Annotated in this window: 60 protein-coding genes, 4 tRNA genes and 1 riboswitch (2 of these 65 cut by a window edge); of the genes, 39 read left to right on the plus strand and 25 right to left on the minus strand. The window is 67.6% G+C overall.

Annotated features, from left to right (window positions below):
- The 3 genes from V7672_RS13685 to V7672_RS13695 form a co-directional block, all read left to right on the plus strand.
- A protein-coding gene (locus V7672_RS13685) for a F0F1 ATP synthase subunit C (protein ID WP_335625131.1) crosses the window boundary here: on the plus strand, positions 1–15 show its 3' portion. Its footprint begins 210 nt before the window's first position; the window shows 15 of its 225 coding nt (coding positions 211–225); its start codon lies beyond the left edge, outside the window; the stop codon is at positions 13–15.
- A 70-nt stretch (positions 16–85) separates the two neighbouring features.
- Complete coding sequence (locus V7672_RS13690) at positions 86–673, plus strand: F0F1 ATP synthase subunit B family protein (protein ID WP_335625132.1); 588 nt, start codon at positions 86–88, stop codon at positions 671–673.
- A 1-nt stretch (position 674) separates the two neighbouring features.
- Positions 675–1,187, plus strand: coding sequence for a F0F1 ATP synthase subunit B (locus V7672_RS13695; RefSeq protein ID WP_335625133.1), 513 nt, complete (start codon positions 675–677; stop codon positions 1,185–1,187).
- A 67-nt stretch (positions 1,188–1,254) separates the two neighbouring features.
- On the opposite strand, the gene V7672_RS13700 is transcribed toward V7672_RS13695, so the two are convergent.
- The 10 genes from V7672_RS13700 to V7672_RS13745 all read right to left on the minus strand — a co-directional run bounded on the left by V7672_RS13700 (position 1,255) and on the right by V7672_RS13745 (position 11,716).
- Positions 1,255–1,773, minus strand: a complete 519-nt coding sequence (locus V7672_RS13700; RefSeq protein WP_335625134.1) for a DUF6789 family protein — start codon at positions 1,771–1,773, stop codon at positions 1,255–1,257.
- Positions 1,774–1,826: 53 nt separating this feature from the next.
- Positions 1,827–2,768 (minus strand): SDR family oxidoreductase, encoded by a 942-nt coding sequence (locus V7672_RS13705; RefSeq protein ID WP_335625135.1) that lies wholly within the window; start codon positions 2,766–2,768, stop codon positions 1,827–1,829.
- 43 nt (positions 2,769–2,811) lie between these two features.
- The gene (gene gcvPB, locus V7672_RS13710; RefSeq protein ID WP_442889491.1) at positions 2,812–4,395 is read right to left on the minus strand and encodes an aminomethyl-transferring glycine dehydrogenase subunit GcvPB; all 1,584 of its coding nucleotides are present in this window, start codon (positions 4,393–4,395) and stop codon (positions 2,812–2,814) included.
- Positions 4,396–4,406: 11 nt separating this feature from the next.
- The gene (gene gcvPA, locus V7672_RS13715; protein ID WP_335625136.1) at positions 4,407–5,753 is read right to left on the minus strand and encodes an aminomethyl-transferring glycine dehydrogenase subunit GcvPA; all 1,347 of its coding nucleotides are present in this window, start codon (positions 5,751–5,753) and stop codon (positions 4,407–4,409) included.
- 53 nt (positions 5,754–5,806) lie between these two features.
- Entirely contained in the window at positions 5,807–6,172 is a 366-nt protein-coding gene (gene gcvH, locus V7672_RS13720) for a glycine cleavage system protein GcvH (protein WP_335625137.1), read from the minus strand.
- Positions 6,173–6,183: 11 nt separating this feature from the next.
- A complete protein-coding gene (gene gcvT / locus V7672_RS13725) occupies positions 6,184–7,293 on the minus strand; it encodes a glycine cleavage system aminomethyltransferase GcvT (RefSeq protein ID WP_335625138.1) in 1,110 nt (369 codons plus the stop codon).
- Positions 7,294–7,425: 132 nt separating this feature from the next.
- Positions 7,426–7,523: riboswitch (glycine riboswitch) on the minus strand.
- 128 nt (positions 7,524–7,651) lie between these two features.
- Positions 7,652–8,110, minus strand: a complete 459-nt coding sequence (locus tag V7672_RS13730) for a peptidase S1 (protein WP_335625139.1) — start codon at positions 8,108–8,110, stop codon at positions 7,652–7,654.
- Between the two features lie 106 nt (positions 8,111–8,216).
- A complete protein-coding gene (locus V7672_RS13735; RefSeq protein ID WP_335625140.1) occupies positions 8,217–9,221 on the minus strand; it encodes an adenosine deaminase in 1,005 nt (334 codons plus the stop codon).
- A gap of 39 nt (positions 9,222–9,260) precedes the next feature.
- Complete coding sequence (gene argS, locus V7672_RS13740; protein ID WP_335625141.1) at positions 9,261–11,060, minus strand: arginine--tRNA ligase; 1,800 nt, start codon at positions 11,058–11,060, stop codon at positions 9,261–9,263.
- Complete coding sequence (locus tag V7672_RS13745; RefSeq protein ID WP_335625142.1) at positions 11,057–11,716, minus strand: Tat pathway signal sequence domain protein; 660 nt, start codon at positions 11,714–11,716, stop codon at positions 11,057–11,059. Before V7672_RS13745 ends, argS begins: the two co-directional genes overlap by 4 nt.
- Before the next feature lie 145 nt (positions 11,717–11,861).
- On the opposite strand from V7672_RS13745, the gene ispH reads away from it, so the two are divergent.
- Positions 11,862–12,824, plus strand: coding sequence for a 4-hydroxy-3-methylbut-2-enyl diphosphate reductase (gene ispH, locus V7672_RS13750; protein WP_335625143.1), 963 nt, complete (start codon positions 11,862–11,864; stop codon positions 12,822–12,824).
- Positions 12,825–12,830: 6 nt separating this feature from the next.
- Here ispH and V7672_RS13755 read toward each other — a convergent pair whose 3' ends face one another.
- Genes V7672_RS13755 through V7672_RS13765 form a run of 3 tightly spaced genes read right to left on the minus strand, consistent with a single transcriptional unit; the run spans position 12,831 to position 15,325 of the window.
- On the minus strand, positions 12,831–13,403 hold the full coding sequence (locus V7672_RS13755) for a DUF3035 domain-containing protein (protein ID WP_335625144.1): 573 nt from the start codon (positions 13,401–13,403) through the stop codon (positions 12,831–12,833).
- A gap of 59 nt (positions 13,404–13,462) precedes the next feature.
- The gene (gene lspA, locus V7672_RS13760) at positions 13,463–13,993 is read right to left on the minus strand and encodes a signal peptidase II (protein ID WP_335625145.1); all 531 of its coding nucleotides are present in this window, start codon (positions 13,991–13,993) and stop codon (positions 13,463–13,465) included.
- Between the two features lie 48 nt (positions 13,994–14,041).
- Positions 14,042–15,325, minus strand: a complete 1,284-nt coding sequence (locus tag V7672_RS13765) for a lytic murein transglycosylase (RefSeq protein ID WP_335625146.1) — start codon at positions 15,323–15,325, stop codon at positions 14,042–14,044.
- A 262-nt stretch (positions 15,326–15,587) separates the two neighbouring features.
- On the opposite strand from V7672_RS13765, the gene ykgO reads away from it, so the two are divergent.
- The 3 genes from ykgO to V7672_RS13780 all read left to right on the plus strand — a co-directional run bounded on the left by ykgO (position 15,588) and on the right by V7672_RS13780 (position 16,481).
- Entirely contained in the window at positions 15,588–15,713 is a 126-nt protein-coding gene (gene ykgO / locus V7672_RS13770) for a type B 50S ribosomal protein L36 (RefSeq protein ID WP_006274063.1), read from the plus strand.
- Between the two features lie 151 nt (positions 15,714–15,864).
- Positions 15,865–16,140, plus strand: coding sequence for a DUF2312 domain-containing protein (locus V7672_RS13775; RefSeq protein WP_123287087.1), 276 nt, complete (start codon positions 15,865–15,867; stop codon positions 16,138–16,140).
- Positions 16,141–16,316: 176 nt separating this feature from the next.
- Positions 16,317–16,481 carry a hypothetical protein gene (locus tag V7672_RS13780; protein WP_335625147.1) on the plus strand — a complete coding sequence of 55 codons (165 nt, stop codon included), beginning with the start codon at positions 16,317–16,319 and terminating at the stop codon, positions 16,479–16,481.
- An 893-nt stretch (positions 16,482–17,374) separates the two neighbouring features.
- On the opposite strand, the gene V7672_RS13785 is transcribed toward V7672_RS13780, so the two are convergent.
- The 6 genes from V7672_RS13785 to V7672_RS13810 form a co-directional block, all read right to left on the minus strand.
- Positions 17,375–17,560 carry a DUF3008 family protein gene (locus V7672_RS13785; protein WP_335625148.1) on the minus strand — a complete coding sequence of 62 codons (186 nt, stop codon included), beginning with the start codon at positions 17,558–17,560 and terminating at the stop codon, positions 17,375–17,377.
- A 62-nt stretch (positions 17,561–17,622) separates the two neighbouring features.
- A complete protein-coding gene (locus V7672_RS13790) occupies positions 17,623–18,222 on the minus strand; it encodes an HD domain-containing protein (protein WP_335625149.1) in 600 nt (199 codons plus the stop codon).
- Positions 18,219–19,382 carry an isovaleryl-CoA dehydrogenase gene (locus V7672_RS13795; protein ID WP_335625150.1) on the minus strand — a complete coding sequence of 388 codons (1,164 nt, stop codon included), beginning with the start codon at positions 19,380–19,382 and terminating at the stop codon, positions 18,219–18,221. The genes V7672_RS13790 and V7672_RS13795 overlap by 4 nt, the downstream gene beginning before the upstream one ends.
- A 57-nt stretch (positions 19,383–19,439) precedes the next feature.
- Positions 19,440–20,885, minus strand: coding sequence for a lysozyme (locus V7672_RS13800; protein ID WP_335625151.1), 1,446 nt, complete (start codon positions 20,883–20,885; stop codon positions 19,440–19,442).
- Between the two features lie 99 nt (positions 20,886–20,984).
- Positions 20,985–22,397 carry a magnesium transporter gene (mgtE, locus tag V7672_RS13805; protein ID WP_335625152.1) on the minus strand — a complete coding sequence of 471 codons (1,413 nt, stop codon included), beginning with the start codon at positions 22,395–22,397 and terminating at the stop codon, positions 20,985–20,987.
- A gap of 59 nt (positions 22,398–22,456) precedes the next feature.
- Positions 22,457–22,541: transfer RNA gene (locus V7672_RS13810), tRNA-Leu, on the minus strand.
- A 173-nt stretch (positions 22,542–22,714) separates the two neighbouring features.
- On the opposite strand from V7672_RS13810, the gene V7672_RS13815 reads away from it, so the two are divergent.
- Positions 22,715–23,716 (plus strand): hypothetical protein, encoded by a 1,002-nt coding sequence (locus V7672_RS13815; RefSeq protein ID WP_335625153.1) that lies wholly within the window; start codon positions 22,715–22,717, stop codon positions 23,714–23,716.
- A gap of 17 nt (positions 23,717–23,733) precedes the next feature.
- Positions 23,734–24,312 (plus strand): fasciclin domain-containing protein, encoded by a 579-nt coding sequence (locus V7672_RS13820; RefSeq protein ID WP_335625154.1) that lies wholly within the window; start codon positions 23,734–23,736, stop codon positions 24,310–24,312.
- A gap of 16 nt (positions 24,313–24,328) precedes the next feature.
- Here the strand turns inward: V7672_RS13820 and V7672_RS13825 are convergent, their stop codons facing one another.
- Entirely contained in the window at positions 24,329–24,634 is a 306-nt protein-coding gene (locus tag V7672_RS13825; protein WP_442889511.1) for a FliM/FliN family flagellar motor switch protein, read from the minus strand.
- A 10-nt stretch (positions 24,635–24,644) separates the two neighbouring features.
- Between V7672_RS13825 and lipB the strand changes: the two genes are divergently transcribed.
- The 3 genes from lipB to V7672_RS13840 are packed head-to-tail and all read left to right on the plus strand — an operon-like array spanning position 24,645 to position 27,298.
- Positions 24,645–25,352: a lipoyl(octanoyl) transferase LipB gene (gene lipB / locus V7672_RS13830; RefSeq protein ID WP_335625155.1), complete on the plus strand. Its 708-nt coding sequence runs from the start codon at positions 24,645–24,647 to the stop codon at positions 25,350–25,352.
- A 48-nt stretch (positions 25,353–25,400) separates the two neighbouring features.
- Positions 25,401–27,029 (plus strand): ATP-binding protein, encoded by a 1,629-nt coding sequence (locus V7672_RS13835; RefSeq protein WP_335625156.1) that lies wholly within the window; start codon positions 25,401–25,403, stop codon positions 27,027–27,029.
- Complete coding sequence (locus tag V7672_RS13840; RefSeq protein WP_335625157.1) at positions 27,026–27,298, plus strand: YdeI/OmpD-associated family protein; 273 nt, start codon at positions 27,026–27,028, stop codon at positions 27,296–27,298. Before V7672_RS13835 ends, V7672_RS13840 begins: the two co-directional genes overlap by 4 nt.
- Positions 27,299–27,334: 36 nt before the next feature.
- Here V7672_RS13840 and V7672_RS13845 read toward each other — a convergent pair whose 3' ends face one another.
- Complete coding sequence (locus V7672_RS13845; protein WP_335625158.1) at positions 27,335–28,720, minus strand: mechanosensitive ion channel family protein; 1,386 nt, start codon at positions 28,718–28,720, stop codon at positions 27,335–27,337.
- Positions 28,721–28,908: 188 nt separating this feature from the next.
- On the opposite strand from V7672_RS13845, the gene V7672_RS13850 reads away from it, so the two are divergent.
- The gene (locus tag V7672_RS13850) at positions 28,909–29,673 is read left to right on the plus strand and encodes an MFS transporter (protein ID WP_335625159.1); all 765 of its coding nucleotides are present in this window, start codon (positions 28,909–28,911) and stop codon (positions 29,671–29,673) included.
- Positions 29,673–30,239, plus strand: coding sequence for a hypothetical protein (locus V7672_RS13855; protein WP_335625160.1), 567 nt, complete (start codon positions 29,673–29,675; stop codon positions 30,237–30,239). The genes V7672_RS13850 and V7672_RS13855 overlap by 1 nt, the downstream gene beginning before the upstream one ends.
- A 3-nt stretch (positions 30,240–30,242) precedes the next feature.
- Here V7672_RS13855 and V7672_RS13860 read toward each other — a convergent pair whose 3' ends face one another.
- Entirely contained in the window at positions 30,243–32,225 is a 1,983-nt protein-coding gene (locus V7672_RS13860; protein WP_335625161.1) for an acetyl/propionyl/methylcrotonyl-CoA carboxylase subunit alpha, read from the minus strand.
- Between the two features lie 212 nt (positions 32,226–32,437).
- Here V7672_RS13860 and V7672_RS13865 point away from each other — a divergent pair, with 212 nt between their 5' ends.
- The 3 genes from V7672_RS13865 (at position 32,438) to V7672_RS13875 (ending at position 35,140) form a co-directional block, all read left to right on the plus strand.
- Positions 32,438–33,928, plus strand: coding sequence for a hypothetical protein (locus V7672_RS13865; RefSeq protein ID WP_335625162.1), 1,491 nt, complete (start codon positions 32,438–32,440; stop codon positions 33,926–33,928).
- Positions 33,929–33,999: 71 nt separating this feature from the next.
- A complete protein-coding gene (gene msrB / locus V7672_RS13870) occupies positions 34,000–34,473 on the plus strand; it encodes a peptide-methionine (R)-S-oxide reductase MsrB (RefSeq protein WP_335625189.1) in 474 nt (157 codons plus the stop codon).
- Between the two features lie 82 nt (positions 34,474–34,555).
- The gene (locus V7672_RS13875; protein WP_335625163.1) at positions 34,556–35,140 is read left to right on the plus strand and encodes a hypothetical protein; all 585 of its coding nucleotides are present in this window, start codon (positions 34,556–34,558) and stop codon (positions 35,138–35,140) included.
- Positions 35,141–35,234: 94 nt separating this feature from the next.
- Here the strand turns inward: V7672_RS13875 and V7672_RS13880 are convergent, their stop codons facing one another.
- A complete protein-coding gene (locus V7672_RS13880) occupies positions 35,235–35,483 on the minus strand; it encodes a DUF6289 family protein (RefSeq protein ID WP_335625164.1) in 249 nt (82 codons plus the stop codon).
- A gap of 107 nt (positions 35,484–35,590) precedes the next feature.
- Positions 35,591–35,665 (minus strand) — tRNA-Thr (locus V7672_RS13885).
- A 100-nt stretch (positions 35,666–35,765) separates the two neighbouring features.
- Here V7672_RS13885 and V7672_RS13890 point away from each other — a divergent pair.
- From V7672_RS13890 to V7672_RS13960, 15 genes are all read left to right on the plus strand, one after another.
- Positions 35,766–35,936 carry a hypothetical protein gene (locus tag V7672_RS13890; protein ID WP_335625165.1) on the plus strand — a complete coding sequence of 57 codons (171 nt, stop codon included), beginning with the start codon at positions 35,766–35,768 and terminating at the stop codon, positions 35,934–35,936.
- 102 nt (positions 35,937–36,038) lie between these two features.
- Entirely contained in the window at positions 36,039–37,328 is a 1,290-nt protein-coding gene (gene murA / locus V7672_RS13895) for a UDP-N-acetylglucosamine 1-carboxyvinyltransferase (RefSeq protein ID WP_335625166.1), read from the plus strand.
- Positions 37,318–37,800, plus strand: a complete 483-nt coding sequence (locus V7672_RS13900) for a DUF2948 family protein (protein WP_335625167.1) — start codon at positions 37,318–37,320, stop codon at positions 37,798–37,800. The genes murA and V7672_RS13900 overlap by 11 nt, the downstream gene beginning before the upstream one ends.
- Entirely contained in the window at positions 37,797–38,273 is a 477-nt protein-coding gene (locus V7672_RS13905) for a UPF0262 family protein (RefSeq protein ID WP_335625168.1), read from the plus strand. The genes V7672_RS13900 and V7672_RS13905 overlap by 4 nt, the downstream gene beginning before the upstream one ends.
- A 127-nt stretch (positions 38,274–38,400) precedes the next feature.
- Complete coding sequence (infA, locus tag V7672_RS13910; RefSeq protein ID WP_008261544.1) at positions 38,401–38,619, plus strand: translation initiation factor IF-1; 219 nt, start codon at positions 38,401–38,403, stop codon at positions 38,617–38,619.
- A gap of 11 nt (positions 38,620–38,630) precedes the next feature.
- The gene (locus tag V7672_RS13915; RefSeq protein WP_335625169.1) at positions 38,631–39,209 is read left to right on the plus strand and encodes a Maf family protein; all 579 of its coding nucleotides are present in this window, start codon (positions 38,631–38,633) and stop codon (positions 39,207–39,209) included.
- 8 nt (positions 39,210–39,217) lie between these two features.
- Entirely contained in the window at positions 39,218–40,222 is a 1,005-nt protein-coding gene (locus V7672_RS13920) for an RNA-binding protein (RefSeq protein ID WP_335625170.1), read from the plus strand.
- Between the two features lie 2 nt (positions 40,223–40,224).
- Complete coding sequence (locus tag V7672_RS13925; RefSeq protein WP_335625171.1) at positions 40,225–40,392, plus strand: DNA gyrase inhibitor YacG; 168 nt, start codon at positions 40,225–40,227, stop codon at positions 40,390–40,392.
- A 72-nt stretch (positions 40,393–40,464) separates the two neighbouring features.
- A tRNA-Phe gene (locus tag V7672_RS13930) sits at positions 40,465–40,540 on the plus strand.
- A gap of 378 nt (positions 40,541–40,918) precedes the next feature.
- On the plus strand, positions 40,919–41,812 hold the full coding sequence (gene exbB, locus V7672_RS13935) for a tonB-system energizer ExbB (protein WP_335625172.1): 894 nt from the start codon (positions 40,919–40,921) through the stop codon (positions 41,810–41,812).
- 5 nt (positions 41,813–41,817) lie between these two features.
- A complete protein-coding gene (locus V7672_RS13940; protein WP_335625173.1) occupies positions 41,818–42,255 on the plus strand; it encodes a biopolymer transporter ExbD in 438 nt (145 codons plus the stop codon).
- 12 nt (positions 42,256–42,267) lie between these two features.
- A complete protein-coding gene (locus V7672_RS13945) occupies positions 42,268–42,996 on the plus strand; it encodes an energy transducer TonB (protein ID WP_335625174.1) in 729 nt (242 codons plus the stop codon).
- Between the two features lie 143 nt (positions 42,997–43,139).
- Complete coding sequence (locus tag V7672_RS13950; RefSeq protein WP_335625175.1) at positions 43,140–43,907, plus strand: M48 family metallopeptidase; 768 nt, start codon at positions 43,140–43,142, stop codon at positions 43,905–43,907.
- Between the two features lie 80 nt (positions 43,908–43,987).
- Positions 43,988–44,064: transfer RNA gene (locus tag V7672_RS13955), tRNA-His, on the plus strand.
- Positions 44,065–44,116: 52 nt separating this feature from the next.
- The gene (locus V7672_RS13960; protein ID WP_335625176.1) at positions 44,117–44,917 is read left to right on the plus strand and encodes a methyltransferase domain-containing protein; all 801 of its coding nucleotides are present in this window, start codon (positions 44,117–44,119) and stop codon (positions 44,915–44,917) included.
- On the opposite strand, the gene V7672_RS13965 is transcribed toward V7672_RS13960, so the two are convergent.
- Complete coding sequence (locus V7672_RS13965) at positions 44,835–46,664, minus strand: patatin-like phospholipase family protein (RefSeq protein WP_335625177.1); 1,830 nt, start codon at positions 46,662–46,664, stop codon at positions 44,835–44,837. The genes V7672_RS13960 and V7672_RS13965 overlap by 83 nt on opposite strands.
- A gap of 95 nt (positions 46,665–46,759) precedes the next feature.
- On the opposite strand from V7672_RS13965, the gene V7672_RS13970 reads away from it, so the two are divergent.
- The 7 genes from V7672_RS13970 to metG all read left to right on the plus strand — a co-directional run.
- Entirely contained in the window at positions 46,760–48,352 is a 1,593-nt protein-coding gene (locus V7672_RS13970) for a carboxyl transferase domain-containing protein (RefSeq protein ID WP_335625178.1), read from the plus strand.
- An 89-nt stretch (positions 48,353–48,441) separates the two neighbouring features.
- The gene (locus V7672_RS13975; protein WP_442889513.1) at positions 48,442–49,308 is read left to right on the plus strand and encodes an enoyl-CoA hydratase-related protein; all 867 of its coding nucleotides are present in this window, start codon (positions 48,442–48,444) and stop codon (positions 49,306–49,308) included.
- A gap of 9 nt (positions 49,309–49,317) precedes the next feature.
- A complete protein-coding gene (locus V7672_RS13980) occupies positions 49,318–51,396 on the plus strand; it encodes an acetyl/propionyl/methylcrotonyl-CoA carboxylase subunit alpha (RefSeq protein WP_335625180.1) in 2,079 nt (692 codons plus the stop codon).
- Position 51,397: 1 nt separating this feature from the next.
- Positions 51,398–51,766, plus strand: coding sequence for a hypothetical protein (locus tag V7672_RS13985; protein ID WP_335625181.1), 369 nt, complete (start codon positions 51,398–51,400; stop codon positions 51,764–51,766).
- 9 nt (positions 51,767–51,775) lie between these two features.
- Positions 51,776–52,174 carry a DUF1489 family protein gene (locus V7672_RS13990; RefSeq protein WP_335625182.1) on the plus strand — a complete coding sequence of 133 codons (399 nt, stop codon included), beginning with the start codon at positions 51,776–51,778 and terminating at the stop codon, positions 52,172–52,174.
- Positions 52,175–52,268: 94 nt separating this feature from the next.
- A complete protein-coding gene (locus V7672_RS13995; RefSeq protein ID WP_335625183.1) occupies positions 52,269–53,618 on the plus strand; it encodes an MATE family efflux transporter in 1,350 nt (449 codons plus the stop codon).
- An 84-nt stretch (positions 53,619–53,702) separates the two neighbouring features.
- Positions 53,703–53,806, plus strand: the start of a protein-coding gene (gene metG, locus V7672_RS14000; protein WP_335625184.1) for a methionine--tRNA ligase. Its footprint extends 1,603 nt past the window's final position; only the first 104 of its 1,707 coding nucleotides appear in the window; the start codon lies at positions 53,703–53,705; its stop codon lies off the right edge, out of view.

A 53,806-nucleotide genomic window follows, 5' to 3' on the forward strand; every position in this document is an offset into this window, starting at 1 on the left:
ATCTACTTCGTTTGATCGAACCTCCGAAGGCAGCCCCCTCGTCTCGAGGGCGCTGCCTTCGCCTGAATTGCAGACAGACGAGTTCATGAGCACCGCCGTTCAATCCGACGTTCCAGGCCCCGTGGAAGCTTCCGCAGGGGTCGGCGCGACCTACACCACCACCGCCGAGCCCGCGCACGGGCCGGAGGAAGGCGGAGGTCTGCCCCAGTTCGAGTTCCAGCACTGGGGCGGTCAGATCATTTATCTGCTGTTCCTCTTTGCCCTGCTCTATCTGCTGATCGCCAAGGTGTTTGCGCCCCGCATGCGGCGTGTCTTCGACGAGCGGTCTTCGACGATCTCCGGAGCGATCGAAGCGGCTCGCCAGGTGCAGGCTGAAGCGGCCGGCCAGGCCGAGGCCGCCAAGGCTGAAGTGGCGGAGGCCCGGTCGGCCTCGCGCGCCACGGCGGCTGCCGCCAAGGCGCGGGTCACTGATGAGGCCAACCGTCGCGCTGCGGCCGAGGAAGCTGTGGTGAACGCCCGTATCGCCGAGGCTGAGGCTGTGATCGCCAAGACCCGGGACGCCGCCATGACCAACGTCTCGGCGATCGCGTCTGACACTGCCGCTGCTGTGGTGGAGCGCCTGACCGGCACCCGCCTTACCGCTGCCGAAGCCGCCTCTGTGAAAGGCGCCTGATATGCTGTTTTTCGATCCCCACCTGTATGACCTTTCGAATGCCGAGCTGTGGGTGGCCGCGGGCCTGCTGCTGTTCTTCGGCATCCTGATCTTCACCGGCGCCTTCAAAATGGTCGGTGCGGCTCTGGACGACAAGGCCAACAAGATCCAGTCGGAGCTCGACGAGGCGGCCCGCCTGCGCGCCGAGGCCGAGGCCCTGCTGGCGCAAATCAAGCTTGAGAAGGCGGAGGCGGAGGCCCAGGCGGCCGACATGCTGAAAGCCGCCGAGGCCGATGCGCGTCGTCTGGAAGAGGACGCCAAGGTCAAGCTGGAAGAGGCTCTGGCCCGTCGTCAGACGCTGGCCGAACGTCGCATCGCCCAGGCCGAGGCCCAGGCCACGGCCGAGGTCAAGGCTGCGGCCGCCGAGCTGGCCATCAAGGCTGCGGAAGACATTCTGGCGGCCCGTCTGGCCTCGCAGAAGCGCGACCCGCTGGTCGATGACGCGATCGCCCAGATGGGCACCCGCCTGAACTAGGCGGCGACCTCAGCACCGAACGACATCGGCCCCGGAGTGATCCTCCGGGGCCGTTTCGCATTTCAGCCTAGTGCGCCAGATGAACGTGGTCGCGGACCCGTGCCTGCCGCCAGGCCTTGCCGACCAGTCGGGCATAGACATTGCCCATCACTGCGCCAAAGACGACGTGCGTGAGCACCAGCCATGCGACGGTGAAGAAGCCGGCGCGCATGCCGAACATGCCGATGCCCATCAGCGGAGCGATCGTCAGCCCCATCACCAGGAAGGCCCCGACGGCAAAGACCACGCCCTTGGTTTCAGGCATCTCGGTCGGCATCCGGGGGCACAGAATGCCGAACAGGGGCCCAAGGATCAGCGTGCCAAACAGCAAGTGTCCGGCCCAACCGATCCATGGAATGGACTCGGTTCCGAGCATCACCGTAACAAGTCGGGGAAAGCCCGCGACCCAGGGACCGGCCCACAACTGAGCCGCCTCAAGTGCTGCAACAGCAAGTGCCGCCACAAATCCGGCGATCATACCTTTGTAAACGCGTGACATCATGACCAATGCGCCTCCCAACGCTTGTTTTGGGTTCTGATTACGCATCCTCATCATACGCGCATCAGGGGAGGTCGTGTTCACAATCCCGTGCGCGGCGTTCAGCTAAGGCCCCAGCCCACGCCAGTCAGTTGCTCGGAACTGGACCACAGACGGGATGCCACATCGGCGTCGAGGGCCTGTTCTGCGGGGACTGCGGGACCCGGGGGGCCCTTGATCTCGCGCATCTTCGTCGGCCCGAGATAGGCGCCGGCGGCAACGTCAGGCGCTGTCGCCGCCATCAGGATCGGCAGGGCCCCGGCTGCCTGGCTGTGGGTCACCAGAGGCTCGATCAGGGGCCGAACGACCCAGCCGTGTACCACCCGGCCGATCCTTGAGCCGACCAGCGGTCCATTGGCGATCAGTCCGGTACGGGCCACGCCGGGGTGAGCCACGACACTGGTCAGGCCCCAGTCGTGCGCCCGGCTGCGGCGATCCAGTTCCAGCCCGAACATCAGCATGGCCAGCTTGGACTGGGCGTAGACGGGCCAGGCGTCATAGCCCTCGGCGTAGTTGAGGTCATCGAGCCGGATCCGGCCCTGTCGATGGGCGATGCTGGACACCTGCACGACGCGGGCCCGGCCGGCGCCCAGCAGGGGCAGCAGTCGGCCCGTCATGGCGAAATGCCCGAGGTAGTTGGTGGCCAGCTGCATTTCGAAGCCGTCTTCGGTCTCCCGACGGGCGGGCAGGGCCATGACGCCCGCATTGTTGACCAGAATGTCGACGGGACGTCCCTCGGCGAGCAGGCGCTCGGCAAAGGCCGTGACCGACGTCTGGCGCGACAGGTCCAGTTCCTCGAACCGCAGGCGGGCGTCGGGCTGCTTCGTCTTGATATCGGCGATGGCGGTGATCGCCCGGTCATGGCTGCGGGCCGCGACGATGACGTCGGCACCCTTGGCGGCGAGCGCTTTCGCTGTCTCAAAGCCGGTACCGCTGTTGGCGCCTGTCACGATGGCACGGCGGCCGGTGAGGTCGGGAATGTCGTCGGTCGTAAAGGAGGTCATACCCCCATGTCGTGAGGACACGGGGGTATGGCAAGTCGGGCGCCTATTCTGCCGCCATGTTGGATCCGTCGGGCGCGGTCCAGCGCAGGACCGGCTGACGCGCCGCGCGGGTTTCATCCAGACGCTTCATCGGGGCGTGGAAGGGCGCGCCCTTGAACCGGTCGACGTCGCCGGCCTTGGCGGCCTCGGCCAGGGCACGCATGGCGTGGATGAAGCGGTCCAGCTCGGCCTTGGACTCCGTCTCGGTGGGCTCGATCAGCATCGCCCCGTGGACGACCAGCGGGAAGTACATGGTCATCGGGTGGAAGCCCTCGTCGATCATCGCCTTGGCGAAGTCGAGCGTGGTGATGTCCGTGCCCTTCAGCCACTCGTCGTCGAACAGGGCCTCGTGCATGCAGGGCCCCTCGGGGAAGGCGGCCGACATGACGTCGGACAGGCGGGCCTTGATGTAGTTGGCATTCAGCACCGCATCCTCGGCGACCTGACGCAGGCCGTCCGAGCCGTGGCTCATCATATAGCTGAGGGCGCGGACATACATGCCCATCTGGCCCTGGAAGGCGCACAGGCGGCCGAAGGCCTGCTCGGCCTCGTCTTCCTCACGCTCCACCAGTTTGAAGCCGTCGCCGGTGTTCACGACCCAGGGGGCGGGGGCGAAGGGGGCCAGCGCTTCGGACAGCACCACCGGACCGGCACCCGGCCCGCCGCCACCGTGCGGGGTCGAGAAGGTCTTGTGCAGATTGATGTGCATGGCATCGACGCCGAGGTCGCCGGGGCGGACCCGGCCGACGATGGCGTTGAAGTTGGCGCCGTCGCAGTAGAAATAGGCGCCGGCCTCGTGGGTCAGGCGGCTGATCTCGAGGATGTCGCGCTCGAACAGGCCGCAGGTGTTGGGGTTGGTCACCATGATGGCAGCCACGTCGTCACCCAGCTTGGCCTCAAGGTCCGCGAGGTCGACCCGGCCGTCCTCGGTCTGGGCAATCTCGACGACGGTATAGCCGACAAAGGCCGCTGTGGCCGGATTGGTGCCGTGGGCACTGGTGGGCACCAGGACCTTGTTGCGCGGCGTGTCGGACCGCAGACCGTTGCCGGCGGCGCGGTGCGCGGCCCGGATGGCCATCAGGCCGCACAGCTCGCCGTGCGCGCCCGCCTTGGGCGACAGGGCGACCGCCGGCATGCCCGTCAGGGTGGTCAGCCAGTGGCTGAGCGTGTCCATCAGCTGAAGCGCACCCTGAACCGTCGATTGCGGCTGCAGCGGGTGGATGTCGGAAAAGCCGGGCAGACGCGCCATCTTCTCGTTCAGGCGCGGGTTGTGCTTCATCGTGCACGAGCCCAGCGGATAGATCGCCAGGTCGATGGCATGGTTCTTCTGCGACAGGCGCACATAGTGGCGCATGGTCTCGGGCTCCGACAGGCCGGGCAGGCCAATGGGATCACGGCGGACGAGGTCGCCGAGATCGCTTCCGTCGGTCCCGGGCTCCGGCAGATCGACGCCGGTCTTGCCCCAGCCGTCGCTCTCGAAGATCAGGTGCTCGTTCTGCAGCAGGCCCCGGCCGCCGGTCAGGGTGGCGGGCTTGCTCTCGACCGCGTTCGGGGTGGTCGGACGGCCGACCGTGTTCATGGTGCTCATCGGTCCGGTCCTCAGTTCGCCAGAACCTTGGCGAGCGACGTCGCCAGGATCTTGATGTCAGCGTCGGTGGTGGTCTCGGTCGCCGCGATCAGCAGCACGTCGTCCATGCCTGCCTCGGGGGCCAGGCGGCTGTAGGGAACACCGGCCAGGATGTGGTGGTTGGCCAGTTGCTCGACGACCTCGGCCGCCGGCTTCGGCAGTTTCACCGCAAACTCGTTGAAGAAGCGCGGGGTCAGGACCTCGACGCCCGGAACGGCCTTCAGCGCATCGCGGGTTGCGACGGCCTTCTCATGGTTCAGCAGGGCCAGACGGCGCAGGCCGGTCTCGCCCAGCAGGCTCATGTGGATGGTGAAGGCGAGGGTGCAGAGGCCCGAGTTGGTGCAGATGTTCGAGGTCGCCTTGTCGCGGCGGATGTGCTGCTCGCGCGTCGACAGGGTCAGGACGAAGCCGCGCTCGCCGTCGGCATCCACGGTCTCGCCGCACAGGCGGCCCGGCATCTGGCGCACCAGTTTGTCCCGCGTGGCGAACAGGCCGACGTAGGGGCCGCCGAAGTTCAGGGCGTTGCCGATCGACTGGCCCTCGGCGGCGACGATGTCGGCCCCCATCTCGCCGGGCGACTTCAGCAGGCCCATCGACACGGCCTCGGTGACGACGACGATCAGCAGGGCGCCCGCGGCGTGGGCGGCCTCGGCGATCTTCGTCACATCGGTCGCCGTGCCGAACACGTTGGGGGTCTGGACGACAACGCAGGCGGTGTCCGGCCCGATCCGGGCGATGACGTCCGCCTCGGCGTCGACGGCGGCGGGCAGGGCCTCGGTCTCGACGCCGACGGCATGGACGACGGTCTCGGTGGCCTTGACGTAGTGGGGGTGGACGCCGCCAGAGATCACCGCCTTGTTGCGGCGGGTCACGCGGGTCGCCATCAGCACGCCCTCGGCCATGGCGGTCGAACCGTCATAGAGCGAGGCATTGGCCACAGCCATGCCGGTCAGGTTCGCGACCTGGGTCTGGAACTCGTACAGGTACTGCAGGGTCCCCTGGGCGATTTCCGGCTGATAGGGGGTGTAGCTGGTCAGGAACTCGGACCGCTGGATGACGTGGTCGACCGTGGCCGGCACATGGTGCTTGTAGGCCCCGGCTCCGCAGAAGAAGGGCACGGTGCCCGCCGTGGCGTTCCTTGCCGCCATGGCGCCCAGCGCGCGCTCGACCTCCAGCTCGCCCGCCACGCGCGGCAGGTCGACCGGGCCGTCCAGTCGGGCAGCTCCGGGCACATCGACGAACAGGTCATCGATCGATTTCACACCGATGGCGGCCAGCATGGCCTCACGGTCGTCGGGCGTCAGGGGGAGGTAGCGCATGGTCAGGGTCCTGGCCGGGCATCTGACTGTTGATCAGATGCCCGGAAGCGGGGTCAGAGGGTGGCGAGGAAGGCGTCGTAGGCGGCGCGGTCCATCAGGCCTTCGATCTGCGAGGCATCGGAGACCTTGATCTTCGCGAACCAGCCCTCGCCCTCGGCATCGGCATTGACGGTTTCGGGGGCGCCGGACAGCGCCTCATTGGCCTCGACCACCTCGCCCGAGACCGGGGCATAGACGTCCGACGCCGCCTTGACGCTCTCGACGACGGCGAAGCTGTCGCCCTTGCCGACGGTCTTGGCGACTTCGGGCACCTCGACGAAGACGACATCGCCCAGCTGGTCGGCGGCGTGCTTCGAAATGCCGACGGTGGCGACGTCACCGTCCAGTTTGACCCACTCGTGATCCTTGGTGAACTTCATGGTCTGATCTCTCAGGCTTTCGGTTTGCGATAATAGCGTTGTGCCACAAAAGGCATGGCGATGACGGTGGCGGCGGCCGGTTTGCCGCGCACGATGACCTTCAGGTCGGTGCCCAGCGCGGACAGATGGGGCGGAACATAGCCCATGGCGATGTTGTGGCCGAGGGTCGGGGAGGGGCCACCCGAGGTGACCTTGCCCACGACCGTGCCGTCGGCGTCGGCGATCTCGGCGCCTTCCCGGGCCGGAGCACCTTCCTTGACGTGCAGGCCGACGCGGACGCGGGCCGGGCCGTCGGCCAGCTCCTTGAGGATACGGTCAGCGCCGGGGAAGTCGGCGCGCTCCTTGCGCGACTTCGACAGGGCGAAGGTCAGGGCGCCTTCGACCGGACTGGTCGTCGGGTCGATGTCGTGGCCGTGCAGGGGCAGGCCGGCCTCGAGGCGCAGGCTGTCGCGGGCGCCCAGACCGATCGGCTTGACCCGGGCGTCTTCCAACAGTGTGTTCCAGATGCGCTCGGCCTGATCACCGGGCACGGAAATCTCATAGCCGTCCTCGCCGGTGTAGCCCGAGCGGGAGATGAAGCAGTCGGCGCCGAACAGCATCAGCCGCGCGGAGTCCATGAAGCCCATCTCGGACAGCACAGGCTCGTGCGCGGCCATGACCTCGGCCGCCTCGGGCCCCTGGATGGCCAGCAGGGCGCGATCTTCCAGGCGCGTCAGCGTGACGTCGCCCTCCAGTCGGGACTGCAGGTAGGCGAAGTCTTCTTCCTTGTTGCCCGCATTGACCACGACATAGAGGCCCGCATGGTCGGGCTTGCCGGCCATCAGGTCGTCCATGATGCCGCCGTCGTCGTTCAGCAGCAGGGAATATCTCTGCTTGCCGTCCTTGAGGATCTGATAGTCGCCGGGGACGAACCGTTCGAACCAGCCGATGGCGTCGGCGCCGGTGATACGCGCCTGGCCCATGTGCGAGACGTCGAACAGACCGGCGTGCTCGCGCGTCCAGCGGTGCTCGGCCAGCACGCCCTCATACTGGACCGGCATGTCATAGCCGCCGAAGCCGACCATGCGCGCGCCCAGCGCCCGGTGCGCCGCATTCAGGGGTGTGGTCTTCAGTTCGGTCATCGGTGTCGGGCTCTCGTTCGCAGACGGTTTCCCGCCCGGTGAAGCCCCCGCTGTCTCGAAGCCTGAGAGATTCCGGCGAACGGGTTCGCCTTGCTCCGTCGGCGAGCCCGGCCGGGCTCTTTCCAGCGTCTGGTGCGCCTCGCGGTCCTTTTGCCTGAGCGTTTCCGGGGCGGTTGCGCCTTCGGCTCCGAAGTCAAAAGCGTGACCCCGATCTCTCCCGCGAGAGCCCGTCTTCCCTGTGCGCGGACGGGGCCGGAGTCAAGCGTCAGTGCGGAAAGGGCGGGATTGCCGCAGCCCCTGATGCACAACACCCTCCGGCGTCGCCGCCGGAGGGTGTGTCAGTCCGGCGTTGCCGGGCCTATTCGATTTCGGTGATGACCAGAATGGTCTCCGGATTGCCGCTGAACGCGCCGACCCAGATGTCATAGACGCCGCTTTGCGGCCGCCCGAAACGGACCTGGGCGTCGCCGTCGCCATAGCTGTCGTCATCGCAGTGCCACTGACCGTCGGGACCGTTGATGATCAGGGTCGTGTCAGAGCCCGAGATCGTCCGGATGAACAGCGGCATGGCGCCATTGGCACTGAAGTTCAGGCGAAAGTCCGGCGCGTCGCCGATCATCCCCACACAGGCACCGGGAAGCGCGCCCCCGTCGACCGGTCCGCCCGCAAACAGCTCGACCGTGTATGGGTCATTGGGAAACCCAGCCGACAGGCTGACCTGCCCGAAGGCCGGGGTCGCCGAGGGGTCCTGGGCGGTGGCCGCCGACGCCACCAGGCAGAACCCGGCAAGGGTCGTGAGCAACAAGGACGTCTTCATTCGTGCTTCTCCATGGGCCGGCACAATCGCCTGACCCGGTGCGCTTACTGTAACGCTTGGCGGGCCGCTCGCAATGCAAACTTATCAGTGTTCTTTGATCGCGGTTCTAGGCGGTGTATGCTCCCACGGCGCTGACATGCCGCGCCTTCTCTGCTTCCGGAAGGAAGGACCCGGCGAAGCTGTTGATGGCGATCTCGACCAGCTGATCGCGGGTCACGCCCGTCTGGTCGGCCATGGCCTCATAGTTGCGGTTCACATAGCCGCCGAAATAGGCCGGGTCGTCCGAGTTGAGCGTCACCTTGAGCCCGGCCTCCAGCATGGCAGGCAGGGGGTGGCGGGCCAGGTCATCTACCACGCACAGCTTGTGATTCGACAGGGGGCAGACGGTCAGGGTCATGTTTTCGGCCACGAGGCGGCGGATCAGGGCGGGATCCTCCATGGCGCGGTTGCCGTGGTCGATGCGGTCGACCTTGAGCAGGTCCAGCGCCTGCCAGATATAGTCCGGCGGCCCTTCCTCGCCCGCGTGGGCGACGCGCTTCAGGCCCATTTCGCCCGCGCATTCGAACACCCGCTGGAATTTCGATGGCGGGTGGCCGACCTCGGACGAGTCCAGACCGACACCGAGGATCCGGTCCTGCCAGGGCTCGGCGGCCTTGAGCGTGGCGAAGGCGGCGTCCTCGTCCAGATGGCGCAGGAAGCACAGGATCAGGCTCGACGAGACGCCCAGTTCGGCCTCGGCCCGGTCCATTGAGGCCAGCAGGCCATCGATCGCCACCTGGAAGGGGATCCCGCGGTCGGTGTGGGTCTGGGGATCGAAGAAGATTTCGGCGTGGCGCACGCTGTCGGCGGCTGCACGTCGGAAATAGGCCAGGCCCAGGTCGTGGAAGTCCTGCTCGGTGCGCAGCACATCGGCGCCAGCGTAGTAGATGTCGAGGAAGTCCTGCAGGTTCGAGAAATCATAGGCCGCCCGCACGGCCTCGACGCTGTCGAAGGGCAGGGACACCCTGTTTCGTTTCGCCAGCTCGAACATCAGCTCGGGCTCCAGCGAGCCTTCGATGTGCAGGTGCAGTTCGGCCTTGGGCAGGCCGGCGATGAATTGGCGCAGGGACATGGCTGGGCTCTCCGGGACGTCGAACCGGTTCAGCCTAGGCTACATCCGTTCCGGTGTCGCTATGCCGAGCAGGTCCAGCGCCAGTTCCAGCTGGGCCAGCGTCGCCTGCGACAGGGCCAGACGCGAGGCGCAGACGGTGGCGTCCTCTGCGCCGAGGATCGGGCAGGCCGCGTAGAATTTCGAGAACGACTGGGCCAGCCGATAGGCGTGTTCGGCCACCAGATGCGGCATGCGCTTGTCATAGGCGTCGGACACGGCGCCCGAGAAGGCGTCCAGCGTCAGGACCAGGTCCCGCTCGGCGGGTTCATCCACGCGGATCGCCGTATCGGCGGGCATGGCGTCGCCGGCCTTGCGCAGCAGGGATTTGATGCGCACCGACTGGTACAGCAGATAGGGGCCGGTCTTGCCCTCGAAGCTGATGAAGCGATCGAGGTCGAAGATGTAGCTGGTGGTGCGGGCGTTCGACAGGTCAGCGAATTTCAGCGCGGCGACCGCGACCTTGTGCGCCGTGTCGTCGAAGGCCTCGGGCGCCAGGTCGTCGCCAAGGCGCGCTTCCTTCAGCCGCTCGCGGGCCTTGTCGGTGGCCGTGGTGATCAGGTCGTGCAGCTTCAGCACGCCGCCTGCGCGGGTCTTGAAGGGCTTGCCGTCCGGCCCATTCATGGTGCCGAAGCCGAGATGCTCCAGCTCGCCGTCGGCGGCATAGCCGGCCAGCCGTGCGGCACGGAACACCTGTTCGAAATGCTCGGCCTGACGCTCGTCGACGACGTACAGGATCAGCTGGGGGTCGATGCGGTTGCGGCGGTCGACGATGGTCGCCAGGTCGGTCGAGCCATACATGGCCGAGCCCTCTGACGAGACGACCAGCAGGGGTGGCGGGCTGGGCGCCTCCACGACCGAGCCGTCGTCGAGCTTCTTCTTGCGGGTCTCGCCCGGGCCGGCGACGTGGACGACGCGGGCGCCCTGGTCCTCGACCAGCAGGCCCTTGGCATCCAGATCGGCGATCATGCCCGCCATCAGGGGATCGGCGTCGCTCTCGCCGTTCCACAGGTCGAAGGTGACGCCCAGCGCCCCGAACTCGCGCTCCAGGGCCGTGCGGCTGACCGCGACGAAGTGGGTCCAGAGCGCACGGTAGCCGGCGTGCCCCCCCTGAAGTTCGGCGGTCGCCTTGCGGGCGCGGTCGCGGAACGCCGGCTCGGCCTTGGCGCGCGCTGCGGCGGTCGGATACAGACGCTCCAGATCCTCGAGCGTCACCGGACTGTCGGCCGGGAAGGGGCCCTCGGTGGCCATGAACGGTGTGCCGAGGCCTTCGTCCGCACAGGCGACGATCAGCAGGCCCATCTGGAAGCCCCAGTCGCCGAAGTGGGCATCGCCCCAGACGTGGTCGCCCCTGAAGCGAAACAGGCGCTTCAGGCTTTCACCGATAATAGACGACCGCAGGTGGCCGACGTGCATCGGCTTGGCCACATTCGGCCCGGCATAGTCGATGATCACACGGCGGGCATGGTCAACGGCCTCGGCCCCCCGGCGGGTGTCATCCGCCAGCACCTCGGCGGCGCGTGCCGACAGGGCGGCAGGGGATACCACCAGATTGATGAAGCCGGGGCCGGCCACCTCGACCGAGGTCAGATCGGGATGGCCCTCAAGCCGCGCAGCCACACGTCCGGCCAGATCGCGGGGATTGGTGCCGTGCGCCTTGGCGACGGCGAGGGCCGCGTTCGACTGAAAGTCTGCGAGGTCGGGGCGATCAGAGGTCGTGACCCGAACCTTGTCCGAGGCCACGCCTTCGGCGGCGAAGGCGGCCGCGACCGCTTCGCCGAGGCGCGATTTCAGATCGGTCATCGGTTGATGCAGGTCCCGGGGCTGGTGCCCGTGGCGTCGACGCAGAACCGGCTGCCCACGCGATTGAACTCAGCCATCTCGGGGGTAATGTCGAACCCGATCAGGATTTCGAAATTGGCGCCTGACGTCTGGGCACTGGCGCGCGGGATGACGATCGTCTGGGACTCGCTGACACTGGTGCGGTCCTGGCCGTCGAACTGGACCGGCAGATCGAAATACTGCTTGGCCAGAACGGCTGTGTCGCGGCTGGTGACCGCAACCCAATAGCGATAGGTGCGGCCGTCGCCCTCGGCGCTCGGTCCCTTGCCCAGGGTGAACAGCATATTGGTGTCGACCACGATCGGGTCGTCGTTGCGATAGCGGCAGTCCGAGGTCACGCCTTCGATCTCGCCGGTGTATCCGACATTGGCGGCCAGGGCCCGGTTGTCGGCCAGTTCGACATAGCGCGCGGCATCGTACAGCACGCGAACGATCGGGCAGGGGCCCGCATTGGCCTGGCGCCCCAGCGGCAAGGTGCGGGCGCGCTGTCGGGGCTGGATGGACGAGCCGTCGGCGTTCTGGCCACCTTCCTGCGGTCGGCTCTGGGCCTGGGCGGTGTCGGGGAGGACAGCCAGCGAAACGGCGGCGACGAAGGCAAGGGCAAGAACGCGACGCATCTGTGTCTCTACATTTCCCGGGTTTGGTTGGGCCATTTGCCCGGTATCCGAAGGCAACAGCATCCCGCTGATAACGGCTAAAGCGAGGCACCGCAAACGGCCGGTGGCGCAAAGGCCCGGAGATGCCTAGTTTGGAGGCATGGACATGTCAGCCCCTTCCCCCTCTGAACGTCGGCCGCTGGCTGTACGTCTGGCAACCCCGCGTGGCTTTTGCGCCGGGGTCGACCGGGCGATCCAGATCGTCGAGCGGGCCCTCGAAAAGTATGGGGCGCCGGTCTTTGTGCGTCACGAGATCGTCCACAACCGGCATGTCGTCGAGCGGCTGAAGGCGCTGGGGGCCGTGTTCGTCAAGGAGCTGGATGAATGCCCGGACGACCGGCCGGTCGTCTTCTCGGCCCATGGTGTGCCCCGCGCGGTTCCGGAGGCGGCCCGTTCGCGCGACATGTTCTTTCTGGATGCCACCTGTCCGCTGGTGTCCAAGGTCCATGTGGAGTGCGAGCGCCGCCACGACGAAGGTCGGCACATCATCCTGATCGGCCACGCCGGGCACCCGGAGGTGATCGGCACCATGGGGCAGCTTCCGGCCGGGGCCATCTCGCTGGTGGAAACGGTCGAGGATGCCGAGGCCTTTCAGCGCTTGGGTGACCAGCCTCTGGCCTATGCCACCCAGACGACGCTGTCGGTCGACGACACGGCCGAGATCCTGGCGGTGCTGAAGGCGCGGTTTCCGGAACTGCCCGATCCCCACAAGGAAGACATCTGCTACGCCACGACCAATCGTCAGGAGGCCGTCAAGCGACTGGGGGCGGGCAGCGATCTGGTGCTGGTCGTCGGCTCGGCCAATTCGTCGAACTCGGCCCGGCTGGTTGAGGTGGCCTTGCGCGCGGGGGCCCGCGATGCCCGGCTGGTCGATGACGCCTCGGCCATCGACTGGCGCTGGTTCGATGCCGTTCAGACGGTCGGCGTCACCGCCGGGGCCTCGGCCCCGGAGAAGCTGATCACCGATCTGGTGGACGCCATCGGGCTACGATTCGACACGACCGTGATCGAGGATGACGGTGTCCGGGAAGCCGTCACCTTCAAACTGCCGAGAGCTCTGATCGACTGACCGGTCCTACAGGCCCGGCAGCTTGAAGCTGGGCGCACGACGCGGGGTGATGACAATGGCATTCTCGCCACCCGTCAGGGTCTGCAGGCGCTCATATTCCGTAGACGGGTCGATAGGCAGGATGCCATCGGCGGTCAGCACACGCGTTTCAGTCTGGGTCGACGGGTCGTCCTGACGCCAGAACATGACGCGGTTGGCCCAGTTCTCTTCCTTGTGGGCGATGTCGCCGAACTGGTCGTCGATGACATAGCGGATCGTGCCGTCGATCTGGCCGGTGCCGGCACCGACGCGGCTGGCCAGCGCCTGCTCACCGGCGGAGCGGGTCACCGACTGGCGCTCCGAGGCCAGGATCTGGCGGGCGACCAGTTCCGGGGTCACGTCCTGCGGACGCGGCTGGCCGGGAACCGGCGGGCGCAGGCCGTATTCCGGCGGGACCGAGAGGGGCGCGCGCGACACGGTCAGGAACTCATCCGGGACGACCTTGGTCAGGCCCACGCTCTGGCGCAAATTCGAGCAGGCCTGAAGGCTGAGACCGGCAATGGCCACGACGGCGACGGCTAGAACTTTACGGTTACGCATGGATAGGCTCGGCTCCTGTGGCGCGGCGGGCACCTGGGATCTTAGTGAAGACCCTGTGATTACGACTTTTCGTTGGCGACGCCAACCTCGCGGGCCTCACGTTCCGACAGGAAGGCGTCGACGACCAGCAGGATCACGCCAATGGTGATGGCGCTGTCGGCGATGTTGAACACCCACGGGAACAGGCCGGTGCCGGACAGATCGATGAAATCGACGACGCCGCCGAACCGGATCCGGTCAATGACATTGCCCAGCGCCCCGCCCATCACCAGACCGATGGCGGTGATCAGCAGACGGCGATCCGCGCGGGTGGCCCACCAGGCGAGCGCGCCGGCCACCACCAGCGAGAACACCGACAGGATCCAGCGCCCGGCGCCCCCGCCGAACAGGCCGAAACTGACGCCGTCGTTCAGCAGATAGGTGAAGCGCAGATACGGCGGCCAGATATCCAGCAGCCGGAAGCCGTTGGGGATCAGGGCCAGATCGGTCGTGCCCAGCCGGGCCAGGACCCAGGCCTTGGTCAGCTGATCGACGATGATGATCGTCAGGGCAAAGCCGTAGGCGGCGTAGGAGATGCGCGGGAGATTCATGACCGCAGGCGGTTAGCAGGAAGCCGCCATCAGGCGAAGCGAAAAGCGTCAGCGCGCCATGCGGATCAGCTCGTCGGCCAGTTCGGCGGTCAGATAGCCGTCGGCCAGCCGCCCGGTGTCGATCTGCCATTGGCGCAGGGCGGCGCGCGTGTTGGCCCCGATGATGCCGTCGATGCCCTGGGTGTCATAGCCCATGCTGGTCAAGGCGCGCTGGGTGCCGATTCGCTGATCGCGCGACAGGGGGGCGTCGTCCGGCCACGTCCGCGTCAGACCCGGCTTGCCCTGGATGCCGTCGGCGGTCAGGCCGATCGCCAGCGCATAGGAGACCGAGTTGTTGTAGCGACGGATCACATAGTGGTTCGGCAGGGCGAGGAAGGCCGGGCCCCGGGCGCCCTGGGGCAACAGCAGGGTCGCGCCCTCGGCCTGTTCGGCCTCGGTCGGCATGCCGCCGTGGGCCAGACGCACGCCGCGCGCGCTCCAGAAAGCCCAGTCGTGGCGCGGACCTTCGGCCAGGCCGTAATCGAAATTGTCGGGCAGGAGGACCTCATAGCCCCAGCTCTGGCCGCGCTTCCAGCCGGCCTGATCCAGCAGATTGGCGGCCGAGGCGAGGGCGTCGGCGTCCGAGCCCCAGATATCGACCCGGCCATCGCCGTCCTGATCGATGCCGAGCCGCAGATAGTTGTCCGGCATGAACTGGGTCTGGCCCATGGCCCCGGCCCAGCTGCCCTTCAGGCCCGAGCGGGCGCGGCGACCGTCGATGACGATGTCGAGCGCATTCTTGAGCTGGCCCTCGGCCCAGTCCCGGCGGCGACCGTCATAGGCGAGGGTGGCCAGCGACCGGATCACGTCAAAGTCGCCCTGCACCTGGCCAAAGGCGCTTTCCTGGGCCCAGATGGCCAGCAGAATCTCGGTCGGGACGCCGAAGCGCTGGACGACGGCCCACGGCACGCGGTCGGCGCGCTGCTTCGCCTGGGCGATTCGGGCCGGGGTCACGGCATTCTGGACATAGGCGCCGGCCGGTCGCGAGAATTCGGGCTGGTTGCCGTCCAGCCGGATGACGGTGGGATCGGGGCTCAGCCCGGCCAGTTCGCGCTCGTACTCCGCGCGGCGGGCGCCGTCGTGACGATCGAGGAAACCCTGTTTCCAGCCGTCGAACCCGGCCTGATCCGGGGCCGGATCGGCCGCCGGCGGCGTGGTGGCCGGGGGCGTCGTCGTCGGGGTCATCGGCCGGGACGTCTCCGGTTGCGGCAGCGACGGCAGCGGCGGCTCGGGCAGCATGGGGGCGCAGGCCGCGACGGTACCGATCAGGATGAGGCGGGTAGAAATACGCATGATCACGAGGTTTCGGGTCCTGTCGCGGGAGGTCTTCAGATAGGGTGTGCAGTGTAAGCGCGCCGCCCCAACAAAGCGTTGCCATGATGGCGGCATCGGGGCGCGGACTGCGGCATGGGGGACACAGGCGCGTGAACCGCCCCGGCAGATTGACGGGACGGGGGCGTTGACGTCCGCGCCGCCCCTCTTTATAGGCACCGCTCCGCCGCAAGTCCGGTCTTGCGGCTTTTTGTATTCTGATCAGCCCGCAGGACGAAAGACCATGAAGGTCCGCAGCTCTCTCAAGTCGCTCAAGGGTCGCCACCGCGACTGCAAGATCGTTCGCCGCAAGGGCGTGGTCTATGTGATCAACAAGACCGATCCGCGCTTCAAAGCCAAGCAAGGCTGAGCACGGCGGTTTGGCCGGCCACGTCTGTGGCCGGTTGATCCATCCACAGGTCGCGGGCGATGTCCGCGGCCTTTTTCGTGCCTGACGTTGAGCCATCCGGGCCCAGCCGTTAAGCCTGTCGCCTGACCTGCCCCTGCCTTCGGAGACCCCCATGGCCGATGACGCCGCCTTTGAATCCAGCCCCGATGTGCTGACCTCGACCGCCCAGGGGCGCCTGCGCACCCTGATCGAGCGCCTGGAACGTCTGGAAGAGGACAAACAGGCCGTCATGGGCGACATGAAGGAGGTCTTCGCCGAAGCCAAGGGCGAGGGCTATGACGTGAAGGTGCTGCGCAAGGTGCTGCGCATCCGCAAGCAGGACAAGGCCAAGCGCCAGGAGGAAGAGGCGATCCTCGACCTCTATCTGTCCGCCCTCGGCGAGATCTGAACCTGATCCGGCGGTCAAAGCCTGACCGCCCGGAACGGCCGACGCTGGAGCAGCTGCGCACGGCCGAGCGCAAGGCCGCGCAACGCGCCGCCCTCCGCGCCCTGAAGAAAGCCCGCCGCACCGCCGAGGCCGAGGGCGTCGACCTGTCGGAATGGGAATGCGAATTCCTTGATTCGTTGTCCGAACGGATCACCGAACACGGTCGCGCCTTCGCCGATCCTGAAAAGGGCGCCCCCGGCAAGGCCCTGTCGACCCTGCAGGGCCGAAAGCTCAAGGAAATCACGAGGAAGGCCAACGGCGAACTGCCGCCGTGGAAACGGCCGAAAACACCGTCTGAATAGTCTGAATGGTCTGAATGGTCTGAACTCCATTCCTCCCCCATCGGGGGAGGGGGGACTATCCGAAGGATGGTGGAGGGGGCCAACGTCCGTGGATACATGGGGGCTTCCGGCCCACGACAGCGCTGCCCCCGCCACCCCGGCGCAGAGCGCCGCGGTCCCCTCCCCCGGTGGGGGAGGAATAGGCGCAGACGTACTCAAGCGCCTCTCGCCTTTGCGGGCAGAGGTTGGAGGGCAGGCGGAGCGCCGGGCCTTCGCCCGGAGTGAATAGAGTTTACCGTTTCGACGAAGGCTGACGCTCCGCGCAGACGGTTTTCCGGGAGCTTGCGTCGGGTGGCCGTGTTCGGGCCTTACCGCAGCGCCCCCGGCGGGCGGGGGTGTCCTGCGACACCTCCCGGAACGACCGAGTATCCCCCTCAGCCCATGCCACGACCACGCACCCGGAGGCGGTGATCGAGCTCTGAAGTAGGCCTAACGCTCGGCTCGCGGAGCCTCGCTGCTTGAGGCCCGAAAGCTGGGCGTTGGACTCCTCCAACCCCGCTCCATCCGCTCCCGCCGCTTGCAAGGTCGCAGGCCTTACGAGCCCTCCGTGCAACGGGACGGGGGAAGGGTCGCACAGGCCCAGGGTGAGGCGGGAAGAACGGTGCGGGAAACGGCGGGGGTGTTGAAGGGACGGGGGAATTTCGGCGCTGGTTTCATAACCGAGCGCATCGGTTCAGCGGTCCTTCTCCCCTCGGGGGAGAAGGTGGGCCGCGAGAGCGGCCCGGACGAGGGGGCGGTTGAGAGCAAGCGCCCGCGCTTCCGGATCGTGTCAGGCGGCCCCCTCATCCGTCAGGCTCCGCCTGACACCTTCTCCCCCGGTGGGGAGAAGGACGGGGGGCAGGGTCTGCCGGGCGTCAGTCGTCGACGTGTTCGGGTTTGCCCGTGCGCTTGGTGCTGGCCATGTCTTCCAGCTCCTTTTCGGACATGGATTCGACCATGGATTTCGACGCGCCCTTGAGGTCGGATTTGGGCGTGTCGCCGCGCTTGGCCGACAGGGCGGCGCCGGCGGCTTTCTGTTGGGCAGCGGATTTGGCGGGCATGGGGGGCTCCTTTCCTTCCTGAAAGCGGAATGGAATGAGGCCGCAGCCGGTTCCGTGACCGGTCAGCTCAAGGCGGCGATAGAGGCGGCCAGATTGGCGCGCGCCGTTGCCTCGAACCGCTCCCGGCCCCAGTCGCTGAAATAGAGCCGCTCGCGCTCCAGAAATCGCTGCAGAATCCCGCGCCGCGCCTCGCGATAGAGGGCTTCCGGCACGAAGGCATATTCGCGGCGGATGGCCTGTTCATAGGCGTCGAACACATCCGTTCGGGCGCCGAGGATGGAGAGGTCCATGTCGAGGAACTCGGCCATGTCGCCCTGCTCGGCGGGCTCGAGGCCTTCCGGGATTTCGTGACGGGCCGTCGCCTCGATCATCCGTACGGCCCGTGCGCGGACAGCGTCGTCGAGGCCCGGCAGGTCCGCATCCATCAGAAGGCGGGCGCTCTCGGCCTCATTGTCCGACCGGGTCGGATCATAGACGGCATCGTGAAACAGAATGGCCAGCTCGACCGACAGGGGGGCGTGCAGATGATCACGACGCTGGCGGAACCAGCCCAGCAGGGCCTCGATGTGCGCCCAGTTGTGATAGTGGCGCTGCGGCTCGGCGTAGCGGCTCTTGAGGCCCGTAAGGACCTCTTCGGCAACTATCCCGTCCGTAACGGTCACGACCCCAGCAGCTCCCGCCCGATCAGGAAGCGGCGGATCTCGTTGGTCCCGGCGCCGATGTCGTAGAGTTTGGCGTCGCGGACGAGGCGTTCGACGGGCCATTCCTTGGTGTAGCCGGCGCCGCCGAGGGCCTGGACGGCCTCGAGGCTGACCTTCACGGCATTTTCCGAGGCCAGCAGGATGGCACCGGCGGCGTCATAGCGGGTGGTCTTGCCGGCGTCGCAGGCCTTGGCCACCGCATAGACATAGGTGCGGGCGCTGTTCAGGGCGACGTACATGTCGGCGACCTTGGCCTGCATCAGCTGGAAGCTGCCGATCGGCTTGCCGAACTGTTTGCGGTCGCGGACGTAGGGCAGGACCACGTCGAGGGCGGCCTGCATGATGCCCAGGGGCCCGGCGGCCAGCACGGCGCGCTCGTAGTCGAGGCCCGACATGAGGACGGCCGCGCCGCGCCCCTCGCCTCCCATGATGTTCTCGGCGGGGACCTCGCAGTCCTCGAACACCAGTTCGGCGGTGTCCGAGCCGCGCATGCCCATCTTGTCGAGTTTCTTCGAGACCGAGAAACCCTTCATGCCGCGCTCGATCAGGAAGGCGGTGACGCCGCCATTGCCGTCGCCGGTGCGGGCATAGACGACCAGGGTGTCGGCCGAGGGGGCGTTGGTGATCCAGAATTTGGTGCCGTTCAGGACGTATCGGTCGCCCTTCTTCTCGGCGCGGGTCTTCATCGACATGACGTCGGAGCCGGACCCGGCCTCGGACATGGCCAGTGAGCCGACGTGCTCGCCCGAGATCAGTTTGGGCAGATATTTCGCCTTCTGCTCATCCGTGCCCCAGCGGCGGATCTGGTTGACGCAGAGGTTGGAGTGGGCGCCGTACGACAGGCCGATCGAGGCCGAGGCGCGCGAGACCTCCTCCATGGCGACGACGTGTTCGAGGTAGCCGAGGCCAAGCCCGCCCCACTCTTCTTCCACCGTGATGCCGTGCAGGCCCAGCTCGCCCATTTCGGGCCAGAGTTCGCGGCGGAACTCATTCTTCTCGTCGATCTCGGCGGCCAGCGGGGCCAGACGATCGGTGGCCCAGCGGGCGGTGGTGTCGCGGATGGCGTCAGCGGTCTCGCCGAGGCCGAATTCCATGGATTGGGGGGCGTTGGGAATGCTCATGCGGTGCGGGTTAGCACCGATCCTTCGGTCCGCGAAGACCCCCGGGCCCGTGCGACGTCAGGCCGCTTCGTCTTCGGTGGGTTCGGGGGTCGAGGCGCCGCGACCCGGCCCGAAGCGGGTGTAGAGGTTCCAGGCCGAGACCCCGACGCAGGCCGCGCCGATGAAGGCCAGCACTCCGGCGATCAGGGTGGTCTCGCCCATCGGCGAGGGCTGATCGACCGACAGGCGGAAGGCCGCGGCCGAGGCCGTGCAGGCGGCGAGGCCCACGCCGCCCATGATCAGAAAGGCCCCGGTCTCGCGCCAGTCAAAGCGGCGGGCCGGCTCCTCGGGTGTCTCGTGGACCAGCACGCCGGTCTGGGCGCCGTCGTCGATGAACAGGGGGGACTGGTCGAGCTGGAAGTCGGTATTGCGGTCGGCGTCCGTCCACAGGGGGCGGAGCGGCTGGGGCTCGTCGGCCTCGGTCAGCGGGGTCAGTTCGAGCGCGGGTGCCGGGGCGGGCGGGGAGGTCGGCTCGGGCTGAGGCTGAGGCTCAGGCTCAGGCTCAGGCTCAGCCCGGGGGGCCCCCTCGAAGGCAGGCTCCGGCTGGACCTCGGGCACCGGATCCGGCTGCGGGGCGGGCTCAGGCTCCGGCTCTGGTTCGGGCGTGATCTCGGCGGCGCCGGCGGGGGCCAGAGCGGGCAGGGGGCCGACCACCTGAACCGCATAGGGCGAATAGCGCAGGAGGGCCGGATCCATCTGGCGCGACTGTGACGGACCGGACAGCGACAGGCTGAGCGGCGCGTCGGACGGCTCGGGATCGTTGCTCCGGTCGGTGTCGCCGGGGGTCCCGACCATGGGCTCGGCGGGCGCGTCGGACTCCATCGCGACCGGTCCGAAATTCGGAATGTTGACGACCTCGTCGGCCGCAGGGGCGTCGGCGGCGGCTTCGTCCTCTGTTTCGCCCAGCAGGGTGGCGACGGCCTCGGCCCGGGCGTCAGGGGCGGCGTCGCGCTCGGGTTCGACCTCGGGCTCTGCGACGGGCGGCGGCAGGGGCGCGGACAGCAGGGCTGCAAGCGCGACGGGCTGGCCCGGATCGGCCATGAACAGGGCGCGTTCGGCAGCCCGGCGGCGCAGGCCATCCTGGGGCGAGGCCGGCTGGGGCCAGTGGACGAGGGCATCGGCCGCTTCACCCGTCGCGCCGCGCCCGAGGGTTTCCAGCACATCCGAGCTCAGGAAGGTGTCGATGCCGACCGACAGGGCGAAGCTGGCCAGGGCGTCGAACTGGTGGGCGTTGAGCGAGGGGATGCGGCCCTCGTCCATGGCGGCGTTCAGCGCCTTGACGATGGGGATCAGGTCATACTGCAGCAGCAGTTCGGCATCGGCCTCGCCGACCGTCAGGCCCTCACGCGCGGTCAGACGGTGGCCGTAGCCGATCACCCAGCCGCCGTCGGCATCGCGGGTGGCCGAGGCCCGAAAGCCCTCGAAGCTCTTGATGAGCACCACCCCCTCGCGGGAGACCTTCATCTTGTGTCGGATGGCTTCAGACACCGCAATTGACCCAATTCGAGACGGCGACCGTCGCCGTGCCAGTCTTCCAGCAAGGCCCGCGCCACAGCCGCTGTTTTACAGCAGGACGAGGGTGGCGAGGCCGAGGAAGATCAGGAAACCAAAGAAATCGGTCGTGGCCGTGACAAACACCGCCGAAGAGACGGCCGGGTCGAACTTGAGCCGTGACAGGGTCAGCGGGGTCAGGACGCCGACGGTGGCGGCGACGATCAGGTTCAGCACCATGGCTGTCGAAATGACCGCCCCGATCCGCCAGTCGCCCGACCAGAGGCCGGCGGCCACACCGATCAACGGCGACAGCACCAGGCCGTTCGCCACGCCGACGGCGATCTCGCGCCAGAAGGTCCGCACCGAGTTCGAGCGGTTGAGTTCGCGCGTGGCAAGTGCGCGGACAGTAACGGTCAGCGACTGGGTGCCGGCATTGCCGCCGATGGCCGACACGATCGGCATCAGCACCGCCAGGGCGATGATCTGCTCGATGGTCGCCCCGAACCAGGAGATGACGCTGGCCCCCAGGACGGCCGTGCCGAGGTTGATGGCCAGCCAGGGCACCCGGCCCCGCACGATCTCGGAGATGGACGAGCCGCGGTCCTCGTCGGACACACCGGCCAGGCGCAGGATGTCCTCGCGGTTCTCTTCCTGGATGATGTTGACGATGTCATCGACGGTGATCTGGCCGACCAGACGCCCGGCCGAGTCGATCACCGGCGCCGAGATCAGGTGATACTTCTCGAAGACATAGGCGACCTCTTCCTGGTCCTGATCGACGGCGATCTCGTTGATCGGCTCCATCAGGTCGGTGAGGGCGGCGCTGCGTGGGGCGCGCAGCAGCTGGCTGACGGCGACGCCGCCGACGGGCCGGTTCAGAGGATCGACGACATAGATGTCGAAGAACAGCTCGGGCAGTTCCTCGCCCTGGGCGCGGACGTGGTCGATGGTGTCGCCGACGCTCCAGAACTGGGGCGCCGCCATCACCTCGCGCTGCATCAGGCGGCCGGCGGAGTCCTCGGCATAGCCCAGGCTGCTCTCGATCGCGGCCCGGTCCAGATCCGGCATGGCGGCCAGCACGCGTTCGCGGCGGTCGTCCTCGAGGTCCTCGACCACGGCGGCGGCGTCGTCGGAGTCCAGCTCCTGCAGCGCCTCGGCCAGGGTCAGGTGCGGGACGCGCTCCAGCACCTCCTCGCGGATACCGTCGTCCAGCTCGGGCAGGGTGGCGGCCAACAGTTCGGGCGGCAGCCACAGCACGACCACGCCCCGGTGCTCGACCGTCAGGAAGCCCATCAGATCGGCGACGTCGGCGGGGTGCAGGTCTTCCAGCAGGCCGCGCAGCCGCAGGCCATCGCCGTCGTCGGCGGCATCGACCACCTTTTCGACGAAGCCCGCCGTCAGGACATAGTCTTCGTCGAGCGCGACGTGCTCGATTTCGTCGTTGGAGGCGGACGGCAGGGGGGCGTCTGCGGTGGTAATCACGCGTCGTCCTCCCCTGTTTTCGATCAGCTAGCTGCCGATGTTTCGTCCTTTAGAGTCGATGGTGCGGTCGAGAAGACTCGAACTTCCACGGGTTGCCCCACAGCGACCTCAACGCTGCGCGTCTACCAATTCCGCCACGACCGCTCGCATCGGAGCGGGGGCGATAGCGCAGGTCGCGGGGAAAGGGAAGGGGGCATCGTCAGTCCGGGGCCGACCCTTCGGCCTTGTCCGCACCTGGCGCACGGGCGGCGGAACGTCGGCACCCGGTCCACGTTTGGTGGTCCGACAGCAGGGCATCTCGCGAAGAACGGAATATCATGAAAATTCACCTCACCGTGGCTTCTACCCTCGCGCTCTCGGTCGCACTGGCCGGGCCGGTCCTGGCGGCCGATCAGGATCGCGGAAACGGCAATGGCAACGGCAACGGCCGGGGCCAGCAGGCGCGGGCCGAACGGACCCAGGACCAGCCGGGCAACGGCAACCGCGAGACGCCAGGGCGCGGCAACGGCAAGGCGCGAGGCGACGACCGCGGCGCGCCACAGGGTCGGGGCAACGGCAATGCAGCGACGCCCTCCGACCGTGCTGACAATCGTGGAAACGGGCGTGATCGCGAGTCGGGGCTGCGCCCGGAAATCCGGAATGGAGGTGGTGCGGTTGATCGCGACGATCGCCGCACCACGGTTGTCGTGGGTCGGGATGACCGGTCCGAGCCGGTCCTGTCCCTGTTTCGCGGTGATCGCTACGACAGCCGGACCGTGATGCAGGGCTGCCCGCCGGGACTGGCGAAAAAGAACAACGGCTGCCTGCCGCCGGGACAGGCGCGGCAGATGCGGCGTGACGCGTCGGGCCGGTATGACGGCTACTGGCTGCGCGGAGACGACCGTTATCGCTATGACGACGGCTATATGTATCGGTACGACCGGAACGGCGGCCTGAGCGGATGGCTTCCGGCGCTGGGTGGCGCGCTTGGGCTCGGCAACGTCTGGCCCCAGCAGTACAGCTATCAGCCGGCCCCGCAGTACTACAGCCAGTATTACGGGCTGAACGACCGGTACAACTATCGCTATGCGGACGGCGTTCTGTACGGCGTGGACCCGCAGACGCAGGCCATCCAGCAAGTCGCCGCCCTGCTGACCGGGCAGCCGTGGACCGTCGGACAGGCCATGCCGCAGGGCTATGACGTCTATAACGTGCCCTATGACTATCGCGGCCAGTATGCCGACAGTCCGCAGTCCTGGTACCGGTACAGCGACGGCTATGTCTATCAGGTCGATCCGACCACCCGGCTGGTCCAGGCCGTCATTCAGTTGTTGGCCTAGGGCCGGGGAGAGCCATCATGCGCAATCGTCTTCAAACTCTGATGCTGTCCGCCGCCGTTCTGGGCGTGGCCGGCCTGTCGCTGGCGGCCTGTGACCCGGCGCCCGAGGCAGAAACGCCCGGGGCCGAGGTCGCCTCGACGCGATCCGATGCCACCCTGACCGCCGCACTGGGCGATCAGACCGAGGCGGCGGGATTCCGCGACGTGCTGGACAACTCCGGTCTCGCCACCGCGCTCGAGGGCGTCGGGCCCTATACGGTGTTCGCGCCTACGGATGCGGCCCTGGGCGCCGATGTCGACGGGCTGAAGGCCGAGGCCATGTCTGCCGAGGCTGCGGCCCTGGTCCGCGCCCACATCGTGCCGGGCTCGCTGGGCCGGGCGGACATCAATGCCGCCATCGACGCCTCCGGGAACGATCAGGCGCAGATGCGGACCATGGGCGACGACATGCTGACCTTCACTCGCGACGGCGAGACGATCGTCGTCACGGCCTCGGATGGCGCTTCCGCGCGTCTGTCCGGGGCCGAGGTTCAGGCCAGCAATGGCGTGATCCAGCCGATTGATGCGGTGCTGGTGAAGACGGAGGCGGCCGAGTAGCGCCGCCTGCCGCGGGTCAGGCCGAGCCGGCCATGAAGTCGTAGACGTCGGCGGGGCGGGTGACAGTGATGGCGATGCGGTCGTCGCTGATCGAAATCTCGCCGCGCGCGATCGGGTGGTTGTTGGCCAGGATCCAGACTTCGTCCGACTCGGTCGCGTTCAGCGGGATGACGGCGCCCCGGCCCATCTTCAGCAGTTGGGACATGGGCAGCACGGAGCGGCCGAGGACGACGGAGATTTCGACATCGACGGCGTTGATCTGACTCATGACGGACTCGGGCTTACTGGATGGCGCTTGCATGGGGACCCCCATCCGCCACATTGGGGGGGTCATGCTTTCCCAAGCCTTAAGCTCTGCCGATTCGCCGCTGCGGCGCGCCGATTCCCGACCCGTCGAATGGGTCGTGTCGCCGGGCTATGCCGACTATCCGGCGGCGGAGGCGGCGATGGAGGCGCGCGTGGCGGCGATCCACGCCGGTGAGGCCGGCGAGCGGGTATGGCTGCTGGAGCATCCCGCGCTTTATACCGCCGGGGTCTCGGCAAAGGACGAGGACCTGATCGACGCCCGCTTTCCGGTGCACAGGACGGGCCGGGGCGGGCAGTTCACCTATCACGGGCCAGGCCAGCGAGTGGGCTATGTGATGCTGAACCTGGCCGAGCGAGGGCGCGATGTGCGCGGACTGGTGCGCGGGCTGGAGCGCTGGATCATCGGGGCCCTGGCCGAGTTCGGCGTCGAGGGCGAGGTCAAGGACGGCCGGGTCGGCGTCTGGGTCACGCGCAAGGGGCCCGGATGGTCGCGCGAGGACAAGATCGCCGCCATCGGGGTCAAGGTGCGCAAATGGGTCAGCTTCCACGGCATCAGCCTGAATGTGGAGCCGGATCTGGACCATTTCGGCGGTATTGTGCCCTGCGGCATCCGCGAGCACGGCGTCACCAGCCTGCACGACCTGGGCATTCTGGCGACCATGGACGAGGTCGATGCGGCGCTGAAAATCAGCTTTGAGCGTCAATTTGGACCAACCGTCGCAGGGCAACCTTAACCTTGGTGTGCCAACCTCCCCAAGAATCAGGGGGTTGAGATCGGTTTCATGTCTTCGCTGGCGGCACTTTCTTCTCTTCCGGACGATCTGGTCGATGCCAGCACATTCTTCGACGTGTCGCTCGACATGCTGTGCATCCGCGACCTGGAGGGCCGGGTCGTCAAGGTCAGCCGCTCGTGGGAAACGACACTGGGCTGGAGCCCCGAGGAGCTTGAAGGCAAGCCCCTGCTGAGGCTGCTGCATCCCGACGACAGGCCCTGCACCCAGGTGACGGTCAACCAGGTCGAGGATCTGGCCTCGGGCGGCTTCGTCAGCGGTTTCGTCAATCGCTATCGCCACAAGGACGGCAGCTATCGCCAGCTGGAATGGCAGGCCCGCCGATATGGCGGCAAGATCTATGCCGTGGCGCGGGACGTCACGGGGCGCGAGGCCGCGCACAGGGAACTGGAGGCCGCCAAAGCCGCCGCCGAGGCCGCCAGCCAGGCCAAGACCGACTTTCTGGCCAATATGAGCCACGAGATCCGCACCCCGCTGAACGGCGTCATCGGCCTGATCGGGGCGCTGCAGGCCGACGACCTGACGCCGCGACAGCGCGAACTGGTCGACCTGATCGCCCAGTCGGGCGAGAGCCTGGAGCGGCTGGTGTCCGACATTCTGGACGTCTCCAAGGTCGAGGCCGGCCAGCTGGAAATCGTGCCGGTCGACATGGACCTGCTGGACGAGCTGGAGCCCGCCCTCGCCACGGCCCGGGCGAAGGCCGAGGCCCGGGACCTGACCTTTACCGTTACCGTCGGCCAAACGGCGCGGGGCCGGTTTCTGGCCGACGCCGGGCGCATCCGGCAGGTGCTGACCAATCTGCTGTCCAATGCGGTGAAGTTCACCCAGGAGGGTGAGGTCGCCGTGTTGATCGACATCGAGGACGACACGCCGGAGCCGGAGGTCAGCCAGCTGACCCTGGTCGTCACCGATACGGGCGTCGGCTTTGACGCCTCGGCCGGCCAGGGCCTGTTCGAACGCTTCACCCAGGCGGACGCCACCATCACCCGGCGATTCGGGGGGACGGGTCTGGGCCTGTCCATCTGCCGGGCCCTGAGCGAGATGATGGGCGGCGACATTCGCGCGGTCTCGACCCCCGGCCAGGGCAGCACCTTTACCGTGACCCTGCCGCTGTGCCGCACGCGGTCGCTGGAGGTCTATGACGCCGGCAAGGCGGCGCATGAGGCCAAGGCCCAACTGGAGCCGCTGAGCCCCCTGCGGGCCTCGGGCGATGCCCCGGTCCGGGTGCTGCTGGCGGAGGATCACCCGGTCAACCAGCGGGTGGTCGAGGCCATGCTGGCCGGGCAGCCCTATGATCTGACCATCGTCGAGAACGGTGCCCTGGCGGTCGAGGCCGTGGCCTGTGGCGCCTTCGACGTGGTGCTGATGGATATGCAGATGCCGGTCATGGACGGCCTGGCCGCCACCCGCGCCATTCGCGCCGCCGAAGCCGCCCGGGCGGCGGCGGCCGGACAGGCGCCCCGCCGCCTGCCGATCCTGATGCTGAGTGCCAATGCCATGCCCCAGCATCTGGACCAGGCCCGGGACGCCGGCGCCGACCGGCACGTGTCCAAGCCCGTCACGCCCACGACCCTGCTGGGGGCGCTGGAAGCGGCGGTGCGGGCGCACCTGCCTGCATGACGGCGGTCCCGATCAGCGGCGGGGTGGTTCATGACCTGCCGGATGATCTGGGCGCGGCCCTGGCGTCCGACGCCGCAGCCCTGGAGACCTGGGAAGACATTACGCCGCTGGCCCGCAACGAGTGGATCTGCTGGACCATCTCGGTGAAGAAGGCCGAGACCAGGGACAAACACGTGGCCCGGGCGCTCGAGGATCTCGCCGCGGGCAAGCGCCGACCGTGCTGCTGGCCGGGTTGCCCACACCGGGAGCGGAGCGGCAGACCCGCCTGACCCAGCCGTGCGGCGTCCGCGCGCGACGCGATTTCGTCATTCGATGGGGCGTTTGGGGGAGAGCAGGTTCTCCTCGCCGGACGCGCGGCGTTCGGCCTCGATGGTCCGGTCGATGTGGTCGTCGGGGCGGACAGACGGGGCGGGGGCGAGGCGGCTGTCGGCCGGTGCGCCGGTGCGGCGTCGGGCCGGGAGGGCCTCAGCCCTGGACGGGGCAGGGGCGCCCGGGCGCAGCAGGTCCGGCATATGGTCGATGCGCAGGCGATAGATGGGCTCGGGCAGGGTGAAGCCCGCCGCCTCGATCGCCATCTTGGTCGCGCGGATGGCGGCGCTTCGGGCCTTGAGGAAGTCGGCGTCGGCCTGATCGATCCAGCCCATGAATTTCAGCACGATATTGCTGTCGCCGACCGTGACGATGACCCCGGACGGCTCGGGGTCCGCGAGGATGAAGTCGAGGGCCGCCAGCGTCGACACACCGACCTTGATGGCGGCTTCGGGGTCGTCCTCGGCGTCGACGCCCAGCTCGAACTCCATCCGCCGCTGCGGGTTGCGCGTGTAGTTCAGGATGACCGCCCGGAAGACCATCATATTGGGGATGCGCAGGTGGTTGCCGTCCAGCGTCATCAGCACGGTGGCGCGCGAGGTCAGGCGCACGACCTTGCCCTCCTGACCGTCGATGACGACGTGATCATTGGCCCGGAACGGCTGGCGCAGGCTGAGCATGATGCTGGAGATGTAGTTTTCCAGGGTGTCGCGCAGGGCAAAGCCGACGGCGATGCCCAGCACCCCGGCCCCGCCCAGCACGGTGCCCATCAGGGCGGTGGCGCCCAGCAGGTTGAGGGCCAGCACAATCCCGACGATCAGGCTGAGGGCCCGCACCAGCTGCGCCAGCAGGTCACCGACGAAGGGATTGGACGTCAGGCCGCGCCAGAACCGGTTGAACGACGCCGCCCACCAGCCCAGCCCCACGCAGGCCGCGACGATCAGCAGGCTGAGCAGCAGCAGCGGGCCGCTGTCGAGGGTCGACTGCCACAGGGCCGTCAGCTGCTGCAGGAAGGGGGACACCCGCTCGCCCAGCTGGACGCTGGCCTCGATCTCGTTGCGCACGGCCACCACGCCCTCGACGCGGCCGGCGATCGCCTCGGCGCGATCCAGATCGCTGCGGTCGGCCACGACGCCGTCCAGGGTGACCACCCCTTCGGCCACTTGCACCTGAACGGCGGACAGGCTGTCCAGCTGGGCGAAGATGCGGCTGAGGCGCGAGGCGATGGCGTCGTCGGAGCCGGCATCGCTGTCAACGCGGATCGCCGGGGGATCCTGAGCCGGCGCGGGCGTCTGGCCCCAGGCCGGCCCGCCCGCCGTGGCCAGCCCGGCCACAAGCATCAGACAGGCGGCCAGAAAGGCGCGGAAACAGTTGGCTGTCATGTGCTTGGTCCCGGAAACGTCGTGACGGGCATGCTGGCAGCCATGGGCGATGCTGTCACGGGAAACGGCCGATTTGATCGCGCGTCGAGGGCTGGCGCCCGCGGGCGGCCCCTCTGGTCCGCCTGCCTCGACTTCTGGCATAAGGCGCGCCGCGCAGGCTTGGCCGCGCGTCGGTCTGCGAGCGGGTCATGAGCGCCTTTCACCATGTGCTGGTCAACAATCTGGTGGCCAACATCATCAACTTCACGGTGTGGTTCGCCCTGACCTTCTGGGTGTTTCTTGAGACGCGCTCGGTGTTCGCCACCGGGATGATCGCGGGCCTGTATCTGGTGCTAACGGCGGGGCTGGCCTTCTGGTTCGGCAGCCTGGTGGACCATCATCGCAAGAAGAAGGTCATGCTGGCGTCCAGCCTGGTGTCGCTGGGGCTGTACGGCGTGTCGTTCGGGGTGCTGACCGTCGCGCCGGACGGGGCGATGGCCGAGGTGGGAAGCCTCTGGCTGTGGACCTTTATCGGGGTGGTGATGCTGGGCGTGATTGCCGGGAACATCCGTTCCATCGCCCTGCCGACGCTGGTGACGGCGCTGGTTGCAGAGGACCGCCGCGACCGGGCCAATGGACTGGTCGGCATGGTGACCGGGATCGGCTTTCTGACCACCTCGGTGATCAGTGGTCTGCTGGTCGCCTGGGCCGGGATGGAAGGGGCGCTGGTGTTCGCCCTGGCGCTGATCGTGCCGGTGTTCCTGCACCTGCGGTTCGTGCCGGTGGATGAGCCGGACCCGGCGGTGCTGCGGGCCGAGGCGGGGCAGAGCGGACCGGCAAAGGTGGATATCCGCGGGACGATCAAGGTGATCGCGGTGGTACCGGGACTGTTCGCCCTGATCCTGTTTGCGACCTTCAACAACTTCCTCGGCGGCGTGTTCATGGCCCTGATGGATGCCTATGGGCTGTCCTGATGCCGGTCGAGGCCTGGGGCTTCTTCTGGGCCGGGGTGTCGACGGCCTTCATCCTGAGCGGGATCGTCATCTCGCGGACGGGGCTGGGGAAGAATCCGCTGCGCACCCTGATGATCGTCAATCTGATCTGCTGGGTGGTGGCGGCGCTGTTCACCATCCAGTCGTCGATCGTGCTGCTGGCGATCGGCTGTTTCATGTGGATGCTGCTGAGCCCCTATGCCGAGGCGGCCGAGCATACGACGCTGCAGAAGGTGGTGCCGTTCGAGCGGCAGGGGCGGGTGTTCGGCTTTGCCCAGTCGGTGGAGCAGGCGGCCTCGCCCCTGACCGCCTTCATGATCGCGCCTTTGGCCCAGTTCGTCTTCATCCCGCTGATGACCGACGGCTGGGGCGCCGACCTGATCGGCGACTGGTACGGGCGCGGGCCTGAGCGGGGTATGGCGCTGGTGTTCACCGTGGCCGGCGTGCTGGGCCTGATCGCCACGGTGATCGCCTGGAACTCGCGCTATTTCCGCCAGCTGTCGGCGGCGTATGCGAGGGGGACGAAGGCCGAGCCGGTCGAGGGCTGAGCCCTATTCGAACTCGACCAGCACGTCGTCGGCGGCGACGGGGTCACCGGCCTTGGCGCCCACGGTTTTGACGACGCCGTCGCGTTCCGCCTTGAGGATGTTCTGCATCTTCATGGCTTCGATGATGGCGACGGTTTCGCCCTCCTTGACCTCTTGCCCCATGGTGACGGGCACGGCGACGACCAGGCCCGGCATGGGGGACTGGATCAGCTTGGAGGTGTCGGGTGGGACCTTCTCGGGCAGGCGGGCATAGAGCTCGGCATGGCGGGGCGACAGCACGCGGACGCGGGCGCGCATAGCCCGGTGGCGGATGGTGAAGCCGTCGGGCACGCGGGAGACCTCGGCCGTGAACGGCGTGTCGTCCAGCCGGGCGCGGAACTGGGCCAGGCCCGGTGACCAGTCGATCTCGGACAGGACCAGGGTGCGCTCTTCGTCCGGCAGGGTGATGGCCAGGTTCTCGTCGTCATCGACCGCGAGGCTGGCCGAGACGGTTTCGCCGCCGACCAGGACGGTCCAGTCGGCGCGGGCGTCGGGGTCGCCGGACTGTTCGACCTGGACGGCCTTCATGGCCAGGCTTGAGGCCAGCATCACGTCGCGGCCAAAGCCGGCCACGGGCGTACCGTTGAAGCCGTCGGGGAATTCGTCGGTGATGTAGCGGGTGGTCAGGGCACCGGAGCGGAAGCGCTCCTGATCCATGACAGCGGCGAGGAAGGGCACATTGTGGCCGACGCCCTCGAGGTGGGTGTCCTCCAGCGCGCGGGCCATGCCGTCGATGGCAGCCTCGCGCGTTTCGCCCCAGGTGCACAGCTTGGCGATCATGGGGTCGTAGAACATGCTGATCTCGTCGCCCTCGCGGACGCCGGAATCGTTGCGGACCAGATAGCCGTCCTGCTCGCCCTCGCGGGGCTGATCATAGCGGACCAGACGGCCGATCGACGGCAGGAAGCCGCGGTACGGGTCCTCGGCATAGATGCGGCTCTCGATCGCCCAGCCGCGGATCTTGAGGTCCTTCTGGGTGATGTTCAGCTCGTCGCCCCAGGCCGAGCGGATCATCTGTTCGACCAGATCGACGCCGGTGATCAGCTCGGTCACCGGGTGCTCGACCTGCAGCCGGGTGTTCATCTCGAGGAAGTAGAAGCTCTTGTCCTGACCGGCGACGAACTCGACCGTTCCCGCACTGTCGTAGTTTACGGCCTTGGCGAGGGCGATAGCCTGTTCGCCCATGGCCTTGCGGGTCTTGTCGTCGAGCAGGGGGGAGGGGGCCTCCTCGATGACCTTCTGATTGCGGCGCTGGATCGAGCACTCGCGCTCGAACAGATGGACGACGTTGCCGTGCTTGTCGCCCATCACCTGGATCTCGATGTGGCGCGGGTTCTCGATGAACTTCTCGAGGAAGACCCGGTCGTCGCCGAAGGCGGATTTGGCCTCGGCCTTCACCGAAGAGAAGCCGTCGGCCATGTCGGCATCGGAGTGGGCGACGCGGATGCCCTTGCCGCCACCGCCGGCCGAGGCCTTGATCATGATCGGATAGCCGATCTCGTGGGCGATGCGGACGGCTTCTTCGGGCGTTTCGATCAGGCCCATATGGCCGGGCACCGTCGAGACACCGGCCTCGGCGGCCAGCTTCTTGGAGCTGATCTTGTCGCCCATGGCGTCGATGGCTTCGGGATTGGGGCCGATGAAGGCGATACCCTCGTCACGCAGGCGGCGGGCGAAGCCGGCGTTCTCGCTGAGGAAGCCAAAGCCGGGGTGCACCGCTTCTGCGCCGGTTTGTCGCACAGCGTCGACGATGCGGTCGGCCAGCAGATAGGACTCGGACGCGGGAGCCGGTCCGATCAGCACGGCCTCATCCGCCATCTCGACGGCCAGCGAGCCCGCGTCGGCCTCGGAATAGACCTGCACCGTCTGAATGCCCATGCGGCGGCAGGTCTTGATGATACGGACGGCGATCTCGCCCCGGTTGGCGATCAGAATCTTGGCAAACATTCCCGGTTCCATCGACATCGCCGGTTGTGGGAGATCAACGCACTGTGATCTGACCTTGAGGCGACGGCCCCGATTAGGCCGTGATCCGGTGCGAGTAAACCGGCTTACGGACCGGGGGGTTCGCTTGATCGGCGTTCGGGGTTGGCAAGCCCCTGCCTGATCGGCTTTAACGTCCGGGTATCTCCCCTGACACGACCACTGGAGCCTTAAGTATGACGTTCAGACCGTACGCCGCCTTTACGGCCGCGGCCCTCGCCATTACCGCCACGACCTCGGTCGCGGCCCAGGACTTCCGGGCGCTCGCCTCGCAGGACCTGGTCACTGCCCAGCAGGAGATTCGCGAGAATCACCCGGCGCTGGTGGCCGGTGGCCCCGAAGCGGCGGCCTTCCGCAGCTATCTGGATACCGGCCTTGCCGAGGCCCAGGCTCTGATCGGCCAGGTCAACAGCGGCGACAGCCACGCCTATCTGATGCGCTATTTCGCAGCGGGTTTCCGGGATTCGAACCTGCGTATCACCCCGACCTTCGACCTGTTGGGCCCGTATTTCGCGACCAGCTGGGCCGGCATCGCCACCGGCTGGCGTGACGGCAAATATGTCGTGACCTACGTCGCTGACGGCGTGCGCCGTGGTCCGGCGATCGGCTCGGTCGTGACCGAGTGCAATGGCATTCCGATCGAGGAATTCGCCATGGAGAAGCTGGACCGCTGGGAAGGCGACCTGACCACTGAGGCCGGTCGCGTGCGTTCGGCGCCCTATCTGCTGTGGAACCGCAACAACCCGTTCACGCGCGGTGTGCCGCAAACCTGCAAATTCCAGGACGGCCGTCGCCGCGCCCGGGATTTCGACCTTCGGATTCAGCCGGTCAGCCCGGCGGCCATGGAAACGGCCTATCGCGCGACCGTCTATATGCCCGGCGACGTGCCGCTGGCCATCGAGCAGGTCAACGGCCGCCCGTGGGTGCACGCCCATTCGCTGAGCGAGGACGCTGACTGGGCCGCCTTCAACGCCAGCATCGTGGCCCAGGCGGATGCCCTGCGCGGACCGCAAGGGTTTGTGCTGGACCTGCGTGGCGCCAACGGGTCGGAGTTTACCTCGACCCGTCGTGCCTATGGTCTGGTCAACCGCATCTGGACGCCGGAGTTCACCGTCAGCCGCCAGCCGGTGGCCGGGAATGTGACCTATCGCGCCAGTCAGGATAACCGCGACTGGTACGCAGAGACGCTCGCCCGCATGGAGGCCGATCCGCTGTTCGTCGAGGATAACCCCGAGATCATCGAAGAGACCCGCGGCATCGTCGAAGCCTTCGACAGCGCCCTGGCTGCCGGTCAGGAGAGCTTCTCGCTGCCGGGCCGTGAGCCCGTAGCGGACACCGGCGCGCCCAACCCTGTGCAGGGACCGGTGATCGTGCTGGTCGATGCCGGGTGTGCCGGCGGCTGCCTCGACGTGCTGGACCTGCTGGTCAATCTGCCGAACGTGCGTATCGCCGGATCGACCACGGCCGAAGACTCGATCTTCGTGGAGCCGACCGTGCTGCGCCTGCCGTCGAACTATGCGGACCTGACCTATGGCCACAAGGCCTGGACGGCCCGCGAGCGGGGCAACAACGAGCCGCACCAGCCGGCCGAAGGCCTGCGCTACACCGGCAACCCGGCCGATGAGGCCGCGGTCCGCACCTGGGTGTCGAGCCTCTTCGGGGGTTGAACCCAGACTGAGTGATGAGGATTGGGCCGGTCGGGGTGGGAACCTCGGCCGGCCCTTCCTATATCTGGCGCATGACCCAGATGACCTCTGCCTCCGGCTTTGACCTGACCCCGCCCGATGACGACCAGCGCGAGCGCCTGATCGCCGACCTGGACCCCGAGGCCGAGCGCATCCTGCTGGCGCACGGGACCGAGGCGCCCTTCTGTGGGGGGCTGCTGGATGAAAAGCGGGCCGGGGTGTTCTGCTGCCGGCTGTGTGGCCTGCCGCTGTTCCAGACCAGGACCAAGTTCGAGAGCGGTACCGGCTGGCCCAGTTTCGACCGGCCGTATGATCCGGCCCATATCCGCGAGATCCGCGATACCTCCTACGGCATGGTGCGGATCGAGACGCGCTGCGCCCGCTGTGACGGCCATCAGGGCCATGTCTTTCCGGACGGGCCTCCGCCGACCGGGCTGCGCTACTGCATCAATTCCGCGGCTCTCAGTTTCGTGCCGGAGGGCGAGCCCCTGCCGGATCCGATGGGGCGCGGCGAAGCGGTCGCCTGACCCTGAACACATTTGACACTGAGGGTGGGCGATCACGGCAGGCGCTGTTGCCGCCCGCCCGGATACAGGGGAAGATCGCGTAATGATCAGTTTGATGGCAGGTGTCGCCCTCCTGGCTCTGGGCGTCCCCGATCCCCAGGATCCGGATGAGACCATCCGCACGGCCACGGTGCCGGGCGTATCGGCCGAGGCCGTGGCGGCGGAAGGTGAGGCGGCGGCTGAGGCCGAAGCCCCGACCCTGATCGTGGAGCAGGATCCGGAGCCCCACGGCCTGACCACCGATCAGCAAATCAGCCGCTGGATGGCGGCCGCACCGGCGGTGTCGCCCGGTGCCGATGCCGCCTATGACGGACCGATCAATGGGATTGCCTGGGACAACGAGCGGCGTGTGCGCGGCGAATTCAGCGTCGGTGTCGGCACCGAAGGGTATCGCCAGTACGGGGCCTCGGTCTCGGTGCCTCTGGGCGAGAGCGGCCAGCTGGACCTGCACTACAGCCAGGTCAAGAACGGCTATCCGGCCTATGGCGCCTATGGGTACGGCTATGATCCCGACTGGATGGACCCCGCGATCACGCCCTGGCGGTCGGAGGTGGGCCTTGAGCCCATCGACGCGCGGACGGCCAGTCGGCCGGTCCGCTCGCGCGCCTGGATGCCCGACAACAGATGATTGACGGTGGCCGACAGGCCGGCGGCTCTGCAATTGCGCGAACAGAAAAGGCCCGGTCCAGAGACCGGGCCTTCGAGGCGAGCAGCCATAGGTGCTAGGGTTCGAACGGCCCGCAATTGCACCACGGCAGATAGCTTTCGACGAAGTAAGGCGACGTCCGTCCAGTGCGGTAAACCTTCCGGTCGCAATCGATGTAAACGGTACCTATCTCTTCGGTCATACTCGCGTCGGAGTAATAGGTGCGATCGACAATCTGCGGGCACGGGAGATTGCTTCCGGACTGTGCGGCACTCCCGGCCAGTACGCAGCCGAGCAAGCTGATGGAGAACAAGGCAATACGCATCGAAACCTCCTGGATCAGTCGTTGATCCAAGGAGCCTATACCCGTTATGCGCGATGTCAATTCCGGGCGGCCTCAGGAGCCGCGTCGAACGCAAGAGCTTCTTGCAGTGGTGCCGCCGGGGGGAATCGAACCCACGACCTCAGCCTTACCAAGGATGCGCTCTACCACTGAGCTACGGCGGCCAAATCTGAGGAACCGGGCGTATAGCCAAAGCGCGGTGCGGGCGAAAGCCCCTAAACGCAATCTCTTGCCGAAAAGCGCGTTCAGTGGTCGATGGGCGGCATGAGTGAACCGGACGACATCAGGGCGCGGCCCCCGACGCAGGGGGCAAAGCCCGACCGCGAGGCCCGGCTGGCGCAGGCGCTGCGGGCCAATCTGAAGCGGCGCAAACAGGCGGGGCGGGCGCAGGCTCCTGTGGCTGCGGCTGAAACCGGGTCTGACGAAGAAAGCTGAGGATCGCCGCGCCCGGCCCTTTCATCCGGGGGGCGGGTCGCGCTAGATAACCGGTCCCCCCGCAGCGCGATCAGGTGCCGGCGGCCAGGCATCAGGATCGACATGGACAGTATTGCCATCCGCAGCGGCAACACCCTGAACGGCAGCATCCCCATCAGCGGGGCCAAGAATTCGGCGTTGAAGCTGATGGCGGCCTCGATCCTGACCGACCAGCCGCTGCGCCTGACCAATATGCCGCGACTGGCCGATACGCGATTCCTGGGTCAGCTGTTGCGCCAGCTGGGCGTCGAGGTCACCGAGACCGGCAAAGCCGGCGCGCAGCAGACGCTGTTCCATGCGCCCGAGATCACCTCGACCTTTGCCCCGTATGATCTGGTTCGCCAGATGCGGGCTTCGTTCAATGTGCTCGGGCCGCTGCTGGCCCGGACGGGCGAGGCGCGGGTGTCGTTGCCGGGCGGTTGCACGATCGGGGCGCGACCGGTGGACCTGCACCTCATGGCGCTGAAGGCGTTGGGGGCCGAGATCGAGCTGGAAGAGGGCTATGTCGAGGCCCGGGCGCCCGGCGGACTGAAGGGGGCCGAGATCACCTTCCCGTTCGTGTCCGTGGGCGCGACCGAGCATGCGCTGCTGGCGGCCGTGCTGGCCGAGGGCACGACGGTGCTGAACAATGCCGCGCGCGAGCCCGAGATCGGCGACCTGGCCCGCTGCCTGATGGCCATGGGGGCGAAGGTCGAGGGCATCGATACCCACACCCTGACCATCACCGGCGTGACCTCGCTGGGCGGGGCTGAGTGGCCGGTGATCGCCGACCGCATCGAGATGGGCACCTATGCGGTGGCCGCGGCCATGACGGGCGGGGATGTGACCCTGACCGGCAGCCGGCCCGGGCTGATGACCGCCCTGACGGCCAAGATGCGCGAGAGCGGCGTGGACGTCACCGAGACGGAAGACGGCGTGCGGGTGCGGCGCGACCCGGCGGTGCGGCTGAAGGCCGTCGATGTCACGACCGAGGTCTATCCGGGCTTTGCCACCGATCTGCAGGCGCAGTTCATGGCGCTGATGACCACGGCCGAGGGCGAGAGCCGCATCCACGAGAACATCTTCGAGAACCGCTTCATGCACGCGCCCGAGTTGATGCGGCTGGGCGCCGACATCGCCGTCCATGGCGGCGAGGCGGTGGTGACGGGGGTCGAGCGCCTGCGCGGGGCGCCGGTCATGGCCACCGACCTGCGCGCCTCGGTCAGTCTGGTGATCGCCGGACTGGTGGCCGAGGACGAGACCACCATCGGCCGGGTCTATCACCTGGATCGCGGGTTCGAACGGCTGGAGGAAAAGCTGGGCCGTTGCGGGGCTGATATCTGCCGGATCAAGGACGACGGGCATGAGCACTGAGACAGATGCCCTGACACCGCCCCAGCCGGACACGCCGCCCGAGCCGCTGCGCCTGCTGGCCGTGGATGTCGAGGATCTGCAATTTGTATCGGCTGCCTTGCAGGATGCGATCCTGCGGCCCATCGACATTGTCTGGGAACGGTCGAGCCGGCAGGTGACCCTGACGCTAAGCCGCTTCTGCTGGGAGTGCGGGGGCACGCGGGTGATGGCGGCCATGCAGTTCGGAGACGTCATCGCGGTCAAGAGCCGGCAACTGCCGCGTGGGCCCGAACAGGCGCTCGAGCTGCTGGCCCTGCATTTCGAACCGGCCGAGGCGCCGTCGGGTCAGGTCTATATGATGTTTGCCGGGGGCGGGGATCTGCGGATCGACGTTGAATGCCTGGACGTGGTGCTGGCCGATCTGTCGGATCGCTGGCCCGCCCGGGAAAAGCCCAGCCACCCCGAAGTGGACGATGCGGTGGAGCCGGCATGACCGAGACCCGCCCGGACACCGAACGGCTGGCCTCGGTCGAGCTGGACGCGGCGACCCTGCCGGCGGCGACCGCCGAGATCGAGCACGAGCGGCGGGTGGCCATCTTTGATCTGGTCGAGCGCAATGTGTTCAGCCCGGCGGGCGCGCCCGGCGGACCCTATGCCCTGAAACTGTCGCTGCAGGACAGCAAGCTGGTGTTCGATGTGGCCGGCCCGGATCATGCGCGGACCCATGTGCTGTCGCTGACGCCGCTGAAGGGCGTGCTGCGCGATTATCTCATGATCTGCGACAGCTATTATGAGGCGCTGCGTGGATCGTCGCCCAGCCAGATCGAGTCGGTCGACATGGGCCGCCGGGGCCTGCACAACGAGGGGGCGGAGACGCTGAAGGCCCGGCTGGACGGCAAGATCGACATGGATCACGAGACCTCGCGCCGGCTGTTCACCCTGGTCTGCGCCCTCTATCGGCGGTGAAGCGCGGGCCGCACGGCCCGGGGAACTCGACTTTTCGGCAATTCTGGTGCATTAGCCCCGCTCTTTTCGGCATATGCGCTCCGCCCGGCGCGTGTGTCAGACGTTTTCCCAGGGTGTGAGAGGCCGCATGGCTAAGGAAGAACTGCTCGAGTTTCCCGGTACGGTCAGCGAACTGCTGCCGAACGCCACGTTCCGCGTGACGCTCGAGAACGACCACGAGATCATCGCCCACACCGCAGGCAAGATGCGCAAGAACCGCATCCGCGTGCTGGCCGGCGACAAGGTGCTGGTCGAAATGACCCCCTACGACCTGACCAAGGGTCGCATCACCTACCGCTTCAAGTAGGGCCGGACGGGATGGCCCGTCCTGAGCTCATCCTGGCTTCGGCCAGTCCGCGTCGGCGTGAGTTGTTGGTCCAGGTCGGGATCGTCCCGGACCGGGTGGAGCCCGCCGACATCGACGAAACCCCCCTGAAATCCGAAACCCCGGCGCAGCTGGCGGATCGCCTGGCCCGGTCCAAGGCGGCGGTGGTTGCGGAACGGCACCCCGGCGCCGTGGTGTTGGCCGCCGACACGGTTGTGTCGCTGGGCCGACGCTTTCTGGAAAAGGCGGCGGATGGCGAAGAGGCCGCGCGCTTTCTGCGGCTGCTGTCGGGGCGCAATCACCGGGTTCATACGGGGGTGGCCGTGGCCCATGCGGGCCGCATCTCCGTGCGAGTGGTCGAGACGCGCGTCACGCTGAAGGTGCTGAGCGAGGCCGAGATCGCCGCCTATGTCGCCACCGGTGACTGGCAGGGCAAGGCCGGGGCCTATGGAATTCAGGGGCCGGCGGGGGCGTTCGTGCGCCGGATCGTCGGCAGCCACCCGGCGGTCATGGGCCTGCCCCTCTATGAGACCGTCAGCCTGCTGGAAGGCGTCGGGTACCGGCGCGGGTGAGCGGCCTTGTGACATTTCTGGACGACGGCCCGGGCGAGACCTGGGGCGTCGTGTGCCGCGAGGGAGAGCCCCGGCAGATATTCTACGCGCGCGAGGGCGAGGCGGCGGCGAATCGGCTCGGCGCTGAAAGCGTGGGCCGGGTCACGGCTCTGCTGCCGGGCGCCGGCGGGGCCTTTGTCGATCTGGGCGCAGGGGAGCCGTTCGGCTTTCTGGCCAAGGGGCAGGGGGCGGTCGGACAGGCGGTGCGGGTCACGGTTTCGGCAGAACCGCGAGGCGGAAAGGGCCCGGCCCTGACGCTGAAGGGCAAGGGGGAGGGGGCGCCCCGCCTGCTGAAGCCCGGTCCAGCGATTCCGGAATGGTTGGCCCGCGCAGCGCCGGGTGTGGAGCCGGACACCGGCGCCGCGGCGATCGAGGCCGTGCGCGAGGCGCGCGAGGCGGCGCTGGCTGTTGAGGTGACCGCCGGGGGGCTGAATGTCGCCGTCGAGCGCACCCGGGCGCTGGTCGCGGTGGATCTGGACTTTGCGGGCACACCCGGCCGGGACGGCGGCAAGGCGCGAGAGGCGGCGAATCGGCTGGGATTGAGTCTTGCAGCGCGGCGGATTGCCCTGAAGCGGTGGGCCGGCCTGGTCGCGATTGATCTGATCGGCACGTCCCAGCCCCCAGAACCGATTCTGAGCGCGGCGCGGAATGCGTTTCCCGACACCGGTGTCACATTCGGGCCACTGAGCCGGTTTGGCCTGTTGCAGCTGTCGCTGCCGTGGCGGCAGACGCCGATCGAGGAGGCGCTGTTCGGCGTGAAGGGCGAGCACGCGCGCCGCACCCGACAGATCGACGCCGTGCGCGATCTGCGTCATGCGGTGGAGACCCGCCGCTCCGCCCCATGGATCAGCCTGATCGTGCCGGACGTTGAAGTCGGAGAGATGACGGGGCTGGTCGCCGGACTGGGACCACGGGCGCGCCTGGTCAGCGAGGCCGGGCGTCACCCCGGCACCTATAAGATACGAGAGAGTTGACCATGGCTAACTGCCCGATCTGTAAGAAAAATTCTAAACATCCGGACTATAGACCGTTTTGTTCAAAACGCTGTTCTGACGTGGATTTGCAGCGCTGGCTGGGCGGCGTCTATGTGCTTCCGGGCGAGCCCGTGGATGACCTGTCGCAGGACGACCGCGAGGACGGATAGAGAGTTTGTCTGAGGACGCTGGACACCCCGCATCCGCTCGCCTATAGACCCCGCTCCCGCCCGCCGGAGCGCGCCTGGGTAGCTCAGTTGGTAGAGCAGCGGATTGAAAATCCGCGTGTCGGTGGTTCGAATCCGCCCCCAGGCACCACTTCCCTGCAACCGGCCGGGGAAGGAAATTCCAGATATCATGAAAATGTCGCTTTCTGGCGAAAGGTTGTGCCTCAACAACAGGCGTTCTCGCGCCGGGGGAAAAGCACCTTCGCGCACTTGACGCTCTGGTATGCGTTCGCCAAAGGGAGCGTGACTGCTTTCTTTGGGTGGGGTCGTCAGAGGGTTTCGGACCGAGGTTCGAAGGCATCTGTCACCGACACCGGTTCCATTTGGCAACCGGTCGCATCCGAAGGCGTTTCGATGGCGGACCCCCGGGTTCGACATCGAGAAGTCAGAATTTAAACTGGGGTACGACCGCTGGGGTCGGGTCCTTTAGGGTTTCATGGTCAGACCACAACGCAGGAACTGGCGAACTATGCGCGATAGCAAAAAGACGAACATCCTCCTCGCAATGGCCGGCGCTGCCGTCCTCTTCGCGAGCTCGCCGGTCCTGGCGCAGGAAACCGAGGCTCCGGCCCCGGCGACCGCCGAGGCCACCACTGAAGCTCCGGCGACTGACGCCGCTGCGGTAGCCCCCGCTGACGAAGCCGCCACGGACGAAGCTGCCGGCGGTCACGGCGGTGAGTCGCTGACCCCCATCAAGATGTTCATGGACTCGGGCATCGTCGTTAAGGTCGTTATGATCGGCCTGCTGATCGCCTCGATCTTCACCTGGGTCATCCTGATCATCAAAATGATGGAGTTCGGCGGTCTGAACTCGAAGACCAACCGCTTCCTGGAAAGCTTCCGCGGCGCCCGCTCCATCGCGGACATGCGCAAGATCGCGACCTCGGACGAGTTCGACGGCAACCCGCTGGCCGATATGGCCGCCGCGGCCACCGAAGAAGTCGAACTGTCGCGTCAGGCGGGCCTGTCGGTCACCGGTGAGCACCGCGATGCGGCCATCACCCGCGCCTCGACGGCCGTTGCCGCCGTGCAAGCGGGTCTGGCCGGACGCCTTTCGGGCGGCCAGCAGTTCCTGGCCTCGACCGGCTCGACCGCCCCGTTCGTGGGTCTGTTCGGTACGGTTTACGGGGTTATGAACTCCTTCATCGGTATCGCCGAGTCGAACACCACCAACCTGGCCGTCGTCGCCCCCGGTATCGCCGAGGCGCTGCTGGCCACGGGTATCGGTCTGTTCGCGGCTATCCCGGCGGTTATCTTCTATAACTACTTCAACACCCGCATCTCGGCCTACGGCACCCGTTCGGACGGCTTCGCGGCTGAACTGCTCAACGCCATCTCGCGTCAGCTCGACAAGGGAGCGTAAGCCTCATGGCCGCGAAACTCTCAGGAGGCGGCGGCGGAAAGTATCACGTCGAGCAGAACGCAGAGATCAACGTCACGCCTTTCGTTGATATCATGCTGGTTCTCCTCATCATCTTCATGGTGGCCGCGCCTTTGGCCACCGTGTCGATCGAGGTGAAACTGCCCACCGCCGCAGCTGAACCACAGCCGAACCCGCCCACGCCGGTGTACATTTCCATCCAAGAAGGTGGCAGGGTGTACATCGGTGACGACCGGACCACGGTGAGTGAGATTGGCGACAATCTCCGCTACCTGATCCGGACGCGGAACCCCGAGGAAGAGCGTATCTTCATCCGTGCTGACCAGACGACGCGCTATGGCGATTTCATGCAGGTTATGAATGCCCTGCAGGACAATGGCTTCTACAGCGTCGCCCTGGTCGGCGAAGATAACGCACCAGAGTAAAGGACGGGCGACATGACCGATACACCCGTTGAGTACCATCGCAGTCGCTATGACGCCCCGAAGAAAAAGGGCTTCATGGGGGTGTCGATCGGGGTCTGGATTGTTGTTCTGATTGTGGTGACCATCCTGTTCGGGGTGCTGCTCTACTTCGTCGACAAGTCCAGGTTCGAGCTCAAGATTCCGGACTACACGGATGACTCCGTGCAGGTGGATCTGATCGATCCGATCCCGCCGCCGCCGCCGCCGCCGCCGCCGCCGCCTCCGCCTCCGACGGATCAGCCGCCGCCGCCGAAGCTGCAGCCGCGTGAGCCGGCACCGAGCCCCATGGCTCCGCCGGTGACCCTGCCGATCCCGCCCGTGGCCAAGGAAGACCGTCAGGAATACACCGGACCTCCGGTGAACATCCCCGGTCCGCCGCCGCCGCCGGCTCCGCCGGCGCCGCCCAGGCCTTCGGTGATCACCAACCCGACCTGGTCGCGTATGCCCCAGCCGACGGAAAGGGACTTCCCTGATCGCGCGCTGAGCACGGGCACCAGCGGTGTGGCGACGGTCCGTTGTACGGCTCAGGCCAACGGCCGACCGACCAACTGCCAGGTGGTGTCGGAAAGCCCCTCTGGATATGGCTTTGGCCGCGCGGCGGTCCGGGTCGTCCAGCGCGGCGAACTGTCACCTCGCACCGTGGATGGTGCTGCGGAGAACGCGACGTTCAACGTGACCATCCGCTTCCCGATCGCCAACTAAGGCCGGGTAGACATCAGACTGAAACGCCCCGGGGTCCGCTCCGGGGCGTTTTTCTTTGTCCGGACCCCGACCTGCCACCGGATCAAATTTGCCCTCCGCGTGTTCAAACGGCACAGCTATCAAAACACCCGGGAGACCTCTGCATGCCGTTCACTCTCACCAAGGCTACCGTCGCCAAGTCGGTTGTCGGTCTCGTCGCCGCCTCGGCCCTCGTCGGGGGCTGTGCCTATAACGAGGCGCTGGGCCGCAACCAGTTCCTGCTGGTCGACAATGCGTCGCTGACCCAGCAGGCCGATCAGGCCTGGGCCGATGCCCTGCGGACCCAGCAGGTGTCGCGCGATGCGGCCGCCAATGCGCGGATCCGGCGGGTCGGAGACCGCCTGGTGCAGGCGGCCGGCCTGACCAACATCCGCTGGGACTATGCCGTATTCGTGGAGGACTCCCCGAACGCCTTCGTGCTGCCGTCCGGCAAGATCGGGGTCACCACGGGGCTGCTGGCGCTGGTCCAGAATGACGACCAGCTGGCGGCCGTCATCGGTCACGAGATCGGCCATGTGGTCGCCCAGCATGCGGCGGAACGGTATTCCAGCACGGCCGTGGCCAGCATCGGCCTGCAGGCCATCCAGGGCGCTTCGGGCGACTATGCCCAGGCGGTCGGGGCTCTGGGCGGCCTGGGCGCGCAGCTGGGCGTGCTGCTGCCCTTCTCGCGCCAGCATGAGCTGGAGGCCGACCAGCTGGGCGTCGACTATATGGTCCGGGCCGGCTATCGCGCCTCGCAATCCATCGCCCTGTGGCGGTTGATGGCGTCCCAGCGCCAGTCGCAGACGCCCGAGTTCGCCTCGACCCACCCGTCAGACGCCAGTCGCATCGACGCGCTGGAGCGCTATATCCAGTCCAAGGGCTATAACTGATCGCGGGAACTGATCAGGGGCCCAAGGTCGGGCTTGATCCCGGCCCGCGAGGCCGCTAGAGGACGCTCCTCGCGACGCGTGCCGCCTTAGCTCAGTTGGTTAGAGCGCCGGTTTGTGGAACCGGAGGTCCTCAGTTCAAGCCTGAGAGGCGGTACCATCGCGATGCCCGTCCCGCTTGACCGGGACGCGGCGATGGGCAGGCTGTGCCGATGACCGCTGCCCCCTCCGCCCCCGTACGCTGGGATCCCGACACCTATGCGCGGTTCGAGGCCGAGCGTGATCGCGCCGCGCTGGACCTGCTGGTGCGCCTGCCCGGCGATCTGGACCCGCGCGTCGTCTGGGACCTGGGCTGTGGCGACGGTCACCATGCCAGCCTGCTGAAGCGCCGCTATCCCCGGGCCGAGGTTCACGGCCTTGAGCAGAGCGCGGACATGCTGGCGGGGGCCGGGGCGCGGGACGATGCGGTCAGCTGGCATGAGGGCGACATCGCCGCCTGGGCACCCGAGAAGCCGGTCGATCTGATCTTCACCAATGCCGCCCTGCAATGGGTGAGCGACCACGATGGCCTGTTCCCCCGGCTGGCCGGACAGCTTGCCCGGCGTGGCGTGCTGGCGGCGCAGATGCCGATGGCCTTCGAGACACGGCACCATACCGTGATGCGTGCGGTGGCGGCCGAGGGGCCCTGGGCCGGGGTCTTGCAGGATGTGCCGACGATCGCACCCCTTCTGCCCGCCGAAACCTATTACGACCGGCTGGCCCCGGCATGCGCGGACATCGACATCTGGTCCACCACCTATCTGCACGCCCTGACAGGGGAGGACGCGGTCCTCAACTGGATGTCCGGCACGGCGCTGAGGCCGTATCTGACGGCGCTGGCCGGGACGCCAGAGCTGAGGGCCGGCTATCTGGTCGCGCTGGGCGAGGCGCTCAGGCGGGCTTTTCCGAAGCGGTCTGACGGCGTGACGCTTTTGCCTTTCCCGAGACTTTTTCTGCTGGCTCGGGCGCGGTGACGGTTTCGGCCTCTTCGGCCTCGCGGACACGGTTGCGGCGCAGGTCGGTGACCGGGCCGTCCAGATCGTCCAGCGCCGCGCGCGCCGCCTCATAGCCCGCCCGGACGGGGATGTCGTAGGCCTTCCAGTCGCGGATATCCATGCCCTCGGGCTCGGGCTGGATCAGCAGGTCGGTGGCCTTGCGCGAGGTTTCCACATCGGCGTCGCTGGTCAGGGTGGCGGCGCGCATGAGCAGGGCCACGATCGGCGGGCCGTTCTTCCAGTCGCCCGACAGGATCCAGCGCCACCAGGACGGCGGGTTCTGAAGCGCGGCAGGATCGACACCGCGCGCCTGGGACATGTCGACCCCGACTACGGGCCCGGCGTTCATCTGGCGCATGGTCTCGGCCGGGAAGTTGCGCAGCACCGCGCCGTCGACCAGGACCTGATCGTGCATGACGACCGGGGGCATGACGCCCGGGATGGCGATGGTGGCCCGCATGGCGCGCCGGAGCAGGCCGCGCCTGTGCACCTCGATCCGGCCGGTCGTCAGATTGGTCGAGACGGCGAAGAAGGGCAGGGGCATGTCGGCGATTTCCGTATCGCCATAGGCATTGCGCAGCAGGCGCGCGACCTTGCCCGCGCGGGTCATGGCGATCAGGGGAAAGGTGATGTCCGACAGGGGATCGCTGGCGACAAAGGCGCGCTTGATCTCGTCTTCCAGCTCGTCCTGCGACCAGCCGAGGGCGGGGCCGGCGGCGATGATCGCCCCCATGGACGACCCGCCCAGGAAGTCGAGCGGCACGCGGGCTTCGCGCAGGGCCCTGATCGCGCCGATGTGGGCATAGGCCCGGGCGCCACCGCCCGACAGGACCAGCCCGACCGCCGTGCCGGTGACGATCCGCGCCATCCGGGCGGCGTCTTCCGTGCTGCCGTCGGTGGCATGGAACCAGCGCCCCGGCTTGACCGAGTCCAGCCAGATGCCGGTGTTGGCGGGCTTGGGCATGCGCGGGTCGCGCAGCAGGATCAGATCGGTGCGCTGCTGGGCATCCAGCGCCGGGTTGCGCGGCAGGTTCGGCCCCGGGGGCATGTTGAGCGGATTGCCGACGATGAACAGGCGGTCGACCTGGCGCGTGCACAGCTGGGCCCAGGCGGGCTCATCCGCCTCGGCGACATAGAGGACAAAGTCGTGGGTGTCCTCGACCCGGCTGAACCAGTCGGCGACCGAGCTGAGGGCCGAATGGTCGATGATCTGGCAGGTAAAGCCCTGGGCCTGGATGCAGGCGGCGATCCGCTCGACAAAGGCCCGGATCGGGCGGGGCCGGGCCGAGATGAAGCCGAACACACTGGGCTCGCCCCCGCCCAGCGTCTGGTCGCGCGAGCGGCGGATCATCAGGCGTGACAGCTCGACCATCAGGTCCGGCTGGCTGCGGGCGGCCTCGAAGAAGGTCTCGCGCGGCAGGGCCAGGATTTCCGAATCGCGCAGGGCGACGACGCTGGCGGTATGGGGGGTGCCGGCCAGCATGGACATTTCACCGACCGGCTCGCCCGGCCGCACCACGCCCAGGAACCGCGGCGGCTGGTCGGCGCTGTGGCAGAAGACCCCGAGACGCCCGGAGCGCACCAGATAAAGGGTGTCGGCCGGGTCACCCTCGGCAAACAGCTGTTCCCCGCCGGTCAGGGCGAACCAGCTGACCTGGGTCTTGTCCCCACCCGTGAACAGGGTCTGCAGTGCCGCTTCGAGGGTGTCGGTGCGCGCCTTGGCCATAGGGCCTTATGGCAGATTCCGTGCGGCGCGGTCATCCGTTGCCTGTGCCGCTTGCTCCCTTTGCCCATCGGGGGAAAGCTGCCTAAAGGAGGGGCATGCCCAAGCTGACCTCTGCGATCGATCCGTCCAGTCCGGCCTTCAAGGCCCTGGAGAGCACCAACCGGCGTCTGCGCGACGAGCTGGCAGAGCGGGTAGCAGTCACCGTACGGGGCGGTTCGGACAAGTCCCGCGAGCGCCACGTCAGCCGCGGCAAGCTGTTGCCGCGCGGCCGGGTCGAGCGGCTGCTGGATGCGGGATCACCCTTCCTCGAGGTCGGGCAGCTGGCGGCGTTCGGCATGTATGACGATCAGGCGCCGGGCGCGGGCATGATCTGTGGCGTCGGCCGGGTGTCGGGCCGCGAGGTGATGATCGTTGCCAACGACCCGACGGTGAAGGGCGGCGCCTATTTCCCGATGACGGTGAAGAAGCACCTGCGCGCGCAGGAGATCGCCGAACAGAACCGGCTGCCGTGCGTCTATCTGGTCGACTCGGGCGGGGCGAACCTGCCGCACCAGGCCGAGGTGTTTCCGGACCGCGAGCATTTCGGGCGCATCTTCTTCAACCAGGCGCGGATGAGCGCGCGCGACATCCCCCAGATCGCCTGTGTGATGGGCAGCTGTACGGCGGGGGGCGCCTATGTGCCCGCCATGTCTGACGAGACGGTGATCGTGCGCAATCAGGGCACCATATTCCTGGCCGGGCCGCCGCTGGTGAAGGCCGCGACGGGCGAGGTGATCTCGGCCGAGGATCTGGGCGGCGCCGACACCCATGGCCGCAAGTCGGGCGTGGTCGACCATGTGGCCGAGAATGACGAACACGCGCTGGAGATCGTGCGCTCGATCGTCGCCAATCTGAACACGGTCAAGGATGTGCCGCTGGACGTGCGCGAGCCGCGCCCGCCGGCGCTGGACCCGGAAGAGCTGTACGGCATCATCCCCGACGATGTGCGCGCCCCCTATGATGTGCGCGAGGTGATTGCCCGCACGGTCGACGGCTCGGAATTCGACGAGTTCAAGCGCGACTATGGCACGACGCTGGTGTGCGGGTTTGCGCGCATCTGGGGCTATCCGGTCGCCATTCTGGCCAACAACGGCGTGCTGTTTTCCGAAAGCGCGCTGAAGGGCGCGCACTTCATTCAGCTGGCCTGCAAGCGCAAGATCCCGCTGGTGTTCCTGCAGAACATCTCGGGCTTCATGGTCGGCGGAAAGTACGAGGCCGAGGGCATTGCCAAGAACGGGGCCAAGCTGGTCACCGCCGTGGCCAGTGCCGAGGTGCCGAAATTCACCGTGCTGATCGGCGGGTCGTTCGGGGCCGGCAACTATGGCATGTGCGGCCGGGCCTACAGCCCGCGCTTCCTGTTCACCTGGCCGAACAGCCGCATTTCCGTGATGGGCGGTGAGCAGGCGGCCAGCGTACTGGCGACCGTGCACCGCGACGCCGACAGCTGGACCGAGGAGCAGGCCGAGGCCTTCAAGGCCCCGATCCGCCAGAAATATGAGGATGAGGGCAACCCCTATTACGCCACTGCGCGTTTGTGGGATGACGGCGTGATCGACCCGGTCCAGACCCGCGACGTGCTGGGCCTCGCGATCTCCGCCAGCTTGAATGCCCCGATCCCCGACACGCCGTTCGGCGTGTTCCGGATGTAAGTTTTTCCGCCCGTGCCCCATCCGGGGACAGGCCACTGAAAGGCGCTGACATGCCCGACAAGACCTCCACCGACGCCGACCTCAACGCCATGGACATCACCGATGCCGAGGCGCGCGAGATGAACCGCATTGCCCATCCCATGGTGGCGGGGGCGGATACGGATGCCGTCAGCGATCTGGTGTCGATCGAGTCGACGCCCGACGGGGCGGTGTTCATCACCATCAACCGGCCGGACAAGAAGAACGCCTTTGATGCGCGGACCATCGGCGCCCTCTATCAGGCGTTCGAGACCCTGCACGGGGCCGACCACATCCGCGTGGTGTTCGTGCGCGGGGCCGGCGGCACCTTCAGCGCCGGCGCCGACCTGACCTGGATGGCGGCGGCCGTGGACTGGTCCGAGAGCGACAATCGCTCGGACGCGATGGGGCTGGCGAAGATGCTGAAGGCCCTGCACGACGTCCCGGCGCTGACGGTGGCGCTGGTCGAGGGCGCGGCCATGGGCGGCGGCGCGGGCATTGTCGCGGCCTGCGACATGGCCGTGGCGGTCAAGGGCACCAAGTTCGCCTTCAGCGAGGTCAAGCTGGGCCTGATCCCGGCGACCATCGCCCCCTATGTGATCGAGGCGGTCGGCGCGCGTCGCGCCCGTGCGCTGTTCCTGACGGCCAATATGTTCGACGCCGACTATGCCGCCCATATCGGCCTGGTGGATGCGGTGGTGCCGGATACGGCGGCGCTGGACGGCTTTATCAGTCACCTGAGCGGGACACTGGCGGTCTGTGCGCCCGGCGCCATGGGCGAGGCCAAGCGGCTGGTCCACGACGTCGCCCACCACAAGGTCGATCATTCCCTGATGGAAGACACCGCGCACCGGATCGCCCGCGCGCGGGTGTCGAAAGAAGGTCAGGAGGGCGTGCGCGCCTTCCTCGACAAGCGCAAGCCGCGCTGGGCGGAATAGGACGCGCTGATGTTCAAGTCTGTACTGGTCGCCAATCGGGGCGAGATCGCCTGCCGCGTTTTCCGCACCGCCCGTGCCATGGGCCTGCGGACCATCGCCGTCTATTCCGAGGCAGATGCCGACGCCCCGCATGTGCGCATGGCCGATGAGGCTGTGCTGCTGGGGCCGGCGCAGGCGAGCGAGTCCTATCTGGACGGGGCCAGGGTGCTGGCGGCCGCGAAGGCGGCCGGGGCCGAGGCCATCCACCCGGGCTATGGCTTCCTGTCGGAGAACGCCGACTTTGCCGAGGCGGTGAAGGCGGCGGGGCTGATCTGGATCGGGCCGCCCCCGGCGTCGATCCGCGCCATGGGCCTGAAGGATGCGGCCAAAAAGCTGATGATCGAGGCGGGCGTGCCGGTCACGCCCGGCTATCAGGGCGAGGACCAGGCGGCAGAAACGCTTAAGGCCGAGGCCGACCGCATCGGCTATCCGGTGCTGATCAAGGCGGTGGCCGGCGGTGGCGGCAAGGGCATGCGCCGGGTCGACCGGGCCGAGGATTTTGCCGATGCGCTCGCCAGCGCCCAGCGCGAGGGCCAGTCCTCATTCGGCGATCCGCGCGTGCTGATCGAGACCTATATCACCCGGCCGCGGCACATCGAGGTGCAGGTGTTTGGCGACACGCACGGCACCGTCGTGCACCTGAACGAGCGCGACTGTTCGCTGCAGCGCCGCCACCAGAAGGTGATCGAGGAGGCTCCGGCCCCCGGCATGGACGCGGAAACGCGCGAGGCCGTGACCGCCGCCGCCTTGCGCGCGGCGCAGGCCGTCAACTATGAGGGCGCGGGCACGATCGAGTTCATCGCCGACGCCAGCGAGGGCCTGCGGGCGGACCGCATCTGGTTCATGGAGATGAACACCCGGCTGCAGGTCGAGCACCCGGTGACCGAGGCGATCACCGGCGTCGATCTGGTCGAATGGCAGCTGCGCGTGGCGGCGGGTGAACCCATCCCGCTGAAGCAGGACGAGATCGGCATCCACGGCTGGGCCATGGAGGCGCGGCTGTATGCCGAGGACCCCGAGAACGGATTCTTGCCGTCGATCGGGCCGCTGGACCACTTTGTCCTGCCGCCGGCGGATACGGGCACGGGCGACCCCGAGGATTTGACCGATCCGGCGGAAGGACCCCTGCTGCGCGTCGATACCGGCGTCGAGGAGGGCGGCGAGGTCAGCCAGTTCTACGATCCCATGATCGCCAAGCTGATCGTCCATGCGGAGACGCGCGAGGCGGCGGCGGAGTATCTGGCCGAGGTGTGTCGCGAGGTCGAGGTCTGGCCGGTGCGCACCAATGCCGCCTTCCTTGCGCGCTGTCTGGAGCACGCGCGGTTTGTGGCCGGCGATGTGGACACGGCCTTCATCGGCGCCGAGGAGGAGGTGCTCCTGGCCCCGTGGACGCTGGACGAGGGCGGGGCGCTGGCCGCTGCCGTTGCACTGACGCATGAGGCGCGCAAACACATTCTGGACGGCGAAGGGGTTGAGACACCGTGGGCGACCGCGCCCGATCTGGTCGGCTTTCGCCTGAACCGGCCGGCGACCCTGACGGTACCGGTGAGAGCGGGCGCGGAGACGCGCGTGGTCGAGCTGACGCCGGACGGTGACGATGGCTATGCCGGACAGCTGGACGGCGCCGCCATCCCTGTTCGCCCCTGGCCCGGTACCGGCCCGCGCGAGTCCTGGTACCGGACCTCGGTGGGTCTGGGCCCGGACCGGGCACCGGTGCCGTACAGCTATCTCCCCGATGAGCATGCGGTCGTGATGTTCCGCGAGGGGCGGGCCTGGCGCGTCGACGGTCGGGCGGCCGCCGCGATCGGTATGGCCGAAGCGGGCGACGGCAGTCTGCGCGCGCCCATGCCGGGCAAGGTGGTGGCGGTGCCGGTCAAGGCGGGCGATCCGGTGAACAAGGGTCAGCCTGTGGTCGTCATCGAGGCGATGAAGATGGAACAGGCGCTGACCGCGCCCTATGATGGCGTGGTCGAGAGCATCGGCTTTAACGTGGGCGATCAGGTCGGGGCCGATGCGGTTCTGGCGGTCGTCACAGCGAGGGACGAGTGAGATGAAACATGCAGCACTGGCCCTGGCCCTCGCGGCAGGACTGATGGCGACTCCCGCCCTGGCGCAGCCGCAGGACCCTGTGTCGCAGGCGAACCAGCGTGACATGGAATGTGCCGCCCTGTTTGCGGCCATCGGGGGGTTGCAGCCGGAAGAGGCTGAAGGTGCGGCCGTCGGCATGACCTATTATCTGGGGCGACTGGAGGGCCGAAATCCCGGCACCAACCAGGTGACGCAGTTCTTCGAATGGGTCAGTTCCATGACCGAGGAAGAGTTGGCGGTGATGCTGGACGCCGCTGCGCCCCGTTGCGGGGAGGAAATGCAGACACTGGGCGGGTCCCTGATGAAGGCGGGAAGCGCCCTTGCCGGCTGATCCGGTCTGATGCCGCTTCACATGATCAAGCTGTGCGTCGGTGTGGCCAAGGTCGACACGCTGGAACGGCGCGCGGCCAAGGGCGACTGGCTGACCGTCCACACGCGCATGACGCCCAAGCGCGCGAGCGAGCTTGAGGACGGCGGCTCCCTGTACTGGGTGATGAAGGGCTCGGTGGTGTGCCGTATGCCGATCGTCGACATCACCACCCGGGGCGAGGGCAAGACCTCCCAATGCCTGATCCAGCTGGCGCCCGAGGTGATCCGCACCGCGCCCCAGGCCCGGCGGCCGTTTCAGGGCTGGCGGTATCTGGAGCCCAAGGACGCGCCGCCCGACCTGTCGACCATGGACGCCGGTGACCTGCCGCCCGAGCTGGCCAAGCAGCTGCGCGAAATGGGGGCGTGGTGAAGAAGTGGCGAGTGGCGCGTGATTAGTGGCGAGTAAGAGGCTATAGCGCGCGCCCCGGCTCAATCGCCCGAACGCGTCACTCGCCACTCGCCCCATGCCCGTATCCCCCGCGACCCGAACCGTCCTGCGCGACCTGCTGACACTGGCCTGGCCGGTGGTGCTGGCGCGCATCGGCATCATGGTCATGGGCCTGACCGATGCGATCGTGGTCGGCAATTTCTCGAGCACGGAACTGGCCTTTCACACCCTGGCCTGGACGCCGACCTCGATCGTGATCACGACGGCGGTCGGTCTGTTGCTGGGGGTGCAGGTGATGACGGCGCGGCGGCTGGGCGAGGGGCGTCGCAGCGACGTCGGCGCCGTGCTGCGCCGGGGCCTGCTCTATTCGCTGTGGCTGGGTGGCGGGTCGATGATCGGCCTGATGCTGGTCGGGCCGTGGGGACTGGCGTCGATCGGGCTGGAGGAGGGCCTCGCCGAGGGCGCGCGTCTGCCGCTGCTGGTCTTCTCCCTGTCGATGCCCGCCTATCTGGTCAGTGTGGCGGCGCAGTTCTTCCTTGAGGCGCTGGGCAAGCCCAAGCCGGGCATGGTCGCCATGTGGGTGGCCAATGGCGTCAATCTGGCGCTGAACCTGTTGCTGGTGCCGGACCTGCTGGGGCTGGGCGTGGACGGCGCGCTGGCCTCGTCCTGGGCGACCTTCTTTGCGCGGGCGGCGCTGGCCGTGTTTCTGATCGTCTATATCGTGCGCCTGCCGGAAGCCCGGGCGCTGGGCATCTTCCGCAAGGCGCCGAAGGATCCGCTGGCCGAGGCCGAACAGCGCAAGGTCGGCTATGGCGCGGGCTCCAGCTATTTCATCGAGGTCGGGGCCTTTGCCCTGATGACGCTGATCGCCGGTCGGCTGGGCACGAACGAGACCGCGGCGTGGGCCGTGGTGCTCAACATCTCGGCCATCGTCTTCATGATCCCCATGGGCCTGTCGTCCGCCGCCGCCGTGCTGGTCGGGCGGGCGTTCGGAGCAGCGGATGCGCAAGGGGTGATGCGCGCGGGGCTGGTCAGTCTGGCGGTGATCTCGACCCTGACACTGGTCGTCGCCCTGATCGTCTGGCCGACTGCGCCGCTGCTGATCGGCGCCTACAGCCGCGACCCGGCTCTGATCGCGATTGCGGTGCCGGCGCTGGTGCTGGCGACCCTGTTCTTCGTCGCGGACGGGATTCAGGCGGTCGCGGCCCAGTCCAACCGGGCCGCGGGTGATATCTGGTGGCCGACCATCATGCATTTCACCGCCTATGGAGCCGTCATGATGCCGCTGGGCTGGGTGCTGGCGCCGCGCATGGGGGTGGACGGCCTGGTCTGGGCCATCATCATCGCCAGCCTGGTGTCCTCGGCCCTGCTGACCGGCCGGTTCATCCGCATCGCCCGACGCATGGTGCGGCTGGCGCCCGGCTAGGCAGGGGCGAGCGGCAGGGTGACGGATCGCCCGACGCCCTCTATATCCCACGGCTTCCCCGAACCCTGCTGCCCCCGGACACCCATGGCCCGCATTCTGATCACCTCGGCGCTGCCCTACATCAACGGCATCAAGCACCTTGGGAATCTGGCCGGGTCGATGCTGCCCGCCGATGTCTGGGCGCGGTT

The sequence above is a fragment of the Brevundimonas sp. genome (assembly GCF_036963785.1).
Taxonomy (GTDB): domain Bacteria; phylum Pseudomonadota; class Alphaproteobacteria; order Caulobacterales; family Caulobacteraceae; genus Brevundimonas.

Excerpts from the sequence above, each read along its gene's own strand:
- V7672_RS13690 (WP_335625132.1), top strand. The coding sequence starts at position 86 with ATGAGCACCGCCGTTCAATCCGACGTTCCAGGCCCCGTGGAAGCTTCC.
- V7672_RS13695 (WP_335625133.1), top strand. The coding sequence starts at position 675 with ATGCTGTTTTTCGATCCCCACCTGTATGACCTTTCGAATGCCGAGCTG.
- V7672_RS13700 (WP_335625134.1), bottom strand. The coding sequence starts at position 1,773 with ATGCGTAATCAGAACCCAAAACAAGCGTTGGGAGGCGCATTGGTCATG.
- V7672_RS13705 (WP_335625135.1), bottom strand. The coding sequence starts at position 2,768 with ATGACCTCCTTTACGACCGACGACATTCCCGACCTCACCGGCCGCCGT.
- gcvPB (WP_442889491.1), bottom strand. The coding sequence starts at position 4,395 with ATGAGCACCATGAACACGGTCGGCCGTCCGACCACCCCGAACGCGGTC.
- gcvPA (WP_335625136.1), bottom strand. The coding sequence starts at position 5,753 with ATGCGCTACCTCCCCCTGACGCCCGACGACCGTGAGGCCATGCTGGCC.
- gcvH (WP_335625137.1), bottom strand. The coding sequence starts at position 6,172 with ATGAAGTTCACCAAGGATCACGAGTGGGTCAAACTGGACGGTGACGTC.
- gcvT (WP_335625138.1), bottom strand. The coding sequence starts at position 7,293 with ATGACCGAACTGAAGACCACACCCCTGAATGCGGCGCACCGGGCGCTG.
- V7672_RS13730 (WP_335625139.1), bottom strand. The coding sequence starts at position 8,110 with ATGAAGACGTCCTTGTTGCTCACGACCCTTGCCGGGTTCTGCCTGGTG.
- V7672_RS13735 (WP_335625140.1), bottom strand. The coding sequence starts at position 9,221 with ATGTCCCTGCGCCAATTCATCGCCGGCCTGCCCAAGGCCGAACTGCAC.
- argS (WP_335625141.1), bottom strand. The coding sequence starts at position 11,060 with ATGACCGATCTGAAATCGCGCCTCGGCGAAGCGGTCGCGGCCGCCTTC.
- V7672_RS13745 (WP_335625142.1), bottom strand. The coding sequence starts at position 11,716 with ATGCGTCGCGTTCTTGCCCTTGCCTTCGTCGCCGCCGTTTCGCTGGCT.
- ispH (WP_335625143.1), top strand. The coding sequence starts at position 11,862 with ATGTCAGCCCCTTCCCCCTCTGAACGTCGGCCGCTGGCTGTACGTCTG.
- V7672_RS13755 (WP_335625144.1), bottom strand. The coding sequence starts at position 13,403 with ATGCGTAACCGTAAAGTTCTAGCCGTCGCCGTCGTGGCCATTGCCGGT.
- lspA (WP_335625145.1), bottom strand. The coding sequence starts at position 13,993 with ATGAATCTCCCGCGCATCTCCTACGCCGCCTACGGCTTTGCCCTGACG.
- V7672_RS13765 (WP_335625146.1), bottom strand. The coding sequence starts at position 15,325 with ATGCGTATTTCTACCCGCCTCATCCTGATCGGTACCGTCGCGGCCTGC.
- ykgO (WP_006274063.1), top strand. The coding sequence starts at position 15,588 with ATGAAGGTCCGCAGCTCTCTCAAGTCGCTCAAGGGTCGCCACCGCGAC.
- V7672_RS13775 (WP_123287087.1), top strand. The coding sequence starts at position 15,865 with ATGGCCGATGACGCCGCCTTTGAATCCAGCCCCGATGTGCTGACCTCG.
- V7672_RS13785 (WP_335625148.1), bottom strand. The coding sequence starts at position 17,560 with ATGCCCGCCAAATCCGCTGCCCAACAGAAAGCCGCCGGCGCCGCCCTG.
- V7672_RS13795 (WP_335625150.1), bottom strand. The coding sequence starts at position 19,382 with ATGAGCATTCCCAACGCCCCCCAATCCATGGAATTCGGCCTCGGCGAG.
- V7672_RS13800 (WP_335625151.1), bottom strand. The coding sequence starts at position 20,885 with ATGAAGGTCTCCCGCGAGGGGGTGGTGCTCATCAAGAGCTTCGAGGGC.
- V7672_RS13815 (WP_335625153.1), top strand. The coding sequence starts at position 22,715 with ATGAAAATTCACCTCACCGTGGCTTCTACCCTCGCGCTCTCGGTCGCA.
- V7672_RS13820 (WP_335625154.1), top strand. The coding sequence starts at position 23,734 with ATGCGCAATCGTCTTCAAACTCTGATGCTGTCCGCCGCCGTTCTGGGC.
- V7672_RS13825 (WP_442889511.1), bottom strand. The coding sequence starts at position 24,634 with ATGTGGCGGATGGGGGTCCCCATGCAAGCGCCATCCAGTAAGCCCGAG.
- lipB (WP_335625155.1), top strand. The coding sequence starts at position 24,645 with ATGCTTTCCCAAGCCTTAAGCTCTGCCGATTCGCCGCTGCGGCGCGCC.
- V7672_RS13835 (WP_335625156.1), top strand. The coding sequence starts at position 25,401 with ATGTCTTCGCTGGCGGCACTTTCTTCTCTTCCGGACGATCTGGTCGAT.
- V7672_RS13840 (WP_335625157.1), top strand. The coding sequence starts at position 27,026 with ATGACGGCGGTCCCGATCAGCGGCGGGGTGGTTCATGACCTGCCGGAT.
- V7672_RS13845 (WP_335625158.1), bottom strand. The coding sequence starts at position 28,720 with ATGACAGCCAACTGTTTCCGCGCCTTTCTGGCCGCCTGTCTGATGCTT.
- V7672_RS13850 (WP_335625159.1), top strand. The coding sequence starts at position 28,909 with ATGAGCGCCTTTCACCATGTGCTGGTCAACAATCTGGTGGCCAACATC.
- V7672_RS13855 (WP_335625160.1), top strand. The coding sequence starts at position 29,673 with ATGCCGGTCGAGGCCTGGGGCTTCTTCTGGGCCGGGGTGTCGACGGCC.
- V7672_RS13860 (WP_335625161.1), bottom strand. The coding sequence starts at position 32,225 with ATGTTTGCCAAGATTCTGATCGCCAACCGGGGCGAGATCGCCGTCCGT.
- V7672_RS13865 (WP_335625162.1), top strand. The coding sequence starts at position 32,438 with ATGACGTTCAGACCGTACGCCGCCTTTACGGCCGCGGCCCTCGCCATT.
- msrB (WP_335625189.1), top strand. The coding sequence starts at position 34,000 with ATGACCCAGATGACCTCTGCCTCCGGCTTTGACCTGACCCCGCCCGAT.
- V7672_RS13875 (WP_335625163.1), top strand. The coding sequence starts at position 34,556 with ATGATCAGTTTGATGGCAGGTGTCGCCCTCCTGGCTCTGGGCGTCCCC.
- V7672_RS13880 (WP_335625164.1), bottom strand. The coding sequence starts at position 35,483 with ATGCGTATTGCCTTGTTCTCCATCAGCTTGCTCGGCTGCGTACTGGCC.
- V7672_RS13890 (WP_335625165.1), top strand. The coding sequence starts at position 35,766 with ATGAGTGAACCGGACGACATCAGGGCGCGGCCCCCGACGCAGGGGGCA.
- murA (WP_335625166.1), top strand. The coding sequence starts at position 36,039 with ATGGACAGTATTGCCATCCGCAGCGGCAACACCCTGAACGGCAGCATC.
- V7672_RS13900 (WP_335625167.1), top strand. The coding sequence starts at position 37,318 with ATGAGCACTGAGACAGATGCCCTGACACCGCCCCAGCCGGACACGCCG.
- V7672_RS13905 (WP_335625168.1), top strand. The coding sequence starts at position 37,797 with ATGACCGAGACCCGCCCGGACACCGAACGGCTGGCCTCGGTCGAGCTG.
- infA (WP_008261544.1), top strand. The coding sequence starts at position 38,401 with ATGGCTAAGGAAGAACTGCTCGAGTTTCCCGGTACGGTCAGCGAACTG.
- V7672_RS13915 (WP_335625169.1), top strand. The coding sequence starts at position 38,631 with ATGGCCCGTCCTGAGCTCATCCTGGCTTCGGCCAGTCCGCGTCGGCGT.
- V7672_RS13925 (WP_335625171.1), top strand. The coding sequence starts at position 40,225 with ATGGCTAACTGCCCGATCTGTAAGAAAAATTCTAAACATCCGGACTAT.
- exbB (WP_335625172.1), top strand. The coding sequence starts at position 40,919 with ATGCGCGATAGCAAAAAGACGAACATCCTCCTCGCAATGGCCGGCGCT.
- V7672_RS13940 (WP_335625173.1), top strand. The coding sequence starts at position 41,818 with ATGGCCGCGAAACTCTCAGGAGGCGGCGGCGGAAAGTATCACGTCGAG.
- V7672_RS13945 (WP_335625174.1), top strand. The coding sequence starts at position 42,268 with ATGACCGATACACCCGTTGAGTACCATCGCAGTCGCTATGACGCCCCG.
- V7672_RS13950 (WP_335625175.1), top strand. The coding sequence starts at position 43,140 with ATGCCGTTCACTCTCACCAAGGCTACCGTCGCCAAGTCGGTTGTCGGT.
- V7672_RS13960 (WP_335625176.1), top strand. The coding sequence starts at position 44,117 with ATGACCGCTGCCCCCTCCGCCCCCGTACGCTGGGATCCCGACACCTAT.
- V7672_RS13965 (WP_335625177.1), bottom strand. The coding sequence starts at position 46,664 with ATGGCCAAGGCGCGCACCGACACCCTCGAAGCGGCACTGCAGACCCTG.
- V7672_RS13970 (WP_335625178.1), top strand. The coding sequence starts at position 46,760 with ATGCCCAAGCTGACCTCTGCGATCGATCCGTCCAGTCCGGCCTTCAAG.
- V7672_RS13975 (WP_442889513.1), top strand. The coding sequence starts at position 48,442 with ATGGACATCACCGATGCCGAGGCGCGCGAGATGAACCGCATTGCCCAT.
- V7672_RS13980 (WP_335625180.1), top strand. The coding sequence starts at position 49,318 with ATGTTCAAGTCTGTACTGGTCGCCAATCGGGGCGAGATCGCCTGCCGC.
- V7672_RS13985 (WP_335625181.1), top strand. The coding sequence starts at position 51,398 with ATGAAACATGCAGCACTGGCCCTGGCCCTCGCGGCAGGACTGATGGCG.
- V7672_RS13990 (WP_335625182.1), top strand. The coding sequence starts at position 51,776 with ATGCCGCTTCACATGATCAAGCTGTGCGTCGGTGTGGCCAAGGTCGAC.
- V7672_RS13995 (WP_335625183.1), top strand. The coding sequence starts at position 52,269 with ATGCCCGTATCCCCCGCGACCCGAACCGTCCTGCGCGACCTGCTGACA.